Origin of the sequence: Pseudomonas putida (assembly GCF_002906855.1) — a bacterium.
In the GTDB taxonomy this organism is placed as follows: domain Bacteria; phylum Pseudomonadota; class Gammaproteobacteria; order Pseudomonadales; family Pseudomonadaceae; genus Aquipseudomonas; species Aquipseudomonas putida_N.
The window spans coordinates 451,252-508,922 of sequence record NZ_MINI01000038.1 but is presented as its reverse complement, the minus strand read 5'-3'; the positions used below and the strand labels follow the sequence as shown (position 1 = coordinate 508,922).

General features: G+C 61.9%; 48 protein-coding genes, 1 tRNA gene and 2 pseudogenes (1 of these 51 running past the window's edge). 33 read left to right on the top strand and 18 right to left on the bottom strand.

All coding sequences use genetic code 11. The features are described from left to right. From BGP85_RS14825 to BGP85_RS14810, 4 genes are all read left to right on the top strand, one after another. Positions 1-374, top strand: partial view of an ABC transporter substrate-binding protein gene (locus BGP85_RS14825; RefSeq protein WP_103448624.1) — the 3' portion only. It extends 379 nt beyond the left edge of the window; only the last 374 of its 753 coding nucleotides appear in the window; its start codon lies off the left edge, out of view; it ends in the stop codon at positions 372-374. 54 nt (positions 375-428) lie between these two features. Further along, positions 429-1,121: an ABC transporter permease gene (locus tag BGP85_RS14820; RefSeq protein WP_103448623.1), complete on the top strand. Its 693-nt coding sequence runs from the start codon at positions 429-431 to the stop codon at positions 1,119-1,121. Continuing rightward, the gene (locus BGP85_RS14815; protein ID WP_103448622.1) at positions 1,122-1,811 is read left to right on the top strand and encodes an ABC transporter permease; all 690 of its coding nucleotides are present in this window, start codon (positions 1,122-1,124) and stop codon (positions 1,809-1,811) included. 150 nt (positions 1,812-1,961) lie between these two features. Continuing rightward, positions 1,962-3,167, top strand: a complete 1,206-nt coding sequence (locus BGP85_RS14810) for a methyltransferase (protein WP_103448621.1) — start codon at positions 1,962-1,964, stop codon at positions 3,165-3,167. A 256-nt stretch (positions 3,168-3,423) separates the two neighbouring features. Here BGP85_RS14810 and BGP85_RS29820 read toward each other — a convergent pair. Beyond that, positions 3,424-3,528, bottom strand: a pseudogene (locus BGP85_RS29820) (DUF3077 domain-containing protein); the annotation flags it as partial. Between the two features lie 241 nt (positions 3,529-3,769). On the opposite strand from BGP85_RS29820, the gene BGP85_RS14805 reads away from it, so the two are divergent. The 6 genes and pseudogenes from BGP85_RS14805 to BGP85_RS14775 all read left to right on the top strand — a co-directional run bounded on the left by BGP85_RS14805 (position 3,770) and on the right by BGP85_RS14775 (position 9,600). Continuing rightward, on the top strand, positions 3,770-4,018 hold the full coding sequence (locus BGP85_RS14805) for a hypothetical protein (RefSeq protein ID WP_103448620.1): 249 nt from the start codon (positions 3,770-3,772) through the stop codon (positions 4,016-4,018). Between the two features lie 97 nt (positions 4,019-4,115). After that, positions 4,116-4,191: transfer RNA gene (locus tag BGP85_RS14800), tRNA-Thr, on the top strand. A gap of 164 nt (positions 4,192-4,355) precedes the next feature. Further along, positions 4,356-5,674 (top strand): annotated as a pseudogene (locus tag BGP85_RS14795) (tyrosine-type recombinase/integrase). Between the two features lie 1,147 nt (positions 5,675-6,821). Continuing rightward, positions 6,822-8,675, top strand: a complete 1,854-nt coding sequence (locus BGP85_RS14785; RefSeq protein ID WP_103448619.1) for an ATP-dependent nuclease — start codon at positions 6,822-6,824, stop codon at positions 8,673-8,675. A 382-nt stretch (positions 8,676-9,057) separates the two neighbouring features. Next, complete coding sequence (locus BGP85_RS14780; protein WP_103449862.1) at positions 9,058-9,288, top strand: DUF3079 domain-containing protein; 231 nt, start codon at positions 9,058-9,060, stop codon at positions 9,286-9,288. Positions 9,289-9,348: 60 nt separating this feature from the next. Then, positions 9,349-9,600, top strand: a complete 252-nt coding sequence (locus BGP85_RS14775) for a hypothetical protein (RefSeq protein ID WP_103448618.1) — start codon at positions 9,349-9,351, stop codon at positions 9,598-9,600. Here the strand turns inward: BGP85_RS14775 and BGP85_RS14770 are convergent, their stop codons facing one another. After that, the gene (locus BGP85_RS14770; protein WP_103448617.1) at positions 9,601-11,898 is read right to left on the bottom strand and encodes a TonB-dependent siderophore receptor; all 2,298 of its coding nucleotides are present in this window, start codon (positions 11,896-11,898) and stop codon (positions 9,601-9,603) included. 141 nt (positions 11,899-12,039) lie between these two features. On the opposite strand from BGP85_RS14770, the gene BGP85_RS14765 reads away from it, so the two are divergent. From BGP85_RS14765 to BGP85_RS14755, 3 genes are all read left to right on the top strand, one after another. Then, complete coding sequence (locus BGP85_RS14765; RefSeq protein WP_103448616.1) at positions 12,040-12,759, top strand: response regulator; 720 nt, start codon at positions 12,040-12,042, stop codon at positions 12,757-12,759. Between the two features lies 1 nt (position 12,760). After that, a complete protein-coding gene (locus BGP85_RS14760) occupies positions 12,761-14,128 on the top strand; it encodes an ATP-binding protein (RefSeq protein WP_103448615.1) in 1,368 nt (455 codons plus the stop codon). Between the two features lie 104 nt (positions 14,129-14,232). Continuing rightward, complete coding sequence (locus BGP85_RS14755) at positions 14,233-15,903, top strand: FMN-binding glutamate synthase family protein (protein ID WP_103448614.1); 1,671 nt, start codon at positions 14,233-14,235, stop codon at positions 15,901-15,903. Positions 15,904-15,933: 30 nt separating this feature from the next. On the opposite strand, the gene BGP85_RS14750 is transcribed toward BGP85_RS14755, so the two are convergent. Next, positions 15,934-17,223 carry an OprD family porin gene (locus BGP85_RS14750; protein ID WP_103448613.1) on the bottom strand — a complete coding sequence of 430 codons (1,290 nt, stop codon included), beginning with the start codon at positions 17,221-17,223 and terminating at the stop codon, positions 15,934-15,936. Between the two features lie 444 nt (positions 17,224-17,667). Here BGP85_RS14750 and BGP85_RS14745 point away from each other — a divergent pair, with 444 nt between their 5' ends. Next, the gene (locus tag BGP85_RS14745) at positions 17,668-19,770 is read left to right on the top strand and encodes a TonB-dependent receptor (protein ID WP_103448612.1); all 2,103 of its coding nucleotides are present in this window, start codon (positions 17,668-17,670) and stop codon (positions 19,768-19,770) included. Positions 19,771-20,232: 462 nt separating this feature from the next. Here the strand turns inward: BGP85_RS14745 and aguA are convergent, their stop codons facing one another. Next, positions 20,233-21,339 (bottom strand): agmatine deiminase, encoded by a 1,107-nt coding sequence (aguA, locus tag BGP85_RS14735; RefSeq protein WP_103448610.1) that lies wholly within the window; start codon positions 21,337-21,339, stop codon positions 20,233-20,235. Between the two features lie 453 nt (positions 21,340-21,792). Between aguA and rfbC the strand changes: the two genes are divergently transcribed. The 5 genes from rfbC to BGP85_RS14710 are packed head-to-tail and all read left to right on the top strand — an operon-like array spanning position 21,793 to position 26,903. Next, complete coding sequence (gene rfbC, locus BGP85_RS14730) at positions 21,793-22,335, top strand: dTDP-4-dehydrorhamnose 3,5-epimerase (RefSeq protein WP_103448609.1); 543 nt, start codon at positions 21,793-21,795, stop codon at positions 22,333-22,335. Continuing rightward, complete coding sequence (rfbD, locus tag BGP85_RS14725; RefSeq protein ID WP_103448608.1) at positions 22,332-23,192, top strand: dTDP-4-dehydrorhamnose reductase; 861 nt, start codon at positions 22,332-22,334, stop codon at positions 23,190-23,192. Before rfbC ends, rfbD begins: the two co-directional genes overlap by 4 nt. A 38-nt stretch (positions 23,193-23,230) precedes the next feature. After that, positions 23,231-25,045, top strand: a complete 1,815-nt coding sequence (locus BGP85_RS14720; RefSeq protein WP_103448607.1) for a sensor histidine kinase — start codon at positions 23,231-23,233, stop codon at positions 25,043-25,045. Continuing rightward, entirely contained in the window at positions 25,042-26,451 is a 1,410-nt protein-coding gene (locus BGP85_RS14715; RefSeq protein ID WP_103448606.1) for a sigma-54-dependent transcriptional regulator, read from the top strand. Before BGP85_RS14720 ends, BGP85_RS14715 begins: the two co-directional genes overlap by 4 nt. Continuing rightward, positions 26,448-26,903 (top strand): thioesterase domain-containing protein, encoded by a 456-nt coding sequence (locus tag BGP85_RS14710; RefSeq protein WP_103448605.1) that lies wholly within the window; start codon positions 26,448-26,450, stop codon positions 26,901-26,903. The genes BGP85_RS14715 and BGP85_RS14710 overlap by 4 nt, the downstream gene beginning before the upstream one ends. 19 nt (positions 26,904-26,922) lie before the next feature. Here BGP85_RS14710 and cysQ read toward each other — a convergent pair whose 3' ends face one another. Then, positions 26,923-27,741: a 3'(2'),5'-bisphosphate nucleotidase CysQ gene (cysQ, locus tag BGP85_RS14705; protein ID WP_103448604.1), complete on the bottom strand. Its 819-nt coding sequence runs from the start codon at positions 27,739-27,741 to the stop codon at positions 26,923-26,925. Beyond that, on the bottom strand, positions 27,738-28,304 hold the full coding sequence (gene nudE / locus BGP85_RS14700) for an ADP compounds hydrolase NudE (RefSeq protein ID WP_103448603.1): 567 nt from the start codon (positions 28,302-28,304) through the stop codon (positions 27,738-27,740). Before nudE ends, cysQ begins: the two co-directional genes overlap by 4 nt. Positions 28,305-28,368: 64 nt before the next feature. On the opposite strand from nudE, the gene yrfG reads away from it, so the two are divergent. After that, positions 28,369-29,031 carry a GMP/IMP nucleotidase gene (gene yrfG / locus BGP85_RS14695; RefSeq protein WP_103448602.1) on the top strand — a complete coding sequence of 221 codons (663 nt, stop codon included), beginning with the start codon at positions 28,369-28,371 and terminating at the stop codon, positions 29,029-29,031. 111 nt (positions 29,032-29,142) lie between these two features. On the opposite strand, the gene lysM is transcribed toward yrfG, so the two are convergent. Then, positions 29,143-29,583 (bottom strand): peptidoglycan-binding protein LysM, encoded by a 441-nt coding sequence (gene lysM / locus BGP85_RS14690; protein ID WP_060507543.1) that lies wholly within the window; start codon positions 29,581-29,583, stop codon positions 29,143-29,145. A gap of 176 nt (positions 29,584-29,759) precedes the next feature. Here lysM and fdhD point away from each other — a divergent pair, with 176 nt between their 5' ends. The 3 genes from fdhD (at position 29,760) to BGP85_RS14675 (ending at position 33,632) form a co-directional block, all read left to right on the top strand. Next, on the top strand, positions 29,760-30,590 hold the full coding sequence (gene fdhD / locus BGP85_RS14685; RefSeq protein ID WP_103448601.1) for a formate dehydrogenase accessory sulfurtransferase FdhD: 831 nt from the start codon (positions 29,760-29,762) through the stop codon (positions 30,588-30,590). 5 nt (positions 30,591-30,595) lie between these two features. Then, positions 30,596-32,941, top strand: coding sequence for an FdhF/YdeP family oxidoreductase (locus BGP85_RS14680; protein ID WP_103448600.1), 2,346 nt, complete (start codon positions 30,596-30,598; stop codon positions 32,939-32,941). 214 nt (positions 32,942-33,155) lie between these two features. After that, entirely contained in the window at positions 33,156-33,632 is a 477-nt protein-coding gene (locus BGP85_RS14675) for a glycine zipper domain-containing protein (RefSeq protein ID WP_060507546.1), read from the top strand. 56 nt (positions 33,633-33,688) lie between these two features. Here the strand turns inward: BGP85_RS14675 and BGP85_RS14670 are convergent, their stop codons facing one another. Continuing rightward, positions 33,689-34,129, bottom strand: a complete 441-nt coding sequence (locus BGP85_RS14670) for an acyl-CoA thioesterase (RefSeq protein ID WP_103448599.1) — start codon at positions 34,127-34,129, stop codon at positions 33,689-33,691. 101 nt (positions 34,130-34,230) lie between these two features. Between BGP85_RS14670 and BGP85_RS14665 the strand changes: the two genes are divergently transcribed. After that, positions 34,231-34,695: a hypothetical protein gene (locus BGP85_RS14665; RefSeq protein ID WP_258035893.1), complete on the top strand. Its 465-nt coding sequence runs from the start codon at positions 34,231-34,233 to the stop codon at positions 34,693-34,695. 128 nt (positions 34,696-34,823) lie between these two features. Then, positions 34,824-34,967, top strand: a complete 144-nt coding sequence (locus BGP85_RS29290; RefSeq protein WP_258035907.1) for a type II toxin-antitoxin system RelE/ParE family toxin — start codon at positions 34,824-34,826, stop codon at positions 34,965-34,967. A gap of 57 nt (positions 34,968-35,024) precedes the next feature. Here the strand turns inward: BGP85_RS29290 and BGP85_RS14655 are convergent, their stop codons facing one another. Together BGP85_RS14655 and hslO are read right to left on the bottom strand one after the other, a co-directional pair. Next, on the bottom strand, positions 35,025-36,572 hold the full coding sequence (locus tag BGP85_RS14655) for a phosphoenolpyruvate carboxykinase (RefSeq protein WP_103448597.1): 1,548 nt from the start codon (positions 36,570-36,572) through the stop codon (positions 35,025-35,027). 179 nt (positions 36,573-36,751) lie between these two features. After that, a complete protein-coding gene (gene hslO, locus BGP85_RS14650) occupies positions 36,752-37,651 on the bottom strand; it encodes an Hsp33 family molecular chaperone HslO (RefSeq protein WP_103448596.1) in 900 nt (299 codons plus the stop codon). A gap of 119 nt (positions 37,652-37,770) precedes the next feature. Between hslO and BGP85_RS14645 the strand changes: the two genes are divergently transcribed. Beyond that, positions 37,771-38,565 carry a phosphatase PAP2 family protein gene (locus BGP85_RS14645; protein WP_103448595.1) on the top strand — a complete coding sequence of 265 codons (795 nt, stop codon included), beginning with the start codon at positions 37,771-37,773 and terminating at the stop codon, positions 38,563-38,565. 99 nt (positions 38,566-38,664) lie between these two features. Here BGP85_RS14645 and BGP85_RS14640 read toward each other — a convergent pair whose 3' ends face one another. Continuing rightward, positions 38,665-39,066: an RNA-binding S4 domain-containing protein gene (locus tag BGP85_RS14640; RefSeq protein ID WP_103448594.1), complete on the bottom strand. Its 402-nt coding sequence runs from the start codon at positions 39,064-39,066 to the stop codon at positions 38,665-38,667. Positions 39,067-39,175: 109 nt separating this feature from the next. Between BGP85_RS14640 and rimB the strand changes: the two genes are divergently transcribed. Further along, entirely contained in the window at positions 39,176-39,658 is a 483-nt protein-coding gene (gene rimB / locus BGP85_RS14635) for a retropepsin-like aspartic endopeptidase RimB (RefSeq protein ID WP_103448593.1), read from the top strand. After that, positions 39,655-40,560: a 30S ribosomal protein S6--L-glutamate ligase gene (rimK, locus tag BGP85_RS14630; RefSeq protein WP_103448592.1), complete on the top strand. Its 906-nt coding sequence runs from the start codon at positions 39,655-39,657 to the stop codon at positions 40,558-40,560. Before rimB ends, rimK begins: the two co-directional genes overlap by 4 nt. Positions 40,561-40,617: 57 nt before the next feature. Here the strand turns inward: rimK and BGP85_RS14625 are convergent, their stop codons facing one another. Beyond that, positions 40,618-41,931: an ATP-binding protein gene (locus tag BGP85_RS14625; RefSeq protein ID WP_103448591.1), complete on the bottom strand. Its 1,314-nt coding sequence runs from the start codon at positions 41,929-41,931 to the stop codon at positions 40,618-40,620. Positions 41,932-41,944: 13 nt separating this feature from the next. Further along, the gene (gene ompR / locus BGP85_RS14620) at positions 41,945-42,685 is read right to left on the bottom strand and encodes an osmolarity response regulator transcription factor OmpR (RefSeq protein ID WP_085273867.1); all 741 of its coding nucleotides are present in this window, start codon (positions 42,683-42,685) and stop codon (positions 41,945-41,947) included. 217 nt (positions 42,686-42,902) lie between these two features. On the opposite strand from ompR, the gene BGP85_RS14615 reads away from it, so the two are divergent. The 5 genes from BGP85_RS14615 (at position 42,903) to BGP85_RS14595 (ending at position 53,555) form a co-directional block, all read left to right on the top strand. Beyond that, positions 42,903-45,227 carry a Tex family protein gene (locus BGP85_RS14615; RefSeq protein ID WP_103448590.1) on the top strand — a complete coding sequence of 775 codons (2,325 nt, stop codon included), beginning with the start codon at positions 42,903-42,905 and terminating at the stop codon, positions 45,225-45,227. After that, the gene (locus BGP85_RS14610; protein WP_103448589.1) at positions 45,227-45,610 is read left to right on the top strand and encodes a PaaI family thioesterase; all 384 of its coding nucleotides are present in this window, start codon (positions 45,227-45,229) and stop codon (positions 45,608-45,610) included. Before BGP85_RS14615 ends, BGP85_RS14610 begins: the two co-directional genes overlap by 1 nt. Before the next feature lie 154 nt (positions 45,611-45,764). Further along, positions 45,765-47,342, top strand: a complete 1,578-nt coding sequence (gene gshA, locus BGP85_RS14605; protein WP_181004527.1) for a glutamate--cysteine ligase — start codon at positions 45,765-45,767, stop codon at positions 47,340-47,342. After that, the gene (locus BGP85_RS14600) at positions 47,342-47,977 is read left to right on the top strand and encodes a TetR/AcrR family transcriptional regulator (protein ID WP_103448587.1); all 636 of its coding nucleotides are present in this window, start codon (positions 47,342-47,344) and stop codon (positions 47,975-47,977) included. Before gshA ends, BGP85_RS14600 begins: the two co-directional genes overlap by 1 nt. Before the next feature lie 85 nt (positions 47,978-48,062). Beyond that, positions 48,063-53,555, top strand: a complete 5,493-nt coding sequence (locus tag BGP85_RS14595; RefSeq protein WP_146048985.1) for a dermonecrotic toxin domain-containing protein — start codon at positions 48,063-48,065, stop codon at positions 53,553-53,555. A gap of 46 nt (positions 53,556-53,601) precedes the next feature. On the opposite strand, the gene BGP85_RS14590 is transcribed toward BGP85_RS14595, so the two are convergent. The 5 genes from BGP85_RS14590 to BGP85_RS14570 are packed head-to-tail and all read right to left on the bottom strand — an operon-like array spanning position 53,602 to position 57,653. Then, positions 53,602-53,817: a TOBE domain-containing protein gene (locus tag BGP85_RS14590; protein WP_008095172.1), complete on the bottom strand. Its 216-nt coding sequence runs from the start codon at positions 53,815-53,817 to the stop codon at positions 53,602-53,604. Between the two features lie 44 nt (positions 53,818-53,861). After that, a complete protein-coding gene (gene ssuB / locus BGP85_RS14585) occupies positions 53,862-54,674 on the bottom strand; it encodes an aliphatic sulfonates ABC transporter ATP-binding protein (protein ID WP_103448585.1) in 813 nt (270 codons plus the stop codon). Next, positions 54,671-55,468, bottom strand: coding sequence for an aliphatic sulfonate ABC transporter permease SsuC (ssuC, locus tag BGP85_RS14580; protein ID WP_103448584.1), 798 nt, complete (start codon positions 55,466-55,468; stop codon positions 54,671-54,673). The genes ssuB and ssuC overlap by 4 nt, the downstream gene beginning before the upstream one ends. A gap of 10 nt (positions 55,469-55,478) precedes the next feature. Further along, complete coding sequence (gene ssuD, locus BGP85_RS14575) at positions 55,479-56,627, bottom strand: FMNH2-dependent alkanesulfonate monooxygenase (protein WP_103448583.1); 1,149 nt, start codon at positions 56,625-56,627, stop codon at positions 55,479-55,481. A 60-nt stretch (positions 56,628-56,687) separates the two neighbouring features. Then, on the bottom strand, positions 56,688-57,653 hold the full coding sequence (locus BGP85_RS14570; RefSeq protein WP_103448582.1) for a sulfonate ABC transporter substrate-binding protein: 966 nt from the start codon (positions 57,651-57,653) through the stop codon (positions 56,688-56,690). Between the last annotated feature and the right edge of the window lie 18 nt (positions 57,654-57,671).

Below are 57,671 nucleotides of genomic sequence, written 5' to 3'. Positions count from 1 at the left end.
AGGCTTCGCTCAAGGGCAAGACCATCGGCACCCAACGCGCCACGTTGGCAGGCACCTACCTTGAAGACAACTTCCCGGATGTCAACGTCAAGCTCTACGACACCCAGGAAAACGCCTACCTCGACCTGGTTTCCGGCCGAATCGATGGCATCCTTGCCGACAAGTACGTGCAGTACGAGTGGCTGAAAAGCAAGGACGGCATGAACTACGAGTTCAAGGGCGAACCGGTGATGGACAGCGACAAGATCGGCATTGCCGTGCGCAAGGGTGATACCAAACTGCGCGACGATCTGAACAAAGCCCTGGCAGAAATCAAGGCTGACGGTACGTACAAGAAGATCAACGACAAGTACTTCCCATTCAGCATCGAATGATCCGCCCTGACCTGCGCGCCCCTGCGGCGCGCAAGTCCCTAGAATGACCTGCCCATGAATATCGACCTGCACGGATTCGGTCCGGCCATGATGGCCGGCACCCTGATGACCGTAAAACTGGCGCTCTGCGCCCTGCTGCTGGGGCTGGTCCTGGGCCTGCTCGGCGCCCTGGCCAAGACTTCCACGATCAAGCCGTTGCAATGGCTTGGCGGCTTCTACTCGACCCTGGTGCGCGGCGTGCCCGAACTGCTCTGGGTCCTGCTCATCTACTTCGGCACCGTCGGCCTGATGAACAGCCTCGGCGAAGCCCTGAACATGCCCGGCCTTGAGCTCAGCGCCTTTGCCGCGGGTGTCATCGCCCTGGGCCTGTGCTTCGGCGCCTACGCCACGGAAGTATTCCGTGGCGCGATCCTGGCGATCCCCAAGGGCCACCGTGAGGCCGGCCTCGCACTGGGCCTGTCCCAGGGCCGCATCCTGTCGCGGATCATCCTGCCGCAGATGTGGCGCATCGCCCTGCCGGGCCTGGGCAACCTGTTCATGATCCTGATGAAGGACACCGCGCTGGTGTCGGTGATCGGCCTGGAAGAAATCATGCGTCACGCGCAGATCGGCGTGACCGTGACCAAGGAGCCTTTCACCTTCTACATGGTCGCTGCCTGCATCTACCTGAGCCTGACCATCATCGCCATGACCGGCATGCACTTCATGGAAAAACGCGCCGCTCGCGGCTTTGCGAGGGCCGAATAAATGAATTGGGAAGTCATCTTCAAGTGGCTGCCACGCCTGGCCCAGGGTGCGACCCTGACCCTGGAGCTGGTGGCCATCGCAGTGGTTGCCGGGTTGATCCTGGCCATCCCGCTGGGCATCGCCCGCTCCTCGCGCCACTGGTACGTGCGCGCCGTGCCGTTCAGCTACATCTTCTTCTTCCGTGGCACTCCACTGCTGGTGCAGCTGTTCCTGGTCTACTACGGCCTGGCGCAGTTCGACGCAGTACGTTCCAGCTCGCTGTGGCCGTACCTGCGCGATCCGTTCTGGTGCACGGTGCTGACCATGACCCTGCACACCGCCGCCTACATCGCCGAGATCCTGCGCGGTGCGCTGCAGTCGATCCCCAAGGGCGAGATCGAAGCCGCACGGGCGCTGGGCATGTCGCGGGGCAAGACACTGTTCTACATCATGCTGCCACGTGCCGCGCGCATTGGCCTGCCGGCCTACAGCAACGAAGTGATCCTGATGCTCAAGGCCAGTGCCCTGGCCAGTACCGTGACTCTGCTGGAACTGACCGGCATGGCCCGCACGATCATTGCCCGGACCTACCTGCCGGTGGAGATCTTTTTCGCGGCCGGGGTGTTCTACCTGGCGATCTCGTTCGTGCTGGTGCAAGGCTTCAAACTGCTGGAGCGCTGGTTGCGCGTGGACGCCTGCCAGGGCCGCTAAGCTGATATCACTCGGGGCTGCCTTGCAGCCCATCGCGGGACAAGCCCGCTCCTACAGGGATCGCGCTCTCACGAGGCTGCGCGATCCCTGTAGGAGCGGGCTTGTCCCGCGAAAGGGCTCTCAAAAATATCCAAACTCTCAGACCCCACCATGCCTTCCTATCTCCACAGCCCCCACCTGCAAGACCGCTTCCAGGCCCTCGACCAGTTCCTGACCGAGCACCAACCGCTGTGGAAACCCCGGCCCTTCACCGCCCTGCGCCTGGCCTGGGAAAGCGAATACCCCGAACTCGCCGCCTACCTGCGCCAGAGCACCCTGGCCGACGCCGAAGCCGACACCAACCCACAAGGCCTGCCCGCCCCGTTCCCGCAACTGGCCGCACAAGCCGGGCAACTGTCAGCCCTGGGCGAGCTCCCCGACACCGGCCTGCCCACCGCCGGCCACCGCCTCGACGTCGCCGTACCCGGCCGCAAATGGCAGCAGATCGAAGCCTTCAGCCGCCGCCTGGGCTTTCGCGAGCACACTCGTCACTGGCTGGATTGGTGCTCCGGCAAAGGCCACCTCGGCCGCCGCCTGCTGCAACCCGGCCAGCAATTGACCTGCCTGGAGTACAACCCCGAGCTGGTCGCCGCTGGCCAGGCCCTGAGCGATCACCATCACCTGCCCGCGACCCACATCCACCAGGATGTGATGGCTGCCGGCAGCACCCAGCACCTGAACCACGAGAAAAGCGTGGTCGCCCTGCATGCCTGCGGCGAACTGCACGTGCACCTGCTGCGCAAGGCCAGCCAGCAAGGCTGCCGCCACCTGGCCGTGGCCCCTTGCTGCTACAACCGCATCCCCGGCGAGCACTATCAGCCGTTATCCACAGCTGCACAGCACTCCCCGCTGCAGCTGAGCATGATCGACCTCGGCCTGCCGCTGAACGAAGCCGTCACCGCCAGCGCCCGCGTGCGGCATCAACGCGACTGCTCCATGGCCCGGCGCCTGGGCTTCGACCTGCTGCAGCGCGAACAGCGCCAGTGTGATGAATACCTGTCCACCCCTTCGCTGCCAATCGCCTGGCTGGACAAGTCTTTCGAGCAGTACTGCCGTGAGCTGGCCGAACTGCGCGGTGTGGCGATACGCGGCAACCCGAACTGGGCCGCGCTGGAGGCCGCCGGCTGGCAGCGCCTGGCCGTAGTACGCAACCTCGAACGCCTGCGCAACCTGTTCCGCCGCCCACTGGAGCTGTGGCTGGTGCTCGATCGCGCCCTGTTCCTCGAAGAACAGGGCTACACCGTTCGGCTGGGCACTTTCTGCGACTATCCGCTCACCCCACGCAACATGTTGCTCCTGGCCGAACGTGACCGTTAGCCGCAGCACAACCTGTGGATAAGTCTGTGAACAAGCTTTTGATGACTGGATGGAGCAAAGCGCTATTTCAAGCGTTTGGCTTATTCCAGCCTGGGCGTCAAGCCCAGTAAAAACAGGCGTTTGCGCAAAGACCGGCGGTACGGAGAAGCGGCATGCCTTTCGCGCAAGGCGGCAATGCCTCTTGTGCATAAACAAAAATTCGATTAGGCAATTTCCCCTCTGTGGAAGCGGGCGCGCCCGCGAAAGGGCCCTCGAATCAATGCACCTTGTTCTTGGCAATCTCGGTATCGTTCTTCAGCGCTTTGGCCAGGGCCAGCAGATAATCCGCAGCGCCCAAAAGCTTATGGTGATCCTCCATATCCGGCATCACTCATGCACCTGCCCCTTCTCATCACTCATGCTCGCCAATGCATGCTGGAACAGGATCAGTGCCGATACAAAACCACCACGGTCTCTTTGGATGAGGGCTCACCCGCGAGAGGCCCGACGGTGTATCATCTGCCCCCCAAATCATTAAAAAGCTACGTCGCACGCTGCCCGCCAGCCCTGCGACCGTCTGGCGTTGCGCCAGAATCGACAATGGACTAACGGACTAAACCATCGTGACCCAAGCCAAATCCCTTGCCCTGCTGGCCTTCACCTTCACCCTGGGCGCCTGCAGCAACAGCCCTGCCCCGCACCCCGCCAGCAACCTGGACTGGAACACCCCCGGCATGCAGCTGGGCGGCGACAACGGCCTGCCCCTGCGCGTGGAAAGCCCCTGCCGCAAGCGCGGCTGCGACAACGACAAGCTGTTTTTCAACCCCGGCAAGAGCGAGCCGAGCGTCAACACCATCCACCGCGGCTGGTAAGAAAATATCCTTTTGGGCCGGTGACTTAGGCTATTTTCACGCTTTCGCAAGGAAGTGGTTTACAGGCGCCAACCGATCGTTATAATGACGCCCCATTGCCGGTATAGCTCAGATGGTAGAGCAACTGACTTGTAATCAGTAGGTCCCGGGTTCGATTCCTGGTGCCGGCACCATATCCAGCTCCATCGCGTTCCACCGAATGCCTTGGAAGCCCCTAAAACCCGCCCTTTGGCGGGTTTTTTCGTTCCAGGACCCTCCGTCGGGATCCAACAGAATACCCCATCTCCGGGGGTATTTTTAGGGTACAGCGTCTTGCCTGCATGGAGAACGTACCCTTATGCCACGTCTAGCCGTTCCTCTCAGCGACCTCAAATGCCGTACGGCGAAACCTCGCGAACGTGCCTACAAGCTGTTCGACGGTGGCGGCATGTACCTCTTCGTGAAACCCAATGGCGTGAAAACGTGGCGATTGCGCTACTTCAAGCCCAGCGGCAAAGAAGGCACGCTGATCATCGGCAACTACCCCATCATCTCGCTGGCCGTAGCGAGGACCAAGCGCGATGAAGCCAAGGCCCTGTTGATCGACAACCTCGACCCGATGGAAGAGAAGAAGCAAAGCGAAGCTAGCTGCTCAACGAGCTTCCCTGCTTTTCGAAACCGTCGCCCTGGAGTGGCACGCCGAAATGTCGCTGCGCTGGACGGAGGGACACGCCAAAACCGTCATGAGCCGATTGCGCACCCACGTCTTCCCCCTGATAGGCCAACGCCCAATCGCTGAGCTTGATACCCATGATCTGCTGGAGGTCACTCTGCGTATCAAGGAGCGCGGCACCATGGACGTTGCCCTGCGTGTGCAGAACTATCTCTCCACGATCATGCGGGGCGCGGCAGATCAGCCAGAATCCGGCGCTCGATCTGGCAGGGTCGATTCATGCCCCGCGTACCGTGCACCGCCCTGCCCTCTCACTCAACCGCCTCCCTGAACTACTCAGCCGGATCGACAACTACAACGGTCGTGAGCTAACCAAGCAGGCTGTACTGCTGTCGCTGCACGTGTTCGTGCGCTCCAGCGAACTGCGCTTTGCGCGCTGGGATGAGTTCGACCTGCAAAGGGCGATGTGGGAAATTCCTGACACCCGCAAGCCCATCGACGGCGTACGCAATTCCACCCGTGGCACCAAGATGAGCGGAGATATACAGATGGTGCCGCTCTCTCCCCAAGTCATTGCGATCCTTGAACGGCTGCGCGGCTTGAGTCGCTTCTCCGAACTGGTGTTGCCCGGTGACCACAAGTACTGGAAGCCAATGTCAGAGAACACGGTTAATCAGGTACTGCGCAACATCGGCTACGACACATCCAAGGAAGTATGCGGGCATGGATTCAGGACCATGGCCTGTAGCGCCTTGCTGGAATCAGGGCTGTGGACAGACGCGGCTATTGAGCGGCAGATGAGCCACAAGGAACGCAATCGCGTGCGCGCCGCCTATATCCACAAGGCCGAATTTTTGGAGCAGAGCAGGCTGATCATGGCGTGGTGGAGCAATTACATCGATGCCAACAGATCGGGGCATGTCACTCCACATGAGTTTGCCCATCCATCTGGGGACAACATCACCCCCTTGCCAAGTGGGCGTGGCGCATTCAATCGTCGGTGAACCTTCCAGAACACCGTTGGCCGCTCTTTAATTCGGGTCCATCCAAACAGGGCTGCAAAGCCGCCCTGTTTGGATGGACCTCACTTTGCAAAGCTAAAAACCGAGACGAATCCTTTGGATACCACTGATTTCCACCGGTGGATAAATTCATGCACAACCCCAGAGGCCACGAGGAATGGGGCGTTGACCAAAATTATCCACAGGCGTAGAACTGTTGTTGCAAATGCTGTCGTTGACAGCACCCCAGGTGACCCGAACCTTCAAGGTCACGCCGCTCCCGCGGTGGTTCTCCCCAAGGGCGATTCGCATCCGGCAGCTCGCCCGGTCACTACCCTTGTGATGGATGCTCTTACACATATGGTGCTCGTGCGCCGATACACCGTACCTCGCTGCCCTGGAACAACCTATCCGTTTGGCCGAACATTGCGCCAACCTGTGCCCGTCTCTTTCTCTGGAAAGAGACGGGCACTTCTGACATTGCTGCAGCCCTGATCGCACGAGGCTTTGCGGCATCCCCCCTCGTGACAATCGGCGTGACAAACGCCGATGTCACCAGCAACAGCCATGCAGGTGATGGTGCCGCAGACCACGGAATGGACTGCACCTGACTGACAATCAGGCATGCCCCGGTCATCGCATTGCTGCTTGCACCTGGCTCAGGATCTCGCGGCACTGGTCTAGTCAGCCAATGCGCCCTCCACCCGCCCACCGGTAACGGTGCTCAGGAGGCCAGATCACGAGAAGCCCTTGCTCCCGGTCGTAAGGAGCCGCCAGTCCCGCGTAGAGGATATTCCCCACAGGTCGCAGGGGCCTTGATCCCTGATAACACTCAACATTCTCGGCGGGATGACGTGGGGCTGGGATCGGAGAACGGATACTTAGATGACCGCCATGGCATTGGTAGGTAGTGGGAGGCGTAATCTCGGCTACGACAGGCATCAAGGCCCACATTCGCAGAAAAACATGTTCTGCAGTGGCCACTATCGTACGGCTACAGCAGACTGTGAACGTTTGTAGGCATTCGTCAAATGGTGCAGCTCGGACGGGCACGGCGCCAGCGAGTAAAAACGAAATCAAAAAAACAACCCACAACCGGCAGCACAATAGTCAGCCCTAAACCCTTTGCCATCGACAACAGAGACGAGCAATGACATTCCCAATCAATTTAAATGTAAATATTGAAAGCCACAATGGAAACTACGATAGATCCGTTACCTTACGGAGCGGGCTAACTGTTTTAATAGGACCTAACGGGAGCGGGAAGACACATTTACTAAGGGCCCTGAAAAACTCATTAATTTCACATACCAAAGACAAAAAAGTCAGATTTCTCTCTGCGGGCAGAATGGGATTACTTGAGCAGTACAGATCAGATTACAACGGTCACCACGGCGGCTATCCGCCATATAATAGCGCCCAATTTGGAAGCAAGAGCGATGTTGTTCGCCGACATAATATTGAGACCCTAGAGGGAGATTTTCAAACCCTCTCCGAAAGAGCTGACATACTTATTAAAGTGCAAGAACGGCTTAGGAAGCTCTTCAAAAGGGACATATTAATAGAATGGGACGGCGGGAGTTTAAAAGTTTCCTTTGCGAGATTAGACGGAGAAGATCAACCATATTCATCTGGAAGAGAAGCTTCCGGATTACTTCACCTCGTTGGGATATTGGCCGCCCTATACGATGATGATGTTGGAGCATTGCTACTCGACGAACCTGAAGTTTCATTACACCCGCAACTCCAAGCATTCCTACTAAATGAAATAATATCGGCCTCTGGCCACCCCTCGGAAGGAAGTTTCAAAAAAATAATTTTAATAGCTACCCACTCAACAGAAATGTTGAGAGTACTAAAGTGCGATGACCTATTATCATTACTATTTTGTCACGACCTCGGCCTACCACCTGTCCAGGTTGATCCGTCTGCAGGAGAGTTAAAAAATCAAAAACTGCAAACTTTGGTCGCCCGTTTGGGCCAAGAGCACAAGCTTTCACTTTTCTCTCGCAGACCGCTGCTCGTTGAGGGGCCGTCAGATATGCTTCTTTGCAGTTTCATCTCTCAGAAATTGGAACTACATCTAGAGGCTGCTGGCTCTCAGATACTACCGGTGATCGGCACGGGCCAGATGCCCGTAGTTTCGAAATTCATGAAGCTCTTAGGAAAGACGCCAATAGTTTTAGCAGATGCAGATGCTTTCGCTGACGGCTTAGATCTTACAAATTATTTCCTCAAGGACTGCGAAGAGGCTAATCGAAAAGCAATCGCTACTGGAGCTCAGTCGGCCACGCAGCTTGCTACTACTGTGTACAATGATTTTTGCAGTCTAGTGATCAAATCCTGGGATGACATTTCTGCCATCGCAGTTAGTCATCCTTATTGGATTAACAGAAAAGATATTGGTGACGCTCAGGCAAAAAAACGAGCGTGCTTTTGCTCATTATTCGAACTTGGTGACAGCAAGTTAAACGAGCTTAAATCAGGAGCAGAGTGGAACACAATAAAGCGTCGAATCGAAGCGATACTCGACCTACTAGAACTGGCAGGATGCTTCATATTGCGAAAAGGTGCGGTAGAGTCTTATTACAAGCATTCAGATCGACTTACCTCGGAAGGGAAACCAAGCGCTGCCGTTGATGAAATTTCTCACCTTGACACTCTCGACAGTAAAGATATTTATGAAAACTTCCCTGAAATGGTTAGATGCATTAAATTTGCGTCTCTGGCAGACCAAATTAGCGAGGCAGAATCATTACGTGACTTACTGTTATCCATTGCAGCACCCGCGATGGCTAAACTTAATGCCGGCACAACAACACAAGAAATAAAAATCCTCTCAAAAACGATACTCAGAGAAAAGTCTGGGATTTTTGATCTATCCATCGAAGATGACAAGCTAGTAGTCAAGCTACAAAGCAAAATTCTTAACGTCAGCGGCTTCCCGATGTACATTAGCCGTGGAGATGATGTAATCAAAGCCGTCGAGAGCACATTACGTTAGATTTCAAATTTCTCTTATACTCTCGCATGAGTATCTGAAACAGATTAGCTGATTGATACGTTTAGTGCCTGTCACCATCGATTGTGGTGGCGGGCACTCACAGATCTCTCTTAAGCATCGACTATCTATCGCTCTATCAGGCGACGTCGCGCAGCTGAACAAGCCAATAAATCCCGAATTCGATTCCACAGGAAGCCATGACCAACCGAACAATTTATAGTGACTTTTTGAGATACGCTTAATTTTCCACAGAATTCCAGGCAGCCGGAAATACTAGCCCGGGCGGCTGTAACCGTACGTCTGGTGCCGGCACCATACGCAATACTCAAAAGGCTCACCGAAAGGTGGGCCTTTTTTGTTTTCAGCGCCCGGGGGCTGCCGAATCAATTGCCTTGAAGCCAACACGATCGGTGTGGGAGCTGATCAGTATTGCCCGGCCAAGGCTCTGGCCTGTGGCAATGGAGCAGACCGGACTATGCATCCGGTGGAGTTGTTTGGGGAGGATTGGGATAGTTTCGACAACTCGTTGAGCAAGCCTCTGCAAATCGATTGCCGACGACAGACTACGCCGTGCGACGAGTGGCGAAGATCGAAAATGAGCAGGTTGGCATAATGGCATCGCGATTTACCCGCCCGTCCATTTATTCAATCCGCCGTTGTGAGCCCCTCTGCAATGAATGCCGAAATCCGTTACTCGATCATCCTGGAGCACAACGCCGAAGTGCTCCTTGCCAATGCCTCCATGGCGCAGGTCGAGGCATTCTGGGATGCCAACGACTCCCGTTACTTTGGCTTGCACATGGAAGAACCGTACGGTGCGCATGTGCGCGTTATGGTTACGGATGAAATGCAAGAAGAAGAGGCTTGCACATGTCTTGCTGGGGCCGCGCTTGCCAGCCATAGCCTGCAAGGCAACCCCAATTGATCAAAACGCGGTGCTGACCGTCAGCGACATGTTGCGCGGGTCACCGTAGATCGCCCCGGCGTAGAACCCGTACTGGGCGTAGTAATGCTTGTCGAACAGGTTGTCGACATTGAGGCTCACCGAGGTGTCGTCGGTCAGTTGGTATTTGGCCATGGCATTCCAGATCGCATAACCCGACCAGTTCACGTCGGTCGCCCCGGCACTCACGCCGTTCACCGGCTGCCCTGCCGGGCTGGAAATCGCGCGAATATTGGTCTGCGCTTTCACACCCGCGCCCAGGGTCAGGCGCTCCAGCGGGCCGGACAGGCGATAGGTGGTCGAAGCCTTGAACAGGTGCGACGGGTCGCTGCGCCCGTCGCTATCCACGCGGCGGAAGTGCAGGTAGGTATAACCGGCATACACATTCCAGTTCGGCGTTAACGCACCGGCAATTTCCAGGTCGATACCGTCGGTTTCCTGCCCGGTACCGGCCTTGTAGGCGTCACCACCGGTCGGCGTGGTCAAGCCGTCGTCGAGCACCGCCTTGTTCTGTTGCTTGGTGCGGAAGTACGCCGCCGAGGCGTTCAGGCGCCCGTCCAGCCACTCGCCCTTGATGCCGGTTTCGTAGCTCTGGCCGCGAATCGGCTCGACCTTGGTACCGCTTTCGGTCTCGGCCGTCTGCGGGTTGAAGATGTCGGTGTAGCTGGCATACAGCGAGTAAGTGTCATTGAGGTCGTACACCGCGCCCAGGTACGGGGTGACGATGCCGTTGTTCTGTTGGTTGCTGCGCACGCCGGCGACACTGTTGGTGGTTGCCGAGTAATCGGTGGTGCGCACGCCGACGATGACCGACAGCGGGTCGGTAATGCTCAACCGGGTGGCCGCGTACATGCCCTGCAAACGGGTGGTGGTCTTGCTGTGGCGACCGGTGCGCGAGGCAATCATGTCGTAGTCGCCGTCCACGCCGTTGTGCCAGTCGGTAAGCGGAAAGCCGTTGTTGGCGCGGAACTGGCAGCCCACTGATGGCGCGCTGACGCGGTCATCGCTGACCATGGTGCAGCTGTATTCCGGCGACCTGGCCACGGTCCGGCTGTCGTTGTAGCCGACCATTGCCTGGTGGGTGCGGCCAAAAAGCTGGAACGGCCCGGACAGGTCGATCTGCGCGGACTGCTGGGTGGTGTCACTGGAGCTGTGCAGGCCGTTGAGCACCGCGCCGCTGCCATCCTGGTCCCAGTAGCCGCCGTAGCTGCCACGGCCGGCCGAGTTGACCTTGGCCAGGCCACGGTGGTTGAGCACTTCGGCCGTGCTTTGGGCGGCCTTCAGGTCCAGGGTCCAGTCGTTGTCGAAGCGGTGCTCCAGCGAGCCGAAGGCGGTGCGGGTGGTGTACTCGCCGAAGCTCCAGCTCGGCACCACGTTGGTGCTGCGTGGCAAGTCGGTCTTGCTGCCGTCCTTGTACCAGATCGGGATGTTGGCGCCCCAGCCGCCACCGACCACCTTGTTGTATTCGTACTGGTAGCCGGCGCCAATCGTGGTGGCGTCGTCGATGTCGAACGCGAAACTGGCCAGGGCAGCGCGCGAGCGTTCGGACTGGTTGTCGCGGAACGAGTTGGCGTCGCCCTGGGTCATGACGAAGCGCGAGCGCAGGCGGCCGTCTTCAGATAGCGGCAAGTTGAGGTCGGCGCCCAGGCGGCGTTTGTCCCAGCTGCCGTAGGTGGCGTAGGCGCTGCCGCCAAAGGTTCTGGTCGGCGCCTTGCGGATCAGGTTGACCGTGGCCGACGGGTCGCCGGTGCCGCCCAGCAGGCCATTGGCGCCGCGGACAATATCGATGCGCTCGTAGAGGTCCATGTTCAGCGCGTTGCCGCCACCGCTGAAGTCGGAACCACCCTGGAACTGCAGGCCATCGACCTTCCAGTTGCTGATCGAATAACCCCGGGCACGGAAATCGGTGCGCCCACCCACTTCTGACTTGGTGGCACTCACACCTGGGGTGGTGTCCAACGCCTGCTCGATGGAATGCACATCGCGATCGTCCATCTGCTGGCGGGTGATGGTGGTGACCGACTGCGGCGTTTGCCGTGGGGTCAGCTTCAGCCCGGTGGAGCTGCGGGTGTTTTCCACCGTGTAGCCGAGCTGCCCGGTCTCATCTACGGACACAAGCGCACTGTCCTCGATCTGCGTGGCATCCAGCTCCAGCGGCTGGCTTTCGGCAGCCATGGCGTTGCCACTGACGGCAACGGCAACGAAGAAGGCAAGCGGGTGCAGGCGGCTACCGCCCCGGACAACAGGAGTGAAGTCGTTCATGGCGCTCTTGTGATTCATTTGGGAAATCTTCGTATTTGCAGATGATTTTTTGTTACGATTCTAGAGATCCGCCCTTTGGGCTCCATACCCGGCTTGTACGGGGATGTAATTGAACGTAACGAGCGCTGCCAGCCCTCCCCGAACAGGTGTTTTACCCCGATGAGCACAACCTTGCTGGTTGTCGACGATGACGACGAGATCCGCGAACTTCTCTGCGATTACCTTACCGATGCCGGCTATACCGTTCTGGCGGCCGCCGAAGGCGATGGCATGCGCAAGCAACTCGCCGCGAGCAAGGTCGACCTGGTGGTGCTGGACCTGATGCTGCCTGGCGAAGATGGCTTGAGCCTATGCCGCCAGTTGCAGGCGACGCCGGGTCTGGCAGTGATCATGCTGTCGGCCAAGGGCAGCACGCTGGATCGCATCATCGGCCTGGAAGTGGGTGCTGATGACTACCTGGCCAAGCCGTTCGAACCGCGTGAGCTGATCGCCCGCATCAAGGCCGTGCTGCGCCGCCCGCAGCGGCTGGACAGTTCTGCCGAAGAGCCAGCAACCGAAGGTCAGCAGTTCGCGGGTTTCAGCCTCGACCACGTCAAGCGCCTGCTGACCCGCCCGGACGGCGAAACCCTCACCCTGCCCCGCTCCGATTACCGGGTGCTGCGAGAACTGCTGGAGGCCAACAACCGCGTGGTCTCACGGGATCAGCTGACACGCAGTGCGTTTGGCCGCGATCACCACCCTGACGATCGCTCGGTGGACATGTGCATCAGCCGCCTGCGCCAGCAACTGCGCCGTGCGCCGGCCAGCGACATCCAGATCCTGACCATCCGCAACGAAGGCTATTTGCTGAGCATCGCCCGTGCCGAGGCCGACAGCTGAAATGCGTTGGCTCCGTCGCCTGTGGCCACGCACGCTGTTTGGTCAGCTGCTGCTGATCATGGTCAGCGGCACGCTGGTAATCCAGTTGATGTCGAGCAGCATCTGGTTCGATGTACGTTTCGCCCAAGTGCTCGAAGCACCGATCCGGCTCATGGCCGCGCGCAGCGCTGCGCTGATTGCCCAGGCCGATTGCCACACGGAACACCTGCAGATACCGGCGCACTACCACTTGCGTTGCGCCGAAAGCGAACCTGCGCCGCAGGAGGATCAGCGGCGCGGGCACCGGCGCGTCGAGCTGTTGCTGCAACAGGCACTCAAGTACGAACTGGGCCATGCCCAGGAACTGCGCCTGCTGAAGGTGCAGCTGACCGATGACTTGGGCCAGCCGATCGTCTGGCGCAGCCTGTTCGGCCTGCGCACCGCCCAGGCGCATATCCAGTTCGCCGTGCCATTGGCCGATGGCCACTGGTTGAGCATCGACGGTCAGGAGCTACAGGGCTGGAGCGGCGAGTCGGCGTGGGTGCTGATCAGCGACTACCTGCTGCGGGTCTATGCGCTGCGGATCGTCGCCGTGTTGCTGGTCTGCCTGATCGCGGTGCGCCTGTGCCTGCGCCCGTTACGGCGCCTGGCCGACGCGGCGCGCGGGCTGGGCAGCAACCTCGAACAACCTGCGCTGGCTCTGGACGGCCCCGAGGAAGTACGCCAGGCCGCGTTGGCGTTCAACGCCATGCAGCAGCGGCTGATCACCATGGTCAACGACAAGGCCTGCTTTCTGGCCGCCGTGTCCCACGACCTGCGCACCCCGTTGACCCGCATGCGCCTGCGCCTGGAGCGGCTGCCGGATGACGAGCAGCGCGAACGCCTGCGGCAGAACATCACCCAGATGGACAACATGATCGTCCAGGTGCTCGACTACCTACGCGCCGGCGAACAGCAAAACCGCCAGCACATCGACCTCGACCGCCTGGTGGCACGGCTGTGCGCAGACCTTGCCAGCAGCGCGGAGCCACTGCCTGTACACGGCAAGGCTGGTAGCCTGCGGATCGATGCCCTGTTGCTGCAACGCTGCCTGCAGAACCTGGTGGTCAATGCCCTGCGTTACGCCAGGCAGGTATCGGTGACGCTGGAAACCGCCATCACTGGCGTTTACATCCACATCGACGACCGCGGCCCCGGCATTGCGCCAGGCCTGCTGGCCACCATCACCGATCCGTTCGTGCGTGGCGAAGGGTCACGCAATCAGGCATCCGGGGGTTATGGACTGGGGCTGAGCATCGCCCAGCGCATCGCCAGCAGCCATGGCGGCGAATTACTGCTGCACAATCGCGAGGGCGGCGGATTGCGCGTCAGTGTATTGCTGCCCCGGTGATCCAGCCCCTCACGTTCAGGTAATAGTCTTTTACCAAAACCCCAGGTTTTCCCGACCTGGGGTTTGCCTATCCTAGGCCGCGTCATCCAGCCTGCGATGGACCCATGAAAGATTCACTCCCAAGCCGCTATGCCTGCCTGGCTCTGTGCCTGCTGTTCACCTTCGCCAGTATCCCATTCCTTGCCCAGCACAGTTGGCTCTGGCCGCTGACGGTGGTGACCGCCCTGCTCAGCCTGGTCGGCCTCAACGACCTGCGCCAGAGCCACCACGCGGTGCGCCGCAACTACCCGATCCTGGGCAACATCCGCTACCTGATCGAGACCATCCGCCCCGAGATCCGCCAGTACCTGATCGAAGGTGACGACGACAAGCTGCCGTTCTCCCGTTCGCAGCGCTCGCTGGTGTATGCCCGGGCCAAGAACGAAAGCGCCGAGAAAGCCTTCGGCACGCTCAACGATGCCTACAAGCCCGGCTTCGAATTCATCAGCCACTCGATGCTGCCGGTCGCCACACCCGACCCCGCGTCGTTCCGCATTTCCATTGGTGGGCCGCAATGCCGCCTGCCCTACTCCGCCTCGATCTTCAACATCTCGGCCATGAGCTTCGGCGCGCTCAGCGCCAATGCGATTGCCGCGCTCAACCAGGGTGCACGCCTTGGCCGCTTTGCCCATGACACCGGCGAGGGCAGCATCAGCCCTTACCACCGCGAGCATGGCGGCGACCTTATCTGGGAGATCGGCAGCGGCTACTTCGGTTGCCGCACCGAAGACGGCCGTTTCGACGCGCAACGCTTCGCCGAACAGGCGCGCAGCCCGCAGGTGAAGATGATCGAAATCAAGCTCAGCCAGGGCGCCAAGCCCGGCCACGGCGGGATTCTACCGGCCCACAAGGTCAGCCCGGAAATCGCCGCTACCCGGGGCGTGCGCGTGGGCGAAGACTGTATCTCCCCCGCTGCGCACAGCGCATTCCGCACCCCGGTGGAACTGCTGCACTTCGTCGCCAGCCTGCGCGAGCTGTCGGGCGGCAAACCGGTGGGCTTCAAGTTCTGCCTGGGCCACCCGTGGGAGTTCATGGGCATCGCCAAGGCCATGTTGGTCACCGGCATCACCCCGGACTTCATCGTTGTCGACGGCAAGGAAGGCGGTACCGGCGCGGCACCTCGGGAGTTCAGCGACAACATGGGCGTGCCGATGCGCGAAGGCCTGATGTTCGTGCACAACACCCTGGTCGGCCTGAACCTGCGTTCGAGCATTCGCATCGGCGCCGCGGGCAAGATCGTCAGCGCCTTCGATATCGCCAGCGTGCTGGCCATCGGTGCCGACTGGGTCAACTCCGCTCGCGGCTTCATGTTCGCCATCGGCTGTATCCAGTCGCAGAGCTGCCACACCAACAAGTGCCCGACCGGTGTCGCCACCCAGGACCCATTGCGCCAGCGTGCGCTGGTGGTGCCCGACAAGGCCGAGCGGGTGGCCAGCTTCCATCGCAACACCCTGCATGCCCTGGCCGAAATGCTCGCGGCCGCTGGCCTGGAGCACCCCTCGGAGCTCAAGCCCAAGCACCTGGCGCGGCGCATCAGCACCAGCCAGATCAGCCTGTTTTCCGACCTGCACCAATTCCTCAAACCGGGCGAATTGCTCAGCGGCTCGATTGAAAGCGAGTTCTATGCGCGGATGTGGCGGATGGCACGCAGTGACAGCTTTGCGCCGGAGACAGCCGAGGTGGCAGTCGCACCGGCAGCGGCCAGCGTGCGCCGCAAAGCAACAGCCCCGGCATAGGCCGGGGCTGCTTGAGACGCTCGGTCAGGATCAGAAGATGCTGATCGGGTACTCGACGAATACGCGGACTTCGTTGCCGTCGTCGTTGTAGCCGTTCTGCTGTACCGCGTTGTTGGTACGCAGCCAGGAACCACGCAGCTTGACCGACAGGTCCTTGGCCGGGCCGTCCTGAACGACGTAGCGCAGCTGGTTGAAGATTTCGCGCTCTTTACCTTCGCCGAAGCCGTGGGTGTTGATGTTGTCACCCGCCACGTAGGCGATCTTGTAGGTCAGGCCCGGCATGCCGAAGGCGCCGAAGTCCAGGCCGTAGGCGAGCTGCCAGGAGCGCTCGTCTTCGGCGTTGAAGTCGGACCAGTAGGAGTTGGCCAGGTAAATGGTTGAACCACCGTCGCCCACGCCACCGCGATCCTGGTACCAGCCGTAGTTGTAGCCGGTGCTGCCGGTGCTGCGCTGGTGCGCCAGGGTCACAGAGTGCGGGCCGAAGGCGTAGGTGGCCGCCAGGCTCCAGATGGTGTTTTCGTCACCGGTCAGCTCGGCTTTCTGGACGTACTTGCTGTTGATGTCCGACTTGTAGCCGTTGAAGTCCAGGGTCAGGGACTGGTCTGCCGCGATCGGGAAGACGTAGTTCATGCCCAGGTAATGCTTCTTCATCACGTCTTCGATGTTCGACGTGTAGGCGGAGGCGGTGAAGTTGTCGGTGAACTTGTAGCTGCCACCGAACACATCGATCGACTTCAGGTGGCCGCTGTCGCGACCTTCGGCGCTCTTGCGCGCTTCCTCGGTGAAGTGACCGGCGTTCAGCTCCAGGCCTTCGATCTCCTTGGAGGTGATGAAGGTACCGGTGTAGCTCTCGGGCAGCAGGCGGCTGTCGTCGTACTGCAGCACCGGCAGCTCAGGCATCATGTCACCGTACTTGAGCACGGTGTTGGAAACGCGGAACTTGATGGCAGCGCCACCGCGAGCCAGGTTGTGCGGCGAGTTCTTCGGGTCGTTGTCGCTGGCCTTGAAGAAGTCGATGCCGGCAGCACCGTTGCGGCCTTTGCCGCCGTCCAGGCGCATTGCATACAGGCCGAAGGCGTCAACGCCCACGCCGACGGTGCCCTGGGTGAAACCGGAAGAGAATTTGCCGATGAACGCTTGGCCCCATTCGCTCTGGTCGTTCTTGCCGTGCTTCTTGTCACGGTTGATGAACGCGTTGCGCAGCAGAACGTTGGCGTGGCTGTCCTCGAGGAAGCCCTTGCTGTCGGCCTGATCGTTGGCCTGGGCCTGGGTCGCGGCGATCATCGCCAGAGCGACCAGGCTGATCCTGGTTTTCAACATGTTGTTTTCCTTATTTCTAAATCAAAAACGCTTTGCACCATTACGCCAGGAACCAACGCCCCTTCGTAGGTTCGACGCTGTGCGGATCCGAACTGAAAAGCCCGCCGACAGTGGTGTGGCGGGCTTTAAGCAGCAGCATGGCCAGTCGTGGCCAGCAAGCGTTGGCCGAATCCTAGCTGCCTGCGATTACAAATGTCAAAAAGTCGTGAATTGCAGGTTGATATAACCAATTTCACTTCCGTGACTGGTGCATTTTCATGCCACTTGACGCAATCGGCAGTCATTTTGACTTCCGTGGGATTTTTCGGCACTAAACCGGGGAAAAGCGGAATTTACAAACTGACACATATGTAAAGACAAGCCTTTACAAATAGCCGAGCAGCAGCAAATAACAAGCATTACCATTCGCGCCTGTTTTTCATTTACTCCTGCCCGGATGTTCCGATGCCCTTCCCCAATCGCCTGCCTTTCCTTGGCCTTGGCCTGTCTCTGTTGATCAGCTCCAGCCTAGCCAGCGCCACCAGCACCACACTTCCCGAACTCTCGGTGACTGCCGAGAGCGAGCGCGAAAAAGACAACCCACAGGTCAAGGAGGTCAGCACCGCGACCCGTACGTCTACGCCGGTGCGCTATGTGCCGCAAGCCATCGACACGGTGAAGACTTCCAACGTCATGGACTACGGCAGCCATACGCTGGGCAAGGCGCTGGAGGGCATTCCCAACGTCAGCAGCGGTGCCGATACACGCTTCGACAGCATCCGTATTCGTGGCTTCGAGGCCAGCAACGACTTCTATCTGGACGGCATTCGCGACGACAGCCAGTACATTCGCGACCTGCATAACATCGAACGGGTCGAAGTCCTCAAAGGGCCAGCAGCCGTGCTTTATGGCCGTGGCAGCCAGGGCGGCATCGTCAACCGGGTAAGCAAGGCGCCAGAACATGGACGGCGCTCGTCAATCGAAGCCCAAGGGGGCAGTGAAGACCTGCGCAGCCTGTATGCCGACCTCAGCGCCGACCCCAGCGACACCATCAGCCTGCGCCTGAACATGGGCAACCAGGACAACAACAGTTTCCGCGATGGCATCGACGGTAGCCGGCAACTGTTCGCGCCGTCGATGAGCTGGCAGCTTTCCCCCGACCTCAACTGGCTGGTGCAGTACGAATACAGCCGCTACAACCGCACGCCTGACCGTGGCATTCCTGGTGTCAACGGGCGCCCGGCGGATGTCGGCCGCAGCACCACCTATGGCGACACCCAGCGCGACTACATCGATGACCGCGCGCAATCGCTGCGCTCTCGGCTTAACTACCAGCTCAATGAAACCTGGCAATTGCGCCACACGCTTGGCCTGTTCAAGCTCGACAGCGACTTCGACAACACCTACCTGACCGGCTACAACGCCAGCAACCAGACAGTCACCCGCCAGCGCTGGCAACAAGACCTGACCACCCGCAATCTGTTCAACAACCTGGAAGCCGAAGGTGATTTCGCTACCCTCGGCTTTGAGCACAAGCTGTTGATCGGGCTGGAGTTCGGCAATCAGCGCCGCGACCCGACGCTGTACACCGCTGCGCCGGTCTCGGCCGGGGGCAGCCCAGTCCCCCCTTTGAATGTCTACAACCCCGACCGCAGCCTGCAGCACAATGGCCGCATGGTGGTGTCGAGCGACAACCACACCGTGGTCGACAGCCGCGGGCTCTACCTGCAGGACCAGATCCGCCTGAATGACCAATGGCAATTGCTGGCCGGGGTGCGTTTCGACCAGTTCGAGGTAGAGACCACCAACAAGGTCCGCAACCTGTCCGAGAAACAGGACAGCAATACCACCAGTCCGCGCCTGGGCGTGGTCTACACCCCTTGGCGCGACCACTCCTTCTACGCGTCGTGGAGCAAGACATTCTCGCCCGTGGGCGGCGGCTTGATCGGCATTACCCCAGGCGCGCCGGGCAACACCAACGACACCAGCCCGGAGCTGACCCGGCAGAAAGAGATCGGGGTGAAGAGCGACTGGCTGGACGAGCGCCTGAGCACCACCCTGGCCATTTATGAACTGGAACTCTACAACCGCCGCACCCGCGACCCGAACAACCCGGAGATCACCCTCCTCAGCGGCCTCCAACGCTCGCGCGGCATCGAACTGACCGCCACCGGCAATATCGTCGGCAACTGGTATGTGCGCGGCGGCATTGGCTTGCAGGATGCGACCATCGTCAAGGACAACAATGGCCTGGAAGGCAATCGCATCAACGATGTGGCCAAACGCAACGGCAGCCTGTTCGTGACCTGGAAACCCGAACTGGGCTGGTATGCCGAGACTGGGCTCACACTGGTCGGCGAACGCTACGCCGACAACCAGAACACCACGGTATTGCCAGGCTATGGCCGTTGGGATGCGCTGGTTGGTTTCCGTACCCATGACTGGGATGTGCGGGCAGCGCTGAGCAATATCACCGACAAAACCTATTACAGCTCGGCGACCAGCGCCGCGCAGATCCAGGTCGGCGACCCACGCAGCCTGGTGGTGACCGGTACCTACAGTTTCTGATCAGCCGTCTGCGCCGTGTACAAACGAAAACGCCACCGCATCTGCGGTGGCGTTTTTCATGGGGCGGGCTCCTGCCCTGGTCAGTGCCAGACCCCTAGCAGCGCATCCAGCTCAGCATCGCTGATCAGCCCTTGAGGATAGCGGCCGTCAAGCAGACGTCGTGGGTCGGTCGTCCTGACCCGTTTGCCTCCATGGTATTTCAACCACTGCGCCAGAATACTGAGCGATTGGTGATTCACTGCCGATGGGCGCAAAGCCGTCTCACTTGCTGCGTTCATGTCTACACGTACTCCCTGGGCCCGTGAGCGGCTAATTTACGTCGATATTGTTACAGAACGGTGTGCCCGGCCTGTCTGGGTAACTCACTGAAAAACAATACAAAACATATGCCATCCAGCCCTCCGGATATCGTCCAGGCAAAAAAAAACCCGTCATTCGACGGGCTTCTTCGTGTGGCCTGTATCAGCGCTTGGCCGGTGCCGGTTGCTGCTGGGTCAGGCAGTGGATGTTGCCACCGCCGAGCAGCAGCTCACGGCCTGGGATCATCACCACTTCGTGGCCCGGGAAGACCTTGGCCAGAATCGCTCTGGCCTGGGCATCTGCCGGGTCATTGAAGCTCGGCGCAATGATGCCGCCGTTGACGATCAGGAAGTTCACGTACGAACCGGCCAGGCGCACCGACGGGTCGCGCTCCTGGCTACCGGCTACCTGATCAACGCCCGCGCACTCTTCTTCGGTGGCGAACAGCGGGCCGGGGATCGGCATCTTGTGCACCACGAACTCGCGGCCTTTGGCATCACGGGTGTTTTTCAGCACCTCGTAGGCGGCGTGGCAACGGGCGTAGTTGGGGTCGTTGGAATCATCGGTCCAGGCCAGTAACACTTCGCCTGGGCTGACGTAACAGCAGAAGTTGTCGACGTGGCCGTCGGTTTCGTCGTTGTACAGGCCATCGGGCAACCAGACGATGGTTTCCACCGACAGGTGCTCGCGCAAGATCTCTTCGATCTGCTCGCGATTCAGGTGCGGGTTGCGGTTGCGGTTGAGCAGGCATTCTTCGGTGGTGATCAGGGTGCCTTCGCCATCGACATGAATCGAACCGCCTTCAAGCACGAAGCCTTCGGTGTGGTAGCGCTGGCAGCGCTCCATTTCCAGCACCTTGGCCGCCAGTTCCTCATCACGGTTCCACGGCGCATACAGGCCACCGTCGAAGCCGCCCCAGGCGTTGAAGCCCCAGTCCACGCCGCGCACTTCACCATGGTCGTTGATCACGAAGGTCGGGCCGGTGTCGCGCACCCAGGCGTCATCGTTGCTGATTTCCACCACACGGATGTTCGGCAGGTCGAGCTGACGACGGGCGTTTTCGTACTGAGCGGCAGAAACGGCCACCGTCACTGGCTCGAAGCGGGCGATCGCCTTGGCCAAAGTGACATGGGCCGCCTGAGCTGGCTTGCCGCCCAGGCGCCAGTTGTCCGAGCGCTCTGGCCAGACCATCCAGACCTGGCTTTGCGGCGCCCATTCGGCGGGCATGTGGAAACCGTCGGCGCGTGGGGTGGAGTTGAGGGTTTTCATGGGTAACCTCTGCAAAGGCACTGGGCCGATGGTCGATGGATAGCAAGTGAATGTGACATTGCCGACGGTGCGTCATGCCCGCCGCGACTGGCTAATTTATAACCGATACATATCGACTTTAAAAGCCTTGAAAACGATTAAAAACCAACCATTAGCTATTATTTACCGATATAGATCGACAAATGGTCAGCCAGGATCTACCGGCACTCGACGTTCGATATAATCGCTTGGCACAGGCTGCATCAGCATGCCAAAAAGCCTCAAGATGAAACCTGTTTCATGTTTCTACTGGGGAAGCCGGGCTTGTGGCCGATAACCCGGTGCGAAGATGAAATCGACAGGTGGGCGCGTGCTGGCTCACCGCCAGCCGATCTAGGCTCAGTTTGCCAAGACGGCGGATGTAGAGCGGACCTTTCAAGGTCGGACCTTCAGCACACTGACCGAAGAATCTCCATGAACATCATAGCGACCGAGATACCCGACGTAGTCATCATCGAACCGAAGGTCTTCGGCGACAGCCGTGGCTTCTTCTTCGAAAGCTTCAATGCCCGCGAATTCGAGAAACAGACCGGGTTCGACGGCCATTTTGTCCAGGACAATCATTCGCGCTCCCAGCGTGGCGTACTGCGCGGCCTGCATTACCAGATCGACAACCCCCAGGGGAAACTGGTGCGCGTGGTGCAGGGCGAAGTGCTGGACGTGGCCGTGGACATCCGCCGTAGTTCGCCGTACTTCGGGCGCTGGGTTGCCCGGCGCCTGACCTCCACCGACCACCTGCAGTTCTGGATTCCACCCGGGTTCGCCCATGGCTTCCTGGTGCTGAGCGAAACAGCCGACTTCCTGTACAAGACTACCGATTACTACAACCCTGCCGCCGAGCGCTCGATCCGCTGGGACGACCCTGACCTGGCCATCGACTGGGATGTGGAGAACCCGACCCTGTCGGCCAAGGACCAGGCAGCCGTGTTGTTGAAAGATGCGGACCTGTTCCCATGAAGATTCTCGTCTGTGGCCACCATGGCCAGGTCGCTCAGGCACTGCTGGCCCAGTTGAACGGGCTTGGCGACGTGCATCTGCTGGGCCGTGACCAACTGAACATGGCCAGCCCCGAGGCGCTGCGCGAGCCATTGCGGCGCCTGGCCCCGCAACTGATCATCAACGCCGCCGCCCATACCGCAGTGGACCAGGCCGAAACCGAACCGGACCTGGCCTTCGCGATCAACGCAGAAGGCCCGCGAGTGCTGGCCGAAGAGGCGGTGCGCCTGGGTGCGCCGCTGATCCACTACTCCACCGACTATGTCTTCGATGGCGAAAAGGCCTTGCCCTATACCGAAGCCGACCGTCCCAACCCGCTGGGTGTCTACGGCCGCAGCAAACTGGCCGGGGAGCAAGCCATCGCCGCAGTGGATGGTGAGCACCTGATTCTGCGCACCAGCTGGGTGTACTCGCTGTACGGGCGCAATTTCCTGCTGACCATGCAACGCCTGCTGCAGGAAAAACCGCAGCTGCGCGTGGTCAACGACCAGATCGGCGCCCCCACCTGGGCCACGACCATTGCCGCCGCCACCCGGGAACTCATCGAGCGCTGGCAAGCCGGGCAGCGCGGCGCCTGGGGCACCTATCACCTGACCGCCCAGGGCGATACCTCCTGGTTTGGCTTCGCCCAGGCCATCGGCGAACACCTCAAGGCGCGCGGCCTGCCTTGCGCCGAGCTGCTGCCGATCCCTTCCAGCGAGTACCCGACCCCGGCGCGTCGCCCGGCCAACTCACGCCTGGACTGCTCGCGCCTGGCCCGTGAGTGGGACGTACACCTGCCGCACTGGCAGCAAGCGCTGATCGACTGCCTCAAGTAGCGCATAATTGCGCCAGACCCGTCTGGCGCACTTACGCGATGATTGCAAAACCCACCTCCCCTCGCCGTCCCCGCTGGCGCAGCCTGGCCCTGCTGGCCCTGTGCCTGGCGCCACTGCTGTGGCCACTGCACCATCTGGCCGAGCGCTACTACCAGGACGAACTGGCCTCGCAGAACCGCCAGACCCTCGACCTGTACGTCGCCAACCTGCTCGGCACCCTGCACCGCTACGAAACCCTGCCGCAGATCCTCGGCGATCTACCTGCGCTGCGCGGCGTGCTGGCCGACCCGTTCCGCCTCGAAGCAGTCACCAACGCCAACCGCCTGCTCAAGGACATCGTCCAGCAGACCGGCGCCGAGGTGATGTACCTGATGGACGTCAGCGGCAACACCCTGGCTGCCTCCAACTGGGACAAGCAGGACAGCTTCGTAGGCCGCAACTTCTCTTTCCGCCCGTATTTCATCGAAGCCATGGCCGGCCGCCTGGGTCGTTTCTTCGGCCAGGGCACCACCTCGGCCAAACGCGGCTACTTCTTCGCTGCCGCCGTGCGCGACCGCGAGCGCATCGTTGGCGTGCTGGTGGTCAAGGTCGACCTGGACCACACCGAAACCCTCTGGGGCCGTACCCCCGAGCAACTGCTGCTGACCGACCACAACGGCGTGGTGATCCTCACCTCGCGCCCCGAGTGGCGTTTTCGCGCCACCCGCGAGCTGACTGACGCCGAGCGCCAGGCAATCGTCGCCATCCAGCCCTACCCGACCCAGGCCCCGCAACCGCTGGTGCTGAACCAGGACGCCTGGCTCACCCAGACCCGCGACATCAAGGAAACCGGCTGGCAGGTGAGCATCCTCGCCCCGCGCCTGTTGGTCGATCGCTCGGTGCAGACGGTGATGGCTATCGGCGCCGGCGCGCTGCTGGTGCTGATGCTGTTCGCCGGCCTGGTGATGCAGCGGCGCCGCCACTACATCGACCGCATCGACTTCGAGGCCCGTGGCCGTCAAGAGCTGGAAACCCGCGTGGCCGAGCGTACCGCCGCCCTCGAAGGCCTTAACGCCCGGCTGAAAAGCGCCGTGCTGGAACGCGAGAACGCCCAGCAGGAGCTGGTGCGCGCCCAGGATGAACTGGTCCAGGCCGGCAAGCTGTCGGTGCTCGGCACCATGTCAGCGAGCATCAGCCACGAGCTCAACCAACCCCTGGCGGCGATCCGCAGCTACGCCGAGAACGCCGAAATCCTGCTCGACCACCAGCGCACCGAGGACGCCCGCGGCAATCTCAAGCTGATTGGCGAACTGACCGGGCGCATGGCCTCGATCATCGCCCACCTGCGCGCCTTTGCCCGTCGCGACCGCCACGCCCCGGAAAGCGTGGCCCTGCAACCGGCACTGGATGATGCCCTGGCCCTGTTGGCCAAGCGCCGTCGGGCGATGGCCGTGGAGCTGATCCGCGACCTGCCCGAGGCCACCCTGTGGGTGCAGGCCGGCGAAACCCGCCTGCGCCAGGTGCTCGGCAACCTGCTGGCCAACGCCCTCGACGCCCTGACGGAAAAGGCCAACCCGCGGCGCCTGTGGCTGAGTGCCGAAAAGCACGATGATTACGTCTACCTGTACATTCGCGACAATGGCCCGGGCTTCAGCCGCCAGGCTCTGGAGCACGCCAAAGAGCCGTTCTTCACCACCAAGACCCGCACCCAGGGCCTGGGCCTGGGCCTGGCCATCTGCGAAAGCCTGATGCGCACGCTGGGCGGTGAATTGCTGCTGGCCAACCACCCTGAAGGTGGCGCCCTGCTCACCCTGCAACTGCGCGAGGCTGCACCCGGCGCTACCTTGCCCACTTCGGAGGACTCCTCGGCATGACGACCGAGCCTTACATCGACAGCCAGGCCCAGGTGATCCTGGTCGACGACGACCCCCACCTGCGCCAGGCCCTGAGCCAGACCCTCGACCTGGCCGGGCTCAAGGTCGTTGCCCTGGCTGACGCCCAAGGCCTGGCCGAGCGCATCGAGCCCGACTGGCCGGGCGTGGTGGTCAGCGATATCCGCATGCCTGGCATCGACGGCCTGCAATTGCTGGAGCAGTTGCACGGCCGCGACAGCGAACTGCCGGTGCTGCTGATTACCGGCCACGGCGATGTGCCGCTGGCAGTTCAGGCCATGCGCGCGGGCGCCTACGACTTCCTGGAAAAGCCCTTCGCCAGCGACGCCCTGCTCGATAGCGTGCGCCGCGCCCTGGCCCTGCGCCGCCTGGTGCTGGACAACCGCAGCCTGCGCCTGGCCCTGAGCGACCGTCAGCAACTGGCCACCCGGCTGGTCGGCCACTCACCGTCGATGCAGCGCCTGCGTGAGCAGATCGGCGCCCTGGCAGGCACCCGTGCCGATGTCCTGATCCTCGGTGAAACCGGCGCCGGCAAAGAGGTGGTCGCTCGTGCCCTGCACGACCTGTCCAGCCGCCGCGACGGCCCGTTCGTGGCCATCAATGCCGGTGCGCTGGCCGAGTCGGTGGTCGAAAGCGAGCTGTTCGGCCACGAGCCAGGCGCTTTCACCGGTGCGCAGAAGCGGCGCATCGGCAAGTTCGAGTTCGCCAACGGCGGAACGCTGTTCCTCGACGAAATCGAGAGCATGAGCCTGGACGTGCAGGTAAAGCTGCTGCGCCTGTTACAGGAGCGAGTGGTCGAGCGCCTCGGTGGCAACCAGCTGATCCCGCTGGATATCCGCATCATCGCCGCCACCAAGGAAGACTTGCGCACCTCTGCCGACCAGGGCCGCTTTCGTGCCGACCTCTACTACCGCCTGAACGTGGCGCCGCTGCGCATTCCACCTTTGCGCGAACGTGGTGACGACATCCTGGTGCTGTTCCAGCACTTCGCCGATGCCGCCAGCCAGCGCCATGGCCTGCCACCTCACAGCCTGCAACCGGCCCAGCGGGCCATGCTGTTGCGCCATGACTGGCCGGGCAACGTGCGCGAACTGCAGAACGCTGCCGAACGCTTTGCCCTGGGCCTGGAGCTGGCCCTCGATGGTCAGGCACCGGCGCCTGCCCCCAGCGCTACGCCGATACTGCCGGGCAATCTCAGCGAACAGGTCGAGCAGTTCGAGCGCTCCCTGATCGCCGCCGAACTGGCCCAGCCCCATGGCTCCATGCGCAGCCTCGCCGAAGCCCTCGGCATCCCGCGCAAGACCCTGCACGACAAGCTGCGCAAGCACGGCCTGCATTTCGAAGGCGGTAGCAGCGGCAGCGACGACCACGAGGAAAACCGCCCATGAGTTCCGATAGCCAATACCTGCAGTCCGTGCTGCACGGCGACATTCCGCTAACCCGTGAAATGGGCCTGGAAGTCATCGATTGGCAAGCCCATACCCTGCGCCTGCAACTGCCGCTGGCCGCCAACGTCAACCACAAGAGCACCATGTTCGGCGGCAGCCTGTACTGTGCTGCGGTGCTGGTGGGATGGGGCTGGCTGCACCTGCGCCTGCGCGAACTGGGCATCGATGACGGGCATATCGTCATCCAGGAAGGCCTGATCAACTACCCGCTGCCGGTGACCGGCGCGGCGGTAGCGCGTTGCACGGCGCCGGACGAAAAGACCTGGGAGCGGTTCCTGACGATGTACCAGCGCCGTGGCCGGGCGCGGCTGACATTGGCAACCAGCGTCAGCAACGCCGGCAGTGATGAGCCCGCCGTCACCTTCAGCGGGCAGTACGTGCTACATCGCTGACAAGGCTGTCGCGCGAGCTTCAGACCAGGTCAAGGAAGGCCTGGCGCCAGGCAGCCTTGGCAGGCAACGCCAGGAAGAACGGATTGAGCAGCGAGTCACGCGCCGGGTAGCGGAAAGGCTGGCCATCCACTTCGATCACCTCGCCACCGGCACCCTCCAAGACACCCTGCGCCGCCGCCGTGTCCCATTGTGAAGTCGGCGCCAGGCGCGGGTAGCAGTCGGCGCTGCCTTCGGCCAGCAGGCAGAATTTCAGCGAGCTGCCGATATTTGCCAATTCCAGCTCACCCACCGCAGCACTCAGGCCAGCCAGCAGCGCCTCTTGCTGCGGGCTGGAATGGCGACGGCTTGCCACCACGGTGAAACGACCACCGACGGGCGGCGCATTGCGCACCTGGACAGGCAGGGCCTCAGCAGCCCCTTCAGTGCGCCAGGCGCCGAAGCTGCGGCCACCGAAATAGCAGCGCCCGTTGGTCGGCATCGATACCACGCCGAACACCACCTCGCCATTCTCGACCAGCGCGATGTTGACGGTGAATTCCTCACTGCCGGCAATGAACTCCTTGGTGCCGTCGAGCGGGTCAACCAACCACCAGCGACTCCAGCCCTGGCGCTCGGCCAGCGGGATATTGCAGTCCTCTTCGGAGAGCACCGGGATCTGCGGCGCCAGCGCCAGCAGGCCATCGGCAATGACCCGATGCGCCGCCAGGTCAGCGGCCGTCACCGGCGAATCGTCGGCCTTGTTGGTCACCGCCACGTCGGCGCGCCAGAACGGCAGGATGGCTTCGCCTGCCAATTGGGCAAGCTTGACCACTTCGCGCATCAGTTGCAGGTCGTTCATGCTTCGAGCAGCCCCCGCTGGATCAACAGGTCACGGGCCAGGTACAGCGCCGCCAGCGCCCGCCCTTCAGTGAACTGCGGGTGCATGGCCAGGGCCGAAAGCTCGCGCAGGTTGACCTTGTCGACCCGCATCGGCTCCGGCTCGTCGCCCTCCAGGCGCTCCTCGTAGAGGTCGCTGGCCAGCACCACCTGGATCTTCTGGCTCATGTAGCCAGGCGACAGCGACAGCTCGGTCAGGTGTTCCAGCTGGCGAGCGCCAAAGCCGGCTTCTTCCTTGAGCTCGCGGTCGGCGGCGGCCAGCACGTCCTCACCCGGCTCGATCAGGCCTTTAGGCAATGACAGCTCGTATTCGTCGGTGCCGCCGCAGTATTCCTCCACCAGCACCGCGTGCTCGGCATCGAGCATTGCCACGATCATCACCGCGCCATAGCCGTTGCCGCGGCCGACCAGGCGCTCATAGGTACGCTCGCTGCCATTGCTGAAGCGCAACTGCACGGCCTCGACACGGAACAGGCGGCTGCTGGCGACGATCTCGCGACTGAGGACGGTGGGTTTCTGGCGCATGGGGCAGCTCCTTGGCGTGAACGGGTTACTATACCGTGGCTAGCCGACTGATCGAGAATTTCCCATGCCTGTTCTTCCCTGGTCTGCCATCGACACCGTCCTGCTGGACATGGACGGCACCCTGCTCGACCTGCACTACGACAACCGCTTCTGGCTCGACCACCTGCCCCAGCGCTACGCCGAGCTGCATGGTGTCAGCCGGGCCACGGCAGAAATGGAGCTGCAGCCGCTGTTCGAGCGCAACGCCGGCACCCTCAACTGGTACTGCCTGGACTTCTGGAGCAGCGAGCTGAAACTGCCGATTCGCGAGCTCAAGCGCGAGATCGCCGACCTGATCGCCCTACGGCCCGATGCCGATACCTTTCTCGCAGCCATCCGCAAGGCGGGCAAGCGCGTGGTGATGATCACCAATGCCCATCGCGACTCACTGTCACTGAAGCTGGAGCGGGTGGAACTGGCGCCGTATTTCGAACGGCTGATCAGTTCGCACGATTACGGCTACCCGAAGGAAAACGCGCAGTTCTGGGATGCCTTGAAGGCGGATATCGGCTTTGATCCGCAGCGCAGCCTGTTCATCGATGACACCTTGGCTATCCTGCGCAGTGCGCGGCGGTTTGGCGTGGGGCATCTTTTGGCGGTGCGCCAGCCGGATAGCCGGGCGCAGCCCAGGGATACCGAAGAATTCGCAGCGGTCGAGGATTACCGGGAATTGTTGGTCGGCCTTTAGGGCCCTTTCGCGGGGCAAGCCCGCTCCTACAGGTTATCCACAAGCGCTGAAATGGTGATTACCTGTAGGAGCGGGCTTGCCCCGCGAAGAGGCCGGACCAGGCGGTAGAGATCAGTCAGGAATGCGCAGCACCTGCCCCGGGTAGATCTTGTCCGGGTGCTTGAGCATCGGCTTGTTGGCCTCGAAAATCTTGTTGTACTGGCCGGCATTGCCATACACGACCACAGAGATCGCTGACAGCGTGTCACCCTTTTTCACGGTGACGAACCTTGCCGCCGCCACGACCGGACCGGTCACGGTGATCTGGTCGTCGACGCTGGCCACCCCTTCGATGTTGCCGGCGGCGAGAATGATCTTCTCTTTCTCTTCCTGGCTGGCCACCTCGCCCTTGAGAATGACCTTGTCACCCTCTACAGTGGCCGAAATGTTCGGGTTGCCCAGGCCGACACTTTCCACGTGTTTCTTCAGCTGCTCTTCGGCATTGGCATTGCCGGGAGTCAGCAGGTCGATCAACTTCTCGCCGGCTTCCTTCACGAAACTGAACAGGCTCATGACGCGCTCCTTGTTGACGTAAACCTCGGAGCCAGGAGTCTAGGCCAGGATTGCCCTGCCCGCCCCCTCTGCGACCAATCGACGCGATCTATCAAGGCATAGACCCTAGCGATTAGACGCGCCCGGCCCGTCGGCCTAGGCTGGTGCTATCAAATAGCCGCCGGTTCTCTCGCCCGATGCAAAGCAAACCTCCGGTCTGTGCGGCCTCCATGCCCTTGGCACTGCCTGCCGCCAGCAACACCTACGACTACGTCCAGCTCAGCGACGGCGAACACGCCTGCACGCCGCTGGCCGAAGAAGTCGCGCTGGCCATTGCCTACAACGGCCTGAACCAGGCAGTGATGCTGGTCAGCCCCACCGACCTGGAAGACTTCGCGGTCGGTTTCAGCGTTGGCAGCGGCATCGTCGAAGGCACTTCGGAAATCTATGATCTGAAACTCTCCGGCAGTGGCTCGGCGATGTATGCCGACCTGGAGATTTCCAGCCGCGCCTTCTGGAACCTGAAGAACCAACGTCGCCAGCTGGCCGGCACCAGTGGTTGCGGCCTGTGCGGGGTGGAAGCCCTGGAACAGGCGCTGCCGGAACTGACCGCCTTGCCTGGCGCGCCGTTACCGCCAGCGCACTGGCTGGCGGGCCTGCGCGATCGCATCGATACGTTCACCCCGCTGGGCCAGCACTGCGGTGCCGTGCACGCTGCGCTGTTCATGAACGCCCAGGGCGAATTGCTGATGGGCCGCGAAGACATCGGCCGGCACAACGCCCTCGACAAGCTGATCGGCGCCCTGCTGCGCCAAGGCGTCAGCACCCAGGGCGGCCTTGCCATCGTCACCAGCCGCTGCAGCCTGGAGCTGATCCAGAAGGTGCTGCGCGCCGGCATCCAGACCCTCGTCAGCCTCTCGGCGCCTACCGGCCTGGCCCTGCAATGGGCGCGCAAGCACAACCTCAACCTTATTCATCTGCCCAAACACAGTGCACCGCGGGTCTACAGCCCAGCGGCGGAGTCGTAACAGTCGTGACCTCGTACCAGCATCTCCCGGACAACGCCCCAGCCTCCACCCCTCGCTATCAGCCCTACCACGGCCCCGCCGGTGGTTGGGGCGCGCTGCGTAGCGTGGCCAAGGCCTGGGTCGGCAGTGACAACGCGCTGAAGAACATCCGCGCCCTGCTCAAGACCAATCAGAATGGCGGCTTCGACTGCCCCGGCTGCGCCTGGGGCGATTCGCCCGAGGGCGGCATGGTCAAGTTCTGCGAGAACGGAGCCAAGGCGGTCAACTGGGAGGCCACCAAACGCCGCGTCGATGCGGCGTTCTTCGCGCGCTACAGCGTCAGTGCGCTGCTGCAGCAGAGTGACTACTGGCTCGAGTATCAGGGCCGCCTGACCGAACCGATGGTCTACGACCCACAGAGCGATCGCTACCAGCCGATCACCTGGGATGCCGCCTTCGCCCTGATCGCCCGCGAGCTGAACAAGCTGACCAGCCCTGACCAGGCCGAGTTCTACACCTCCGGCCGTGCCAGCAACGAAGCGGCCTACCTATATCAGCTGTTCGTGCGCGCCTATGGCACCAACAACTTCCCCGACTGCTCGAACATGTGCCACGAGGCCAGTGGCGTGGCGCTGGGGCAGAGCGTCGGGGTCGGCAAGGGCACCGTCACCTATGACGACTTCGAGCACGCCGATGCGATCTTCGTCTGGGGCCAGAACCCGGGCACCAACCACCCACGCATGCTCGACCCCCTGCGCGACGCGGTCAAACGTGGCGCCCAGGTGGTCTGCGTGAACCCGCTCAAGGAGCGTGGCCTGGAACGCTTCCAGCACCCGCAGAACCCGCTGGAGATGCTGACCAACAGCGATCGCCCGACCAACACCGCGTTCTTCCGCCCAGCACTGGGCGGCGACATGGCGTTGTTGCGCGGCATGGCCAAGTTCGTCCTGCAATGGGAGCGCGAAGCACAGGCCAAGGGCGAGCCGGCAGTCTTCGACCACGTATTCATCGCCGAGCACGGCCATGGCGTGGAGGAATACCTGGCCGCGGTAGACGCCACCTCCTGGGCGCACATCCAGGAACAATCCGGCCTGACGTTGGCCGACATCGAGCTGGCCGCACGCATGTATTGCCGCGGCAAGCGGGTGATCATGTGCTGGGCGATGGGCATCACCCAGCACCGCCATTCGGTGCCGACCATCCAGGAAATCGTCAACCTGCAGATGCTGCGCGGCAACATTGGCGTGCCGGGCGCTGGCCTGTGCCCGGTACGTGGCCACAGCAACGTGCAGGGCGACCGTACCATGGGCATCAACGAACGCCCGCCGGTGGCCCTGCTCGACGCCATCGAAAAGCGCTTCAACTTCTCGGTGCCACGGCACAACGGCCACAACACCGTCGAGGCGATCCACGCCATGCTCGATGGCCGTTCGAAAGTGTTCATCGGCCTTGGCGGCAACTTCGCCCAGGCCACCCCGGACACCGAACGCACCGCACAGGCCCTGCGCAACTGCGAACTGACCGTGCACATCAGCACCAAGCTCAACCGCAGCCACCTGATCCACGGCAAGCAGGCACTGATACTGCCGTGCCTGGGCCGCACCGACATCGACCTGCAGGCCGATGGGCCGCAGGCAGTCACCGTGGAAGACTCGTTCAGCATGGTCCATGCCTCCAATGGCCAGCTCAAGCCACTGTCGCCCCAGATGCGCTCGGAGCCTGCCGTGGTCGCCGGTATCGCGGCCGCCACCTTGGGCAAGCAGCCGGTGGACTGGCACTGGCTGGTGGCTGACTACGCACGCATCCGCGACCTGATCGGCGACACCATTCCCGGCTTTGCCGACTTCAACCAGCGCCTGGCCCACCCGGGCGGCTTCTACCTGGGCAACAGCGCCGGCAGCCGTCAGTGGAAGACCACCACGGGCCGCGCCAACTTCAAGGCCAACCTGCTGCCCGACACCCTGATCGACGAGCGCGTGCGCGCCAGCGGCCAGTTGCCGGACCTGATCATGCAGTCGATGCGCTCGCACGATCAGTACAACACCACCATCTACGGCCTGGACGACCGCTACCGAGGTGTGCGCGGCCAGCGCGAGGTGCTGTTTGCCAACGAGGCCGACATCATCCGCCTGGGCTTTCAGCCTGGGCAGAAGGTCGACATCGTCTCGTTGTGGGGTGATGAGCACGTGCGCCGTGTGCATGGCTTCACATTGCTGGCCTTCGACATCCCTGCCGGGCAGGCAGCGGCGTATTATCCGGAAGTGAACCCGCTGATCCCGCTGGAAAGCATCGGCGACGGCAGCCATACGCCGACATCCAAGTTCGTTGCCATCAAGCTGGAACGCGCCCGGGACGACGGTCGAATCCTGTAAACAGAAACGCCGCGGCAAGAACGAAAAAAGCCCTGAACCGCGAGGTCCAGGGCTTTGTCACAAATAGCTCAGACACGCGAAAAGCGATAAAGTTTCACAGCAAATACAGCAACTTAGATAATTGTGTACAACTCGTGTTACTCGTCGGATTTTCGTTGCCAGCCGCCCTCCGTAGCCTCAAATTCGCCCACGTCATCCCTATGAGGCTCTCTTGATGAAGAAGTACTCCTCGATTCTGTTGTTGTCTTTCAGCTTGCTCAGCGGCGTTGCCATGGCAGGCGGCAATACCGAGGCTGGCATTGGCGGCGCATTGGGTGGGGTACTCGGCTCCGTAGTGGGCAACTCCATCGGCGGTAGCACCGGCGGTGCCATTGGTGCAGGTCTGGGCGGTGCGGCCGGCGGTGCCCTGGGTGCCGACAAGCGCCAGCGTGGCGAAGCCGCCATCGGCGGTGCCCTGGGCGCTGCAGGCGGTAACGTGGTAGGTCGCTCGGTGGGCGGTACAACCGGTAGCTATATCGGTGCGGCCGCAGGCGGCGGTGCCGGCGGTGCGCTGGGTAACTACATGGGCAACAAGGCCGATGAAGACGAGCGCCATGACGACCGTCGCTACCGTCGTGACTACGACGACCGTCGCCACTACGACCGTGGCCGCCACTATGGCCACCGCAAGCACCGTCACTGGCGTGACTGATACCTGAGGCCTGGCCTGTGGGTAAAAAGAGCCCTGCCCTCACCGGCAGGGCTTTTTCATGCCTGCGGGTCGAGTTGCAGGCCGGCCAGGATCACCTGCAAAGTCTCGGGCAGCGGCACCGGCCTGCCGCTGGTGCGCTCGACGAACACCTGCACCACCGTCCCTGCCGCGCACGCATCGGTTTCCCCCGGGCGGTATAGCGCCAGGCGGTACTCCACGGTACTGCCTGCCAGCCGTGTCACCCCCAGCCCCACCTCCAGCACATCCGGGAAGCCCGGCAAGGCGAAGAAGTCCGCCGCCGAACTGACCACGAAAGCTGCCAGCTCACCATCGCGCAGATCCAGGTCGGCCTGTTCGGCGAGGAAGGCCTGGATGGCGGTTTCGAAGAAGCCATGCACAGTAGCTCCGGCAATGTGGCCGTTGGCGTCGTTATCCTGGGGGCGGGTGAGGATTGGGTGGAAGTGGGAGAAGGCCGTGCGATTGGGGGATTCGGTCATGAGTTATCCACAATTAGTTACATCGGAGAGAAGCTTTCCACAACATCAGGAAGGCCTATAGTCGCAATCAACTATAGATTGCATAGCATGGTGCATCCCCAATGAAATCGAGAATCACACCAGTGCCCACTCATCAGCTGGACCATGCAAACCTTAGCCGAATGGCAGAATCAGGCCGAATCAACGCAACGCACATTGTAGGGCAGCCCGGGGGTTGGGCAGTACAGGTTGACGTCAACCAGCAAGAACATGTGCTCATTGCTCAACGCAGTGGCAATGTCAGGCTGTTCAAGAAATTCGAAACCTTGGTGACATACCTGCTCGACCTCGGTATTGACCATTTTCAGGTCGATGCGTCTACCTTCGACCCGAACCAACTGAGCACCTACCAGCGTCCTGACCGTGCTCTGGCACTCAAACGAGCTCATGAGGCAGCAGCCTATGAAGGCTGGTTTGCCGAACAGGTCGAGGCGAGCCTCAAAGATCCATCCCCAGTGGTCGAGGACGATGATGCAGAGCGGCAGTTCGCTGCCTTGCGCGCCAACCTCAAAACCAAGATTCGCTGATGCGCCTGGTTTGGCGAGAAATGGCTCTGAAAGACCGTAGATGCATCATGGAGCACATTTCCGAGGACAACCCTACCGCTGCCATTTTGTTGGACTAGACATTCAGAGACAAAGCAAGGCGCAACAGCCTGACACCAACGCTCTACAAATCTGGCAGATCCCCAGGAACGCGAGAAATTGTCGTAAGGTCAAACTACGTGATGATTTACCGGGTGATGGATGATCGTATAGAAATCATCCGCATCCTCCATGCACGACAGCAGTGGCCCTGAACCAGATACAAAAAAGCCGCCCCAAGGGGCGGCTTTCTCGTTGCGGCTGGGGTCAGCTTACAGCTGTGGGCCAGCAGCCTTGATGGCGTCGGAAACTTCGAACTTCTTGAAGTTTTCGATGAACAGCTTGGCCAGGCCTTGGGCGGCCTCGTCGTAGGCAGCCTTGTCAGCCCAGGTGGCGCGCGGGTTGAGCAGCTCGGTTTCAACGCCCGGAACGGCCTTCGGCACGTCCAGGTTGATGATTTCCAGGTGCTCGGTTTCGGCGCCGACCAGAGCACCGCTCTGGATGGCGGCGATCACGCCACGGGTGGTCGGGATGCTGAAGCGCTTGCCAACGCCGTAGCCACCGCCGGTCCAGCCGGTATTGACCAGGTAGACCTTGGAGCCGAAGGCGTTGATGCGCTTGATCAGCAGCTCGGCGTATTCGCCAGCTGGGCGCGGGAAGAACGGCGCGCCGAAGCAGGTGGAGAAGGTCGACTTGATGCCGCCGCCCGAACCCATTTCGGTGGAACCGACCAGCGCGGTGTAACCGGACAGGAAGTGGTAGGCCGCCTGCTCGTTGTTCAGGATCGACACCGGAGGCAGAACACCGGTCAGATCGCAGGTCAGGAAGATGACGGCGTTCGGCTCGCCACCCAGGTTGGCGTCGGCGCGCTTGGCGACGTGCTCCAGCGGGTAGGCAGCGCGGCTGTTCTGGGTCAGGCTGACATCGGCGTAGTCGGCGTGCTTGTTGGCGTCGAGCACGACGTTTTCCAGCACGGCGCCATGCTTGATGGCTTTCCAGATGACCGGCTCGTTCTTCTCGGACAGGTCGATGCACTTGGCGTAGCAGCCACCTTCCATGTTGAAGACAACGCCTTCGCCCCAACCGTGCTCGTCGTCACCAATCAGGTAACGGCTCTCGTCGGCCGACAGGGTGGTCTTGCCAGTGCCGGACAGGCCGAAGAACAGCGTGACGTCGCCTTCTTCGCCGATGTTGGCAGCACAGTGCATCGGCAGCACGTCGGCAGCCGGCAGCAGGAAGTTCTGCACCGAGAACATGGCTTTCTTCATTTCGCCGGCGTAGCGCATGCCAGCGATCAGCACTTTCTTCTGGGCGAAGTTGATGATCACGCAGCCGTCGGAGTTGGTACCGTCACGCTCAGGCTCGCAAACGAAGTTGGCAACGTTGAGGATCTGCCACTGGTCACGGCCGGCCGGGTTGAACTGGCCTGGCTCCGGGTTGATGAACAGGCAACGGCCGAACAGGTTCTGCCAGGCAGTCTGGGTGGTCATCTTCACCGGCAGGTAGTGCTCGGCAGCAGCCCCTACGTGAACGTAGGAAACGAAGTGATCCTGGGCGTTGTTGAACGCCTCGACGCGGTCCCACAGGGCATCGAACTTGTCGGCCGGGAACTTGCGGTTGATCGGGCCCCAGGCGATGGCAGCCTGGGTGGAAGGTTCTTCGACGATGAAACGGTCAGCCGGCGAGCGGCCAGTACGGTGGCCAGTTTCGACTACCAGTGCGCCAGTATCGGCCAGCACGCCTTCACCGCGTTGCAGCGCTTCTTCAACCAGCTTATCGACGCTCAGGTCGGTGTACACGGTGTTGTTGGCTTGCGTCATGAGATACCCCATCCGGCCCGAGGCCGAGTGCTCCAAACGTTTTGTAGTTGTCTCGAAAAAACTACTACAGCGAAAAAAGTGGCCGGATTATGCCAGAAACGCCCAAAAAAAGTAGGCCCCTCCTGTCAGAACTGCGCTTTTGCGCAATTCGACAGGAGATTCCCCTGTAATTAAACGTTTCAGTGGCGAGTTTCTGACGCCGCATCCGTGCCGCCACCGGCAAACAGTTGCGCAACATCGCTGGCATCGAAGAAATAGCGTTGGTTACAGAACTGGCAATCAATCTCCACCGTGCCGCCGCACTCCTCGACCAGCGCCTTGGCATCGTGCTCGCCCAAACTGACCAGCGCATTGCCGGAACGTTCGCGCGAACAGCTGCACTTGAAGCGCAGCGGCTGGATGTCGAACAGGCGTACCGCGTCTTCGTGATAAAGACGGTGCAGCAGGGTTTCGTTGTCTTCCGACCACTCTTCGGGCTTGAGCGTCTTGGCCAGGGCAATCACGTGCTGCCAGCTGTCTTCGCGTTCTTCATCGTCCGGCTGGCGATCGCGCGGCAGCTGCTGCAGCAGCAGGCCACGGGCCTTGCCACCTTCGGCGTTGAGCCAGAAGCGGGTGTTGAGCTGCTGCGACTGCACGAAGTAGTTGGTGAAGCACTCCGACAAGTTGGCGCCGTCCAGATCGACGGTGCCCTGGTAGCGCTGGCCCTTGACCGGATCGATGGTCAAGGTCAGGTGGCCGCCGGGCATCAACTGCTCCAGGGTGGCATCGGCCGGGATCTGCTCCGCTTCATAGCGGGCCATGCCGCGGATGTCGCGCTCGCCCGAGCATTCGACCATCAGCAGCGGGATCGGCCCTTCGGAACGCGCCTGCAGAATCAGCAGGCCGTCGAACTTCAGCGCGCCCACCAGCAAGGCGGTAGCGGCCATCAGTTCGCCAAGCAATGCCTGCACCGGCTGCGGGTACTCATGACGCGCCAGCACCGCGGCGTAGCTGTCATCGAGAGACACCCACTCGCCGCGCACATCGCGCTCGTCGAAGATGAAACGTTGGGTGAAATCGGTATCAGGCAAATCGCTCATAGGTTTTGGCTATCTGAAAATGATGACAAAATAGTTACACGAGATGTCGAATCACTGCGATATCCCGTGGTTGAGCGCTCACGAAGCGCTCTGATTACTGTTTGCAATAGAGGTATTTTATGGACAATCGACCACTGTTCCAAGCAAGGTGGTCCTGGGGACCATTGGCAGCCTGTACGCTGCTTCCCATCGCTCTACTGTGTTTCTGGTTATGGCCTATTGGCCAGATACTGTGCCTGACTTTCGACGAGTGGCTATTCCATAGCCTCAACACGCCACTGGCCGACAACACGACCTGGCGCTACATCTGGACCATCGGCAGCCTGCGCCCCTTCGACATCGTCGTCGGCCTGACCCTTCTGGCCGTGCTGATTCGTGGCAACTGGGTGTTCAAGGCCAGCCAGGTTCGCGAAGCCTTCTTTGGCTTTCTGGTCACGCTGCTCCTATTAGTGGTGATTCGCGCGCTGTTTTCCAAGTGGGTGGATGCAATGGGTTGGCAACATGAAAGCCCATCGATGGTGTTCGACAACGTGGTGCACCTCAGCAGCTACTACCCGAACCTGGAAAAAGCCTGGGAGCTGAAGGACCGTTCCAGCAACAGTTTCCCAGGTGATCACGCCTCGGTGCTGCTGATCTGGGCACTGTTCATGAGTCTGTTCAGCCGCCGCCTGGTGCAGCACCTTGTGGTCTGGGGCCTGGCGTTCCTGTTCATGATGCCGCGGCTGGTGGCCGGGGCGCACTGGGGGCAGGACGATTACATTGGCGGCCTGCTGATGGCGGTACTGGCGTTGGGCTGGAGTTGTCATACGCCGTTGGCGGCCAAGGGCAGTGCCTTGCTGCTGCGCTGGACGGCGCCGTTGTTCGCTATCGTTAAGAAAGTGCCGTTGGTCGGGCGATTGGCGGTGATCCGCTAGGGCCCTGGAGCTGCTTTGTAGCCCTTTCGCGACACAAGGTCCGCTCCTACAGGTGCACGCGCTCCCTTGAGGTGCGAAAGGGCCGCACGGCGGCCCCAGCTATTCAAAGCTCCCATGCAGCTGGTGAATCTGCCGCCGCTGCTTCTTGTTCGGCCGGCCATCGGTAGTCACCCCCATCGCCCCTGCCTTGCGCATCTCGGCAGCCTGCTCGCGGCGGCGCACACTCTCTTCAGTCTCTTCATACAGCGTCTGCGCTTCCGGCGCCCCACGCCGCACCAGCGACAGCCCCTTGACCACGACCGTGCGCTCGTCGAACCCGGTACGCAGCACGAACTCATCGCCCACCCGCGGCTCCTTGCCCGGTTTGCAGCGCTCACCCCGGCAATGCACCTTGCCGCTCTCGATCGCCGCCTTGGCCAGCGCGCGGGTCTTGTAGAACCGCGCCGCCCACAGCCATTTGTCCAGGCGGACCTTGTCGTCTTCCTCGGCTTTTTGTGCCATCTCGTTACCTCGAATTCTGTCTTTCATCGAACTGTACTACCGTAACTGACGGATGCAAAAAGTCCCCGCCGTGCTTACAGTTCACCACCTTATCCGCAGGGTGTGCTTTGTGAAGAAATTTGACCATCTGACAGTCATCGGCCTGCGCGAGTGGGTGGCCCTGCCCGACCTCGGCGTGGCGGGCTTGCGCGCCAAGATCGACACCGGCGCCAGCACCTCCAGCCTGCATGCCACCGAAGTCGAGCCGTTCGAGCGTGACGGCAAACCATGGGTGCGCTTCACCGCCCACCTTGGCTCGGTCGTGCAACTGCGCCACCGCCGCTGTGAAGCGCCGCTGGTGACCATGAAGACCATCAAGAGCTCCAACGGCGAGGCGCAGACCCGTTATGTGATTCGCACCACTCTGGCCCTGGGCGATGCGGTCTGGGAAGTCGAGTTCACCCTGGCCTGCCGCAAGAACATGCGCTATCGCCTGCTGCTGGGCTCCAAAGCGCTCATACACGGCCAACTGGTGGTCAATCCCGGCCTGAAATACGTACAAGACAAACCGGCCTATCCGGCCACCCTCTCCCCTGTCACAGGTGCTGCATGAAGATCGCTGTGCTGTCGCGCAATCCGCGTCTGTATTCCACCCGCCGTCTGGTCGAAGCCGGTACCCAGCGGGGCCATGAAATGGTGGTGATCGACACCCTGCGGGCCTACATGAACATCGCCAGCCACAAGCCGCAGATCCACTACCGCGGCAAGCCGCTGGAAGGCTTCGATGCGGTAATCCCGCGCATCGGCGCCTCAGTGACCTTCTACGGCTGCGCGGTGCTGCGTCAGTTCGAGATGATGGGTGTGTACCCGCTGAACGAATCGGTGGCCATTGCCCGTTCGCGTGACAAGCTGCGCTCGCTGCAATTGCTGTCGCGTCGTGGCATTGGCCTGCCGATTACCGGTTTCGCCCACTCGCCGGATGACATCCCCGACCTGATCCAGATGGTCAATGGCGCGCCACTGGTGATCAAGGTGCTGGAAGGCACCCAAGGCATCGGTGTGGTGCTGTGCGAAACCACCAAGGCCGCCGAGTCGGTGATCGAGGCGTTCATGGGGCTGAAGCAGAACATCATGGTCCAGGAATACATCAAGGAGGCCGGCGGTGCGGATATCCGCTGCTTCGTGGTAGGCGACAAGGTAATCGCGTCGATGAAACGCCAGGCCAAACCAGGAGAGTTCCGCTCCAACCTGCACCGCGGTGGGGTAGCCAGCCTGATCAAGATCACCCCCGAAGAGCGCATGACGGCCATTCGTGCCGCCAAGGTGATGGGGCTGAGCGTCGCGGGTGTGGATATCTTGCGCTCCAACCACGGGCCGCTGGTGATGGAAGTGAACTCGTCGCCTGGGCTGGAAGGGATCGAAACGACCACCGGCAAGAACGTGGCTGCGATGATCATCGAGCACCTGGAGAAGAATGGCGGGCCGAATCAGACCCGCACCAAAGGCAAAGGCTGATTCAAGCCTGCACCGGCCCCTGTGGGAGCGACTTTAGCGCGAAGAGGCCGGTGCACCTCACACCGCATTACGCGGCAACAGCAAGCCTAGAGGCAGTCGCACCCGTGCCTCGATCCCACCGCCGGAGCGGTTGCGCAACTCGACATTCCCGCCATGCTGCGCCGCGATCCGCTTGACGATAGCCAAGCCCAACCCGGTTCCCTTGCCCCCGCGTGCACGGTCCCCGCGAATGAACGGATTGAAGATGGTTTCCAGCTCCGATTCGTCGATGCCGGTACCCCGGTCCAACACGCTGAGCACCACATACGGCGCGCTCTCGTCTCCAGACACATAGGCCGCCACCTCGACGCCCTTGCCAGCGTGATGCAGTGCATTGCCGATCAGGTTGCCGAGCATGCGCTTGAGCGAAACCCTGCGCAGCGGGAACGGCGGAATCGGCTCCAGGCACAGGCGCACACGTTCTTCCGGTTGGTTATAGGGCGCCACCACCTCGCGCACCAGGTCGGCCAGGTCGACCTCCTCGACCGGCTCGTCCCGCCCATCGCGAATGAACGCGAGGAACTGGTCGAGAATCGCGTCCATGTCCTCGATGTCGCGGACCATGTCATCACTCAGCTCGTTGTCGCTGTTCAGCAGCGACAGCGACAGCCGCAGGCGCGTGAGCGGCGTACGCAGATCATGGGAAACCCCCGCCAGCATCAGCTCTCGCTCACGACCGGCCTGTTCGACATCTTCAGCCATCTGGTTGAAGGCCCGGTAAACCTCGGTCATTTCGCTTGGCGTGTCGCTGATCGGCAAGCGCACGCTGCGCCCCTGGCCTACCTGCCGGGCGGCGAATACCAGGCGTTTCAACGGCTGGTTCAGCTGGCGCACGAAGATCCACGCCGAGGCGGTGGACAACAGGCCGATGGCCAGGAACCAGCCCAGCACGTTCCAGATCTTCTGCCCACGCAGCGGATGCGGGTACAACGGCACCTTGAGCCAGCCCGGGCCCAGGCTCGGTGCGTTCACCCACAGCGCTGGTGGCGCATGTATGCGCAGGCGCACCTCGGTGTCTTCACCCAGCTCGGCCTGCATCTGCCGCTGGTAGATCTCGCTGTAAGGCCAGTGCTGCTCACCCTCGGGCACGCCGGAACCGGTGACCCGGATCAGCCCGGCGGCTTCGGCGATCTTGTCACGGTTTTCTTCATCCGCCGCCCAATAGGCGCGCAGGGTCAGTGCCACACCGTGGCTGTACTGCCGATCGACCAGCACGTCCTCGTTCATCAGCAGGTAGACCAGCGTCAGTGCCTTGGAGAACAGGACAACGATCAGTACCAGCCACAGGGTGCGGGCAAAGAAGCTTTGCGGGAACCAGAGCGGCGTTTTCATCGACGGCGAAGCATCATTTGCCAGCGTTTCCGTCTGGTACGAACACGTAGCCTACGCCCCAGACCGTCTGGATGTAGCGTGGCTTGGACGGGTCCGGTTCGATCATGCGGCGCAGGCGCGAGATCTGCACGTCGATGGAGCGCTCCAGGGCGTCCCACTCGCGGCCACGGGCCAGGTTCATGAGCTTGTCGCGGGTCAGCGGCTCGCGGGCGTGCATCACCAGCGCCTTGAGCACGGCAAACTCACCGGTGGTGAGCATGTGCACTTCGTCGCCACGCTTGAGTTCACGGGTGGCCAACGACAGCTCGTAGTCGCCGAACGTGACCGACTCGTCCTCGCTGCCCGGGGCACCCGGCACGCTCGGTGCCTGGCGGCGCAGCACGGCCTTTACCCGCGCCATCAGCTCGTCAGGGTTGAACGGCTTGCCCAGGTAGTCGTCAGCGCCCAGCTCCAGGCCCTTGATGCGGCTGAGCTCGTCACCCTTGGCGGTGAGCATGATGATCGGAATCTGGTTGTTCGACTGGCGCAGGCGCTTGCAGGCAGACAGGCCATCTTCGCCTGGCAGCATCAGGTCGAGCACCACCAGGTTGAACACTTCGCGCGCCAGCAGGCGGTCCATCTGTTCGGTGTTGGGCACCGCGCGGGCGCGGTAGCCCTTGCTGGTGAAGAAACGTTCCAGCAGGCTGCTCAGCCCCGGATCGTCGTCGACGATGAGAATCTTGTCACCTTCAGCGGTGTTTGCGGTGCCGGTCATGAATAACTCCTCTGATATCGCCGCGCATTATGGCGTAGCCATTGCTGCACGTTGCGTGAGCATTGTTAGCAGATTTTTCCCCGGACGCCAGTTCCGGCTGGCCGGGCGCCATCACCGCAAGCCGTTTGCGATGGGTATAATGCGCGGCTTTCATCCAGCGCCACCGGGCCTAATGCCCACCGGCGACCCCCGTATTCACAAATGTCAGGTGGTTTACATGGACAGCATCAACAGCCGTATCGCCGAGGAACTGGGCGTACGCCCCCAGCAGGTCGAGGCGGCCGTGGGCCTGTTGGACGAAGGCTCGACCGTGCCTTTCATCGCCCGTTACCGCAAGGAAGTGACCGGTAGCCTCGACGACACTCAGCTGCGCCACCTGGAAGAGCGCCTGCGCTACCTACGCGAACTCGACGAGCGCCGCGCCAGCATCCTGTCCAGCATCGAGGAACAGGGCAAGCTGACCCCGGAACTGGCCCGCGAGATCAAGCTGGCCGACACCAAGACCCGCCTCGAAGACCTCTACCTGCCGTACAAACAGAAGCGCCGCACCAAGGGCCAGATCGCCCTGGAAGCAGGCCTCGGCGAACTGGCCGACGGCCTCTTCAACGACCCGAACCTGGCCCCGGAAAGCGAAGCCGCACGCTTCATCGACGCGGAAAAAGGCGTGTCCGACGTCAAGGCCGCGCTGGAAGGCGCCAAGTACATCCTCATGGAGCGCTTCGCCGAGGACGCCGCCCTGCTCGAAAAGCTGCGCAACTTCCTCAAGCAGGAAGCGGTGCTCAGCGCCCGCGTGGTGGCCGGCAAGGAAGAAGAAGGCGCCAAGTTCCGCGACTACTTCGCGCATGACGAACTGCTGCGCACCACCCCGTCGCACCGTGCCCTGGCGATCTTCCGCGGGCGCAACGAGGGCGTGCTGAGCGCCTCGCTCAAGGTCGGCGAAGAGCTGCCCGGCACCCTGCACCCTTGCGAACTGATGATCGGCAACCACGTCGGCATCGAAAACCGCAGCCGCCCAGCCGACAAATGGTTGGGCGAGGTGGTGCGCTGGACCTGGAAGGTCAAGCTCTACACCCACCTGGAAACCGACTTGTTCGGCGAGCTGCGCGACAACGCCGAAGGCGAGGCGATCAACGTCTTCGCCCACAACCTGCACGACCTGCTGCTGGCCGCCCCGGCCGGCCCGCGCGCCACCCTGGGCTTCGACCCGGGCCTGCGCACCGGCTGCAAGATCGCCGTGGTCGATGCCACCGGCAAACTGCTGGACCACACCACGGTCTACCCGCACGCGCCGAAGAACGACTGGGACCGCACCATTTCCATCATGGCCGCCCTGTGCGCCAAGCATTCGGTGGAGCTGATCGCCATCGGCAACGGCACCGCCAGCCGCGAGAGCGACAAGCTGGTGGCCGAGCTGGTGAAGAAGTACCCGGCACTGAAGATCACCAAGATCATGGTCTCCGAGGCAGGAGCGTCGGTGTACTCGGCGTCTGAACTGGCCGCCCGCGAATTCCCGGATCTGGACGTATCGATCCGTGGTGCCGTGTCGATTGCCCGCCGCCTGCAGGACCCGCTGGCCGAACTGGTGAAGATCGACCCGAAATCCATCGGGGTCGGCCAGTACCAGCACGACGTTTCGCAAATCAAGCTGGCCCGTGGCCTGGACGCCGTGGTCGAGGACTGCGTGAACGCCGTCGGCGTCGACGTGAATACTGCTTCGGTGGCGCTGCTGACCCGTATTTCGGGCCTGAACGCGACCCTGGCGCAGAACATCGTCGCCCACCGCGACGCCAACGGCCCGTTCACTACCCGTGCAGCACTGAAAAAGGTCAGCCGCCTCGGTGAGAAAACCTTCGAACAGGCCGCCGGCTTCCTCCGTGTGATGAACGGCGACAACCCGCTCGACGCCTCCGCCGTGCACCCTGAGGCCTACCCGCTGGTGCAGCGCATCGCCGCCGACACCGACCGCGACATCCGCTCGCTGATCGGCGACAGCGGTTTCCTCAAGCGCCTGGACCCGAAAAAGTTCACCGACGAGACCTTCGGCCTGCCGACCGTCACCGACATCCTCCAGGAACTGGACAAACCCGGCCGTGACCCACGCCCGGAGTTCAAGACCGCCACCTTCCAGGACGGCGTCGAGGACCTCAAGGACCTGGAGCCGGGCATGATCCTCGAAGGCGTGGTGACCAACGTCACCAACTTCGGTGCCTTTGTCGACATCGGCGTGCACCAGGACGGCCTGGTGCACATCTCGGCGCTGTCGGAGAAGTTCGTCAAGGACCCGCGTGAAGCGGTCAAGGCCGGCGACGTGGTCAAGGTCAAGGTCATGGAAGTGGACATCCCGCGCAAGCGGGTCGGCCTGTCCATGCGCATGAGCGACACCCCGGGCGAGAAAGTTGAAGGCAACCGTGGCGGCAACCGTGGCAATGGCGGCAACCGCCAGCAGCAGGCGCCGCGCCAGCGTGAAACCGTCACTGCAGCCCCGGCCAACAATGCCATGGCCGCCCTGTTCGCCAACGCCAAGCAGCTGAAGAAGAAGTAATGGACATCCCCAAGGAAGTGGTCCAAAGCGCCTACAGCCAGCTCCTTGGCTGCCGCGTGCAACGCCTGGATACAGGCGTTGCCGAGGTAGCCCTGGCGCTCGAGCCGCACCTGCGCAACCGCGGCCAGAAGCTGCACGGCGGGGCAATCTTCAGCCTGGTGGACATCGCCATGGGCCTGGCCTGCTCGGCCAGCCACGGTTTCGACCAGCAGAGCGTGACCATCGAATGCAAGATCAACTACATGCGCGCCGTCAGCGATGGTGAAGTGCTGTGCACCGCCCGAGTGCTGCACGCCGGGCGCCGTACCCTGGTGGTCGACGCCGACGTAGTTCAAGGCGACAAACTGGTGGCGAAAGCGCAAGGAACCTTCGCGGTTCTCTAGCTCACCAAGGGGTATCTGCGGTATTTTTCGGCAGTGCGCTGGCACTGCCGGAACCGCGTAAACCAGGCGACAACGCCAGTTCCTTTTTTCCTACCCTTGTAGACCGTCATCTCTACCCCCATATTGGGGCGACTGACGCGTGAAGGAATACATCTTGAGCGACCTCCTCAACCGCCGCCTGAGCCTGCTCGGCGCCAATCTTCCCCTGCTCAAGCTGTGCCTGCACGGTATTGAGCGCGAATGCCTGCGCGTGACCGACGAAGGTCGCCTGGCCCAGACCCCGCACCCCGAGGCACTGGGATCGGCGCTGACCAACGAGCAGATCACCACCGATTATTCCGAGTCGCTGCTGGAGTTCATCACTCCAGCCCTGGCCGACCCGGCCAAGGTGCTCGAAAGCCTCGAGCAGACCCACCGCTTCGTCTACAGCAAGCTTGGCGACGAATACCTGTGGAGCCCGTCGATGCCTTGCACGCTGCCGGCCGAGGAGGACATCCCGATCGCCGAGTACGGCACCTCGAACATCGGCAAGCTCAAGCACGTCTACCGCAAGGGCCTGGCCCTGCGTTACGGCCGCACCATGCAGTGCATCGCCGGCATTCATTACAACTTCTCGCTGCCCGAAGCGCTGTGGCCGTTGCTGCGCGATAGCGAAGGCAGCGAGGAAAGCGACCGCGACTACCAGTCCTCGGCGTACATTGCGCTGATCCGCAACTTCCGCCGCTACAGCTGGCTGCTGATGTACCTGTTCGGCGCCTCGCCGGCACTGGACAAAGGCTTCCTGCGTGGCCGCCCGCACCAGCTCGAAGAGCTCGATGCCGAAACCCTGTACCTGCCCTACGCCACCAGCCTGCGCATGAGCGACCTGGGCTACCAGAGCAACGCCCAGGCCGGCCTAACGCCCTGCTACAACAACCTCGCCAGCTACACCGACAGCCTGCGCAAGGCCGTGGGCACGCCCTACCCACCTTACGTCGAGGTCGGTACGCATGTGGATGGCGAATGGGTGCAGCTGAACACCAACATCCTACAGATCGAGAACGAGTACTACTCGAACATCCGCCCTAAACGCGTCACCTACACCGGCGAGCGGCCGATCCAGGCGCTGACTTCGCGCGGCGTGCAGTACGTCGAAGTGCGCTGCCTGGACATCAACCCGTTCCTGCCGGTGGGCATCGACCTGACCGAAGCGCGCTTCCTCGACGCCTTCCTGCTGTTCTGTGCCCTCGAAGAAAGCCCGCAGCTGGACAACGGCGAGTGCGGCCAGTGCACCAGCAACTTCCTTACCGTGGTCAAGGAAGGCCGTCGCCCGGGCCTGGAACTGCAGCGCAACGGCCAGCCCATCGCCCTGCGCGAATGGGCCACCAAGCTGATCAGCCGCATCGGCAAGCTGGCGGAGTTGCTCGACCGCGCCCAGGGTGGCAACGAGCACGCCAAGGCCCTAGCCACCCAGCAGGCCAAGGTCGAGGACGCCTCGCTGACCCCGTCGGCCCAAGTGCTGGCGCGCATGACCGAGCATGACGAAACTTTCGTCCAGTTCTCCCTGCGCCAGAGCCGCCTGCACGCCGAGACTTTCCGCGAGCAGCCACTGTCAGCCGAGCAGCAACAGGCCTTCGAGACCCTGGCGCGCGAGTCGCTCGCCAAGCAGTCCGAGCTGGAACAAGAAGAGGTCGGTGACTTCGACCTGTTCGTTGGCGCCTACCAGGCCAGCATTCTGGCGATCAGCAACTGATGAGCCGCACCGCTACCCCGCGCAAGCCCCGCGCCAGCAGCCAGGCCAGGATCGAAGCGATCCTGGCGGCCGCGCGCGAGCTGCTGGCTGAACAAGGGGTGGCAGCCCTGTCGATCTACAACGTGGCCGAGCGGGCGCAGATTCCACCGTCGTCGGTCTACCACTTCTTTGCCAGCGTCCCGGCCTTGCTGGAAGCGTTGACCGCTGATGTGCACAGGGCATTTCGCGAGGCTTTGAGTGCACCGATCGACAGCAGTACCCTCACCACCTGGCACCAACTGTCGCGGCTGATCGAGCAGCGCATGCTCGACATCTACCGCGAGGATGCCGCGGCTCGACAGCTGATCCTTGCCCAGCATGGCCTGAGTGAAGTGGTCCAGGCCGACAGGCTGCACGACATGGAGCTGGGCGACCTGATGCACAGCTTGTTCAGTCGTCACTTCCAGTTGCCGGTGATGCCGAGCGATGTCGATGTATTTGCCTTGGCCATGGAGCTGAGCGACCGCGTCTATGCGCGTTCGATGCAGTTGTTCGAGCAGATCACGCCGCGTATGGCAGAAGAAGGCATGCGGGTGTTCGAGGCGTATCTGGCGCTCTATCTGCCACCCTTCCTGCCAAGACGCATCGACGCCTGAGCAGTAATAACTACCACCGGGCGCAACACAACGATCGTTTCAATGAGGTTTCAGCGTACGCGCAACCTCAGAGAGACCCTTGTTCATGCCCCCTTCAAAAGCGCCCCTTGCCGTCACCCTCGAAACGCTCGACTTGGCCGGCCGTGTCAGTCACGACCATCAGCTGCCAGGCATGGGCAACCTGCTTGCAGCCGCTCGAAGAACCTTGACCCCAGCCGCCAGGCAGCTACGAAACCTGTTGAGCCAGGCGCCCAACCTGCATCAGACCGTGCGTAACGCATTGCAGGCGAACCTGCAGATCTCGCCTGACGCCTGCGGCTTGCGCCATGCCGATAGCCAAGTGACCTTGCTGACCTTCGCCGCCCGCCTGCTGGCTAGCCCGGTGTTCGCCAATCCTTTTGCGCACTGGTCTACCTGGGGCTTCGACGAGAGCACAGCACACGCGCAAATGACCGCCGCACAGTGGGCGACCCACCTCATCCCGATCGTGAACGCGGCGAAGCTGCACACTCCGCTCAACTACTGGGGAGGGCGTATGCCGGGGACAGACATTTCACGGCAAACCCACGCAGTCAATCTGCTACGTCTGCATTTCAACTGCAGCCTGGACATTGCATACGGCCGGGGCGCACTGAGCATCAACAGTTGGCAGCAAGGCCGGCAACCATCACCACGCCACGCGCAGTTGCAATGGCGACTGGCGACTGGCAGAACACTGACCAGCACGGCTGCGCTGGTGATCGCCCCCGCGCCCGGCCAGGCGCATTGGCTGATCTATATTCCGGGCACGCTGAACAGTGTGCAGCAATTCGTCAACCTCAAGAGTCTGCGCGACTGGATCTACCAGAATCGCTTCAGGTTCTGGTCGGACCCAAGGGATCAGATAACGGCCGGCACCCGCGACGACGTTCTGGTCACCGAGGTTCAAGGCGACGGCATCAGCCTGTTCATGGAACAGACCTTGCGCCAGCATCAGGAAATCATTGACCACTACCTGCTCGAGGCCTGCAGGCAAAGTGAAACCGATCCTTTGGAGTGGACCGCCTTGCAGGCTTGGGAAAACGAGCGTGGCGAAATGGTTCCAAAGGCTCTGGACCCTACCGTCGAAGCAGCCATCGATGAAGTGATCACCAAAGATGCTGCGCTGCCGGAAGAGGAAGTGCACTTTGCCTGTTTGGAGCAACACTTGCCCACAGGCTGGCGCCAACGGCTTGTCGAGCGCCAGGAAACGCTGCTGGAACAGTACCTGGGCAGTGACCTGAAACTCACCTCAGACAAGGTATCGCTGTTACGAGAGCGCCAGGCGTTGCTCGACCAGCTGCAGGACGCGCATGACACATACCTTCTGGAGCTGCCCGATCCAGTGACCAGTACCGACCTGCAGCAGCGCGTAGGTGCAGTAACGCGGATAGAACAGATCGCCGACGGGCTGTGTCAGGCTTTGCTGAAAGAAGCGCGCCTGCAGCATACATTGAGTGATCTGTCCGCCAGCCACCTGGACTGGATAGAAAGGCTCGTCGAAAGGCCTGAAGCAAGCCTGCAACGCCCAGTGCAAGCCAGCACACTGGAACTGGTCAGCGTAGATCGCAAGTGGCAGTTGCGTGGCTACATGACGTTTCGCGCCATCCCGAAGGATGACGAGGAGGCAGAAGACCAAACGGTGCTGCTGTACCGTCCAGGCCTGCGTGGCGGACTGATGGCCTTCGAAGACGAATCAGCGCTTGCCAGGCGACTGCTTGCCACGCTTCAAGGCGCATGGCCCGATGCCCTGCTGGAGTCGACGCAGCCAGCCGATGAAATGCAGATCCTGCAAGCATTGTCGGACTCACCTTCGGTGACCTTCACCCACGTTCCCGTGTCGTCGCATTTCATGCAGCACTGCGTGCAGGCCATTGCAGCCGGCTTGCCTGCCGACACCAGCCGGGAGCAAGCCCGGCAGCGCCTGTGCATAAGCGAGAACCGCGCCAGGGCGGTAGCCTTGGCACGCTTTGCTGAACAGAACCGCAGCAGCCACATCCACGAGCAATTGAGTGCGTTGCGCCACCTTGACGCAAACCAGCTCACCGCGCTGAGCGCCCAGACCGACGCCCTGAAAGATGCGCTGTGTGCCTCCAGCGAGCTGCTCAAGCTGAGCTTGCCATCACGCAAGCACTTTGCGCAGCTCAGGCTGAATGCCCATCTACGCCGTGAGTTCTCCCGGCAGTCATTACCGCACATTACCCTCGACATCGCCGACAGCGTGACCATCAGGCGCGAAGTGACGGGCCAATCGGCGCTAGGTGGAGCTGGATCACGAGAAGTGCCCGTATTCAGCACGTCGCGTAGCGAAGTGACGCTGGCGTCTTTCATGTTATGGGCACTGGATGATCAGCGGCGCCTGCGTTTGAACAATGCCAACGTCAGGTTCGAGCCAGCGGCAGATCTCTCTCTGCAACGCACATTGACGCCTGCCTACCTGGCCGACCTGATTCAGCAGCTGGATATCGCCGGGAGCTACGAAAAACGCATCACCCAAACGTATCTTGGCTTTGAACACGAGTCTGACTGGCAAGTGCAATGGCGCCAGGAAACCCTTCGCACCCCATACGAAATTCGCCTGCAACTGCTGGCGACGAGCCGACCGACCAGCCTGGCAGCCGACGGTCAGCAGCTTTTGGAAACGTTCTGCAGCGAACAGCTCGACGCCGTTACCAGCAGAACGATCAAGTACCATTCGGTGATGCTCAAGCCAGGCACGGCAGCAAATGGCTCCAGCGACAGCGTGGGGCTGTCGGGCATCTACCTGATCGAGGGCGCTGCTGGTCCCGTACTGTTGTACATGCCCGATGCGCCTAATGGCAAAGTCATCAGCCAGTACCCAAGCCCCACAGCTGCCTGCCAGGCACTGCAGGACATGGCGCTGGACAGCAAGATGGCTCAATACCTGGCCACCCAGTCCCAATCGGGCAACCCCGATCACCTTGAAAGCTACATCAACACCGCCCTGCAACAAAACTTCCAAGGCTTCATCGAGCCAGGCCCAACACGTTCCGAGTCCTTGCCTACACATGAATGCCGCCAGGAGATGGGCGAGCACATACGCAAACACCGCGCCACGTCACGCAGCCAGGACGACCTGGCCCTCGCCGAGCCTGAAATTGCCATTCGACACTTGTTCCTGGGTTTGAGAATAGCGTTCGGCATCTTGCCGGGCGTTGGTACGGCCATGGCACTGTACGATGGCTGGCATGCATCGTTCGCTGCGGTCAGGGCCTTCGAGCATGGCCAGCAGGAAGAGGGCCTTCAGCATCTGGTCAGCCTGCTGCAGTCATTGACCGATGCCATGATGTCGCTCGTGCCGCTGGCTGCCACCCCCGGCAATCCTGCAGTAGCGGCCCGACTGCTGACCCAGCAACGACAGCGCCTTGACCCGCTGCGACCGTTGCCCGCCATTCGCAAGGCGCCCCTCAGCCCATTCGTGGGCTACGAGGCAGAATTGCCAACCGGCCCCATGCTGCCCTCGACGTTACCGCAAGGGGCGGGCGTGTTCGAACACGTGGCAACGCGGCAGCGCTACATATCGAGGAACGGCACTTGGTACACCGTCGAGTGGGACCCGGCATATCTCACCTGGAGGCTCAAACCCCAAGGTACTCGTTCTTATCGGCAACCCGTACGGCTGAGTGAACAGGGCATCTGGGAAACCCCCGGCAGGCTCAGCGGGCTGCTGGTCGACAATGGCCTGGAGGGTGGCGGCGGTGCCCTCACTACGCTCTACAACCAAGGGGTTGCCTTTTGGCGTCAAGCCATTCGTCGACAACCACGACAACTGACCGGCATGGACCTCGCGCATGACATAAACGACGAACTGAAACGCATCAGAACCCGTATGGGTGCCAAGCAAGCGGACTACCGCATGGCCGTACATGCGGTCGCCGAAGGAGCTCAACCAAGCGACTCTCAACGCGCGGCGATCGTCAGTGCACGCAAACAACTGAGCGATGAACTCAACCGGAATATCGAGTTCAACGCACGCAGTATCGCGCGTCTGAGGGAGCAGCGTGCAACGCTGAGCAGGGCGGACTACAGCAGGTTCACGGCGCTGTGCGAGGCAAACATCAGCGAAATGAGCGTGCTCGACATGCGCCTGGCGTCTGCTCGCCTCACCTTTGCTGCGGCCCAAGTGGAACTCGCGGCCGCCGCCATCCAGGCCCTGCCCGCCCCTTCAGCCCCTGTTGCAGTGGTGAAACCCCTGACCCTGGCCTCACTGAGGGCGAACCAGGAAATGATCGAAACCTTGCAGGAGATCGAGCGCCTGGCCATACGTCACCAAGCCAGGCTCATTCACCTGCAGGGCAATGCACGGGCCGAGTACCTCAAGCTGGCAGAAAGTACAGGACTTACCCTGGACGTCGACAGTGCACGCCTGGTTCGGGCATCAATCCTCTCGACCACGTTGTTCAACGAAAGCGCCGTGGAACACTCCCTGTTGAGCTCGTTCATGGATCACTTCCATGAGCAAGGGGTTGCCTTGCGCAGTACCCTTTTCAGTCACCTGAAATTACCCAGGGCCGGGCTTTCCCGCGCCCAGGAGCGTACATTTCTGAGCAGCGCGCAAAACCGCTACGCTCGCTACCTGAGCCATCTCACGGCTTGGGAGGACAACTTCCACGACTTGCTGTCGCCAAACGAAACCCGTGCGTTCCGCCAACTGATGCGCCAGCTCATGGATGACATCGAGGAGCATCTCGGCAGGACCACCGCCGGCCGGCATCGCCCAGACATCCAGCCTGATCGCGGCCCCAGCCGCCCGCGCTTGTTCGAGACCGTGGAGGGGCCGCTTATCGGCGAAGCCTTCAGCGAGCGGGGGCAGCCACGCATGCGCATCAATCAGCCCAACTCCGACCGCCTGCACACGGTCTATGCCAAGGATGATGCAGGCCGGTGGCGGTTATCCACAGCCGAGCGCGCAGCCCCCACGCAGTCACTGTCGAACCTGGTGGATGCTGCCAACGCCCGACTGGATGATGTCGCCAGGCAGCAGGCCAGGTTGCGCCGCTATCAGACAGCCGATGCAGTCCCTCTTGACCTGGAAGACATCGCCCAGGGGCATGCCCAGCAACTGCGCTTCATTGCCGACAGGGTCCGTCAGAAGGCCGGCCGCTCGATCATCCCCGAGCACACTGCCCTTTCGCAAAGACTGGAAGCTGCCGCCGAGCAGATGCAGGACCTTGGCCGCCAGCTACGAATCGCCCAGACCAAGGCCACCCGCAAACCGACCGTCGGCTACCTGGAATACCTGGTTGAACAGCATGAGGTGGAGGTGGCTTGGTCCCGCACGTTGAAGCCGAAACTGGACCACAAGGGCAAGCCGATCGAATATCTGGAGGAATACCGCATCAATGACCTGGGTACCGGGCAGCCACTGTGGTATGCCCACTTTCACTTCCGGCAGAAACCGGCGCAGGGTTTCTCACGGCTGGAAGCGGGGCACCTGAAACTGGCCAGTGAACGCGACCTGGGCACAGGCGCCTGGCGGGGAAGCATGAGCGAAACGCAAGCCAGCCGACTGTTCGCCAACCTGCGGCCGGCCGGTTGAGCCAGCATCACCACCTGGGCTGGCAGGCAGCCCAGGTGGTGAATGCTTACAGCTTGGCGATAGACACTTCGGTCGATTTCACGAAGGCGATCACTTCGCTGCCCACCTGCAGTTCCAACTCTTTCACGGAGCGGGTAGTAATCACCGAAGTGACGATACCCGACGCTGTCTGCACGTCGATTTCCGACAGTACCGGGCCTTCGAGGATTTCTTTCACGGTGCCTTTGAACTGGTTGCGGACGTTGATGGCTTTGATGGTCATGGCTTGATTCCTTCTCTTTGGCTTCAGTCTGGTCAGTGGGTCATTCAGTGCGCCCAGCGCAATTGCGTGGGCAAAGGGGCTACGGGGTCCGGCTCGGGCGGCGTGCCCGGGGCCGACAGAACACGGTTGAGCACTTCGCTTTCCAGCGCGGCCAGGCGCTGCGAACCACGCGCTCTGGGCCGAGCCAGATCGACAGTGAGGTCCAGGCCGACTTCGCCGTCCTCGATCAGGATTACCCGGTCAGCGACGGCCACCGCCTCGTTGACGTCGTGGGTCACCAGCAGCACGGTAAAACCGTGCTGACGCCACAGGCGTTCGATCAGTTGCTGCATCTCGATGCGAGTCAGCGCATCCAGCGCGCCCAGCGGCTCATCCAGCAGCAGCAAGCGCGGTTGATGGATCAAGGCACGGGCCAGGGCCACGCGCTGCTTCTGGCCACCGGACAACGCGGCCGGCCATTCATTGGCGCGATCGGCCAGGCCAACCGCCTCCAGGGCATCCAGCGCACGCTGGCGCCAATCACCGCGCAGGCCCAGGCCGACGTTGTCGATCACCTTCTTCCATGGCAGCAGGCGCGCGTCCTGAAACATCAGGCGGGTCTCCTCACGGGCCGCACTCAGCGGCGCGGCGCCAGCCAGCAACTCGCCGGAGGTCGGCTGGTCGAGCCCCGCCAACAGACGGAGCAAGGTGCTCTTGCCGCAACCACTGCGACCGACGATGGCGACGAACTGGCCGGCCGGAATGTGCAGGTCGATGCCTTTCAACACATCCCGCTGGCCGAAGGTCTTACGCAGGCCGCTGGCGGCCAGCGGGATGCCACGCAACAGGCGTGGCGGCTGTTCCTTGAGCACGGTCATGCGCCCTCCTTCTTCGCCACCTGGTAGGCCGGGTGCCAGCGCAGCCACATCCGTTCCAGGCCGCGGGCGGCGAGGTCGGCGAGCTTGCCGAGCACGGCATACAGGACGATGGCCAGCACCACCACGTCGGTTTGCAGGAACTCTCGCGCATTCATGGCCAGGTAACCGATGCCGGCATTGGCCGAAATGGTCTCGGCGACGATCAACGTCAGCCACATGAAGCCCAGGGCGAAGCGCACCCCGACCAGAATCGAAGGCAGCGCACCGGGCAGGATCACCTGGCGGAACAGGCCGAAGCCGGACAGGCCATAACTACGGGCCATCTCCACCAGTGCCGGGTCGACATTGCGAATGCCGTGGTAGGTGTTCAGGTAGATCGGGAACAGCGTGCCCAGCGCGACCAGGAAGATCTTCGCCGACTCGTCGATACCGAACCACAGGATCACCAGCGGGATCAGCGCTAGGTGTGGCACGTTGCGGATCATCTGCACCGAGCTGTCGAGCAGGCGTTCGCCCCAGTTCGACAGGCCGGTGATGAAACCGAGCACCAGGCCGATGCTGCCGCCGATCACGAAGCCAATCCCGGCCCGCCAGCCACTGATGGCCAGGTGGGTCCAGATTTCACCGCTGCGCACCAGCTCTATACCCGCACTGACCACCGAACTCGGCGCAGGCAGGATGCGGGTCGACAGCCAGCCGGCGCTGACCGCCAGTTGCCAGGCCGCCAGCAGCAGCACTGGCAGGGCCCATGGCGCCAGACGCTGGCTAAGGGTGGTGGAGGTTGCACGACTCATGGCCCGGCCCTCAGCTCTGCGCGACGGACTTGGGCAGGATGTCGTTGGCGACCATTTCGCCGAACGGGCTCACGTAGCCGCCAGCCTTGGCCTGCTCCGGGCGCTGCACATCGAGGTGCGGGAACAGCAGTTCGGCCACCCGGTACGACTCTTCCAGGTGTGGATAACCAGAGAAGATAAAGGTATCGATACCCAGCTCGGCGTATTCCTTGACCCGTGCCGCCACGGTCGGGCCATCGCCGACCAGCGCGGTGCCGGCACCGCCACGCACCAGGCCGACACCGGCCCAGAGGTTGGGGCTGACTTCCAGGTTGTCGCGGTTGCCCTTGTGCAGGGCCGCCATGCGCTGCTGGCCGACCGAGTCGAAACGCGCCAGCGAGGCCTGGGCACGGGCAATGGTGTCGTCGTCCAGGTGCGAAATCAGCTTGTCAGCGGCAGCCCAGGCTTCTTCGTTGGTCTCCCTCACGATCACGTGCAGGCGGATGCCGAAGCGTACTTCCCGGCCCTGAGCGGCAGCTTTCTCACGTACCTGGGCGATCTTCTCGGCAACGGCGCTCGGCGGCTCGCCCCAGGTCAGGTAAAGCTCGACCTGCTCGGCTGCGAGGTCCTGGGCCGCGTCCGACGAACCACCAAAGTACAGCGGCGGACGCGGCTGCTGGATCGGTGGATAGAGCAGCTTGGCGCCCTTCACCTGGATGTGCTTGCCGTCGTAGTCGACGGTTTCGCCTTCCAGCACCTTGCGCCAGATGCGGGTGAACTCGACCGAGGCTTCGTAGCGCTCCTGGTGGTTCAGGTGCAGGCCGTCACCGGCCAGTTCATCCGGGTCGCCCCCGGTCACCAGGTTGAATAGCGCACGGCCGTTGGACAGCCGATCGAGGGTCGCGGCCTGGCGTGCGGCCACGGTCGGCGAAATGATGCCTGGGCGCAGGGCTACCAGGAATTTCAGGCGCTGGGTCACCGGAATCAGCGACGCCGCCACTAACCAGGAGTCTTCGCAGGAACGCCCGGTAGGGATCAACACCCCTCCGAAACCCAGGCGGTCGGCGGCCTGGGCGATTTGCTGCAGGTAACCGTGATCGACCGCGCGGGCGCCGTCGGAAGTGCCCAGGTACTTGCCGTCACCGTGGGTAGGAAGGAACCAGAATATGTTAAGGCTCATTGGAGTTGTCTCCTCAAGGGTGGCGAGGGCCAGGGCGGTGCCCCGGCGCAGGCGAATCAATCAAGGCGCGGTGGCGACCTTGGCCGGGGGTGTCCAGATCACGTCCTTGATGCTCAGCGGCTTGGGAATCAGCTTGAGCGCCTGGAAGGTGTCGGCGATCTTCTGTTGTGCGGCCACCACTTGCGGGGTGAGCGGCTGGGCACCGTATCCTTGGCGCTTGACCGAGGTCAGGGTGATATCGCCGGGCAGGCCGAGCAATGGCGCGACCTGGTCGGTGACTTCCTGCGGGTTGGCCTGGGACCACTGGCCCACGGCACGCACTTCGTCGATCAGGGTGCTGATCACCGCCGGGTGTTGGGTGGCGTAGTTGCGGGTAGCCAGGTAGAACTGGTGGTTGTCGACCAGGCCCTTGCCGTCACGCAGGGTACGGGCCTGCAGCTGTTGCTCGGCGGCGGCCTGGTACGGGTCCCAGATTACCCAGGCATCGACACTGCCACGCTCGAAGGCGGCGCGGGCATCGGCAGGCGGCAGGTAGACGGGCTGGATGTCGCTGTAATTGAGGCCGGCATCTTCCAGAGCGCGGACCAGCAGGTAATGAACGTTGGAGCCTTTGTTGAAGGCGACTTTCTTGCCTTTGAGTTCTTTCACCGACTGGATCGGCGAACCTTTCGGCACGAGGATGGCTTCGCTGTGCGGCGCTGGCGGCTCATAGGCCACGTAGAGCAGGTCGGCGCCAGCGGCCTGGGCGAACACGGGCGGTGTCTCGCCGGTGACACCGAAGTCGATCGAGCCGACGTTCAGCCCTTCAAGCAGCTGTGGGCCGCCAGGGAACTCGGTCCACTGCACTTGCACACCCTGCTCGGCCAGGCGCTTTTCCAGCGTGCCTTTGGCCTTGAGCAACACCAGGGTGCCGTACTTCTGGTAACCGATTCGCAGGCTTTCGGCCTGGGCTTGGGTGATGGCGCCGAAGGACACAGCCGCCGCAAACAGGGCGACCAGACCACGACGCAAGAAGACTGTGCGCATGGCGCTCTCCTGTGCGAT

Coding starts and splice junctions, on each gene's coding strand:
- ssuD (WP_103448583.1), bottom strand. CDS start 56,627: ATGAGCCTTAACATATTCTGGTTCCTTCCTACCCACGGTGACGGCAAG.
- BGP85_RS14785 (WP_103448619.1), top strand. CDS start 6,822: ATGACATTCCCAATCAATTTAAATGTAAATATTGAAAGCCACAATGGA.
- BGP85_RS14640 (WP_103448594.1), bottom strand. CDS start 39,066: ATGGCACAAAAAGCCGAGGAAGACGACAAGGTCCGCCTGGACAAATGG.
- ompR (WP_085273867.1), bottom strand. CDS start 42,685: ATGACCGGCACCGCAAACACCGCTGAAGGTGACAAGATTCTCATCGTC.
- BGP85_RS14570 (WP_103448582.1), bottom strand. CDS start 57,653: ATGCGCACAGTCTTCTTGCGTCGTGGTCTGGTCGCCCTGTTTGCGGCG.
- BGP85_RS14600 (WP_103448587.1), top strand. CDS start 47,342: ATGAGCCGCACCGCTACCCCGCGCAAGCCCCGCGCCAGCAGCCAGGCC.
- BGP85_RS14750 (WP_103448613.1), bottom strand. CDS start 17,223: ATGTTGAAAACCAGGATCAGCCTGGTCGCTCTGGCGATGATCGCCGCG.
- BGP85_RS14645 (WP_103448595.1), top strand. CDS start 37,771: ATGGACAATCGACCACTGTTCCAAGCAAGGTGGTCCTGGGGACCATTG.
- BGP85_RS14745 (WP_103448612.1), top strand. CDS start 17,668: ATGCCCTTCCCCAATCGCCTGCCTTTCCTTGGCCTTGGCCTGTCTCTG.
- BGP85_RS14770 (WP_103448617.1), bottom strand. CDS start 11,898: ATGAATCACAAGAGCGCCATGAACGACTTCACTCCTGTTGTCCGGGGC.
- yrfG (WP_103448602.1), top strand. CDS start 28,369: ATGCCTGTTCTTCCCTGGTCTGCCATCGACACCGTCCTGCTGGACATG.
- ssuB (WP_103448585.1), bottom strand. CDS start 54,674: ATGACCGTGCTCAAGGAACAGCCGCCACGCCTGTTGCGTGGCATCCCG.
- BGP85_RS14675 (WP_060507546.1), top strand. CDS start 33,156: ATGAAGAAGTACTCCTCGATTCTGTTGTTGTCTTTCAGCTTGCTCAGC.
- ssuC (WP_103448584.1), bottom strand. CDS start 55,468: ATGAGTCGTGCAACCTCCACCACCCTTAGCCAGCGTCTGGCGCCATGG.
- fdhD (WP_103448601.1), top strand. CDS start 29,760: ATGCAAAGCAAACCTCCGGTCTGTGCGGCCTCCATGCCCTTGGCACTG.
- BGP85_RS14815 (WP_103448622.1), top strand. CDS start 1,122: ATGAATTGGGAAGTCATCTTCAAGTGGCTGCCACGCCTGGCCCAGGGT.
- lysM (WP_060507543.1), bottom strand. CDS start 29,583: ATGAGCCTGTTCAGTTTCGTGAAGGAAGCCGGCGAGAAGTTGATCGAC.
- BGP85_RS14755 (WP_103448614.1), top strand. CDS start 14,233: ATGAAAGATTCACTCCCAAGCCGCTATGCCTGCCTGGCTCTGTGCCTG.
- hslO (WP_103448596.1), bottom strand. CDS start 37,651: ATGAGCGATTTGCCTGATACCGATTTCACCCAACGTTTCATCTTCGAC.
- BGP85_RS14655 (WP_103448597.1), bottom strand. CDS start 36,572: ATGACGCAAGCCAACAACACCGTGTACACCGACCTGAGCGTCGATAAG.
- rfbC (WP_103448609.1), top strand. CDS start 21,793: ATGAACATCATAGCGACCGAGATACCCGACGTAGTCATCATCGAACCG.
- BGP85_RS14595 (WP_146048985.1), top strand. CDS start 48,063: ATGCCCCCTTCAAAAGCGCCCCTTGCCGTCACCCTCGAAACGCTCGAC.
- rfbD (WP_103448608.1), top strand. CDS start 22,332: ATGAAGATTCTCGTCTGTGGCCACCATGGCCAGGTCGCTCAGGCACTG.
- BGP85_RS14810 (WP_103448621.1), top strand. CDS start 1,962: ATGCCTTCCTATCTCCACAGCCCCCACCTGCAAGACCGCTTCCAGGCC.
- BGP85_RS14820 (WP_103448623.1), top strand. CDS start 429: ATGAATATCGACCTGCACGGATTCGGTCCGGCCATGATGGCCGGCACC.
- BGP85_RS14765 (WP_103448616.1), top strand. CDS start 12,040: ATGAGCACAACCTTGCTGGTTGTCGACGATGACGACGAGATCCGCGAA.
- BGP85_RS14610 (WP_103448589.1), top strand. CDS start 45,227: ATGGACATCCCCAAGGAAGTGGTCCAAAGCGCCTACAGCCAGCTCCTT.
- nudE (WP_103448603.1), bottom strand. CDS start 28,304: ATGCGCCAGAAACCCACCGTCCTCAGTCGCGAGATCGTCGCCAGCAGC.
- BGP85_RS14665 (WP_258035893.1), top strand. CDS start 34,231: ATGAAATCGAGAATCACACCAGTGCCCACTCATCAGCTGGACCATGCA.
- BGP85_RS14715 (WP_103448606.1), top strand. CDS start 25,042: ATGACGACCGAGCCTTACATCGACAGCCAGGCCCAGGTGATCCTGGTC.
- BGP85_RS14670 (WP_103448599.1), bottom strand. CDS start 34,129: ATGACCGAATCCCCCAATCGCACGGCCTTCTCCCACTTCCACCCAATC.
- BGP85_RS14710 (WP_103448605.1), top strand. CDS start 26,448: ATGAGTTCCGATAGCCAATACCTGCAGTCCGTGCTGCACGGCGACATT.
- BGP85_RS14590 (WP_008095172.1), bottom strand. CDS start 53,817: ATGACCATCAAAGCCATCAACGTCCGCAACCAGTTCAAAGGCACCGTG.
- BGP85_RS14775 (WP_103448618.1), top strand. CDS start 9,349: ATGAATGCCGAAATCCGTTACTCGATCATCCTGGAGCACAACGCCGAA.
- cysQ (WP_103448604.1), bottom strand. CDS start 27,741: ATGAACGACCTGCAACTGATGCGCGAAGTGGTCAAGCTTGCCCAATTG.
- BGP85_RS14615 (WP_103448590.1), top strand. CDS start 42,903: ATGGACAGCATCAACAGCCGTATCGCCGAGGAACTGGGCGTACGCCCC.
- aguA (WP_103448610.1), bottom strand. CDS start 21,339: ATGAAAACCCTCAACTCCACCCCACGCGCCGACGGTTTCCACATGCCC.
- BGP85_RS14625 (WP_103448591.1), bottom strand. CDS start 41,931: ATGAAAACGCCGCTCTGGTTCCCGCAAAGCTTCTTTGCCCGCACCCTG.
- rimK (WP_103448592.1), top strand. CDS start 39,655: ATGAAGATCGCTGTGCTGTCGCGCAATCCGCGTCTGTATTCCACCCGC.
- BGP85_RS14760 (WP_103448615.1), top strand. CDS start 12,761: ATGCGTTGGCTCCGTCGCCTGTGGCCACGCACGCTGTTTGGTCAGCTG.
- BGP85_RS14720 (WP_103448607.1), top strand. CDS start 23,231: ATGATTGCAAAACCCACCTCCCCTCGCCGTCCCCGCTGGCGCAGCCTG.